Origin of the sequence: Stenotrophomonas sp. BIO128-Bstrain (assembly GCF_030128875.1) — a bacterium.
GTDB lineage: Bacteria > Pseudomonadota > Gammaproteobacteria > Xanthomonadales > Xanthomonadaceae > Stenotrophomonas > Stenotrophomonas bentonitica_A.
This window is the reverse complement of record NZ_CP124620.1, coordinates 4,353,520-4,409,841: the sequence shown is the minus strand read 5'-3', so window position 1 is coordinate 4,409,841 and position 56,322 is coordinate 4,353,520. Positions and strand designations below refer to the sequence as shown.

The 56,322-nt window shown below is 66.9% G+C and carries 54 protein-coding genes and 1 tRNA gene (2 of these 55 cut by a window edge); 17 read left to right on the top strand and 38 right to left on the bottom strand.

Features of this window, described 5'->3' with window-relative positions:
- The 7 genes from atpG to POS15_RS20020 form a co-directional block, all read right to left on the bottom strand.
- Positions 1–158, bottom strand: the start of a protein-coding gene (gene atpG, locus POS15_RS20050; protein WP_019183635.1) for a F0F1 ATP synthase subunit gamma. The gene continues 706 nt to the left of window position 1, outside the view; only the first 158 of its 864 coding nucleotides appear in the window; the start codon lies at positions 156–158; the stop codon falls past the left edge of the window.
- 108 nt (positions 159–266) lie between these two features.
- Entirely contained in the window at positions 267–1,814 is a 1,548-nt protein-coding gene (gene atpA / locus POS15_RS20045) for a F0F1 ATP synthase subunit alpha (RefSeq protein ID WP_019183634.1), read from the bottom strand.
- 44 nt (positions 1,815–1,858) lie between these two features.
- Positions 1,859–2,386: a F0F1 ATP synthase subunit delta gene (locus POS15_RS20040; RefSeq protein ID WP_019183633.1), complete on the bottom strand. Its 528-nt coding sequence runs from the start codon at positions 2,384–2,386 to the stop codon at positions 1,859–1,861.
- A gap of 3 nt (positions 2,387–2,389) precedes the next feature.
- The gene (locus POS15_RS20035; RefSeq protein WP_019183632.1) at positions 2,390–2,860 is read right to left on the bottom strand and encodes a F0F1 ATP synthase subunit B; all 471 of its coding nucleotides are present in this window, start codon (positions 2,858–2,860) and stop codon (positions 2,390–2,392) included.
- A gap of 111 nt (positions 2,861–2,971) precedes the next feature.
- Positions 2,972–3,274: a F0F1 ATP synthase subunit C gene (atpE, locus tag POS15_RS20030; protein WP_017354883.1), complete on the bottom strand. Its 303-nt coding sequence runs from the start codon at positions 3,272–3,274 to the stop codon at positions 2,972–2,974.
- Between the two features lie 66 nt (positions 3,275–3,340).
- Complete coding sequence (gene atpB, locus POS15_RS20025; protein WP_046273137.1) at positions 3,341–4,135, bottom strand: F0F1 ATP synthase subunit A; 795 nt, start codon at positions 4,133–4,135, stop codon at positions 3,341–3,343.
- A gap of 33 nt (positions 4,136–4,168) precedes the next feature.
- Positions 4,169–4,537 (bottom strand): hypothetical protein, encoded by a 369-nt coding sequence (locus POS15_RS20020; protein ID WP_026069845.1) that lies wholly within the window; start codon positions 4,535–4,537, stop codon positions 4,169–4,171.
- 542 nt (positions 4,538–5,079) lie between these two features.
- On the opposite strand from POS15_RS20020, the gene POS15_RS20015 reads away from it, so the two are divergent.
- The gene (locus tag POS15_RS20015) at positions 5,080–5,898 is read left to right on the top strand and encodes a hypothetical protein (RefSeq protein WP_019183629.1); all 819 of its coding nucleotides are present in this window, start codon (positions 5,080–5,082) and stop codon (positions 5,896–5,898) included.
- Positions 5,899–5,963: 65 nt separating this feature from the next.
- On the opposite strand, the gene POS15_RS20010 is transcribed toward POS15_RS20015, so the two are convergent.
- The 5 genes from POS15_RS20010 to POS15_RS19990 form a co-directional block, all read right to left on the bottom strand.
- Positions 5,964–7,184: an ISL3 family transposase gene (locus POS15_RS20010; protein ID WP_284128102.1), complete on the bottom strand. Its 1,221-nt coding sequence runs from the start codon at positions 7,182–7,184 to the stop codon at positions 5,964–5,966.
- Positions 7,185–7,519: 335 nt separating this feature from the next.
- Positions 7,520–9,331 (bottom strand): dihydrolipoyl dehydrogenase, encoded by a 1,812-nt coding sequence (lpdA, locus tag POS15_RS20005; protein WP_284128740.1) that lies wholly within the window; start codon positions 9,329–9,331, stop codon positions 7,520–7,522.
- Between the two features lie 17 nt (positions 9,332–9,348).
- The gene (locus POS15_RS20000; RefSeq protein WP_102789368.1) at positions 9,349–9,546 is read right to left on the bottom strand and encodes a hypothetical protein; all 198 of its coding nucleotides are present in this window, start codon (positions 9,544–9,546) and stop codon (positions 9,349–9,351) included.
- 81 nt (positions 9,547–9,627) lie between these two features.
- The gene (gene aceF / locus POS15_RS19995; RefSeq protein WP_019183625.1) at positions 9,628–11,031 is read right to left on the bottom strand and encodes a dihydrolipoyllysine-residue acetyltransferase; all 1,404 of its coding nucleotides are present in this window, start codon (positions 11,029–11,031) and stop codon (positions 9,628–9,630) included.
- 200 nt (positions 11,032–11,231) lie between these two features.
- Positions 11,232–11,753: a DNA-deoxyinosine glycosylase gene (locus POS15_RS19990; RefSeq protein WP_284128739.1), complete on the bottom strand. Its 522-nt coding sequence runs from the start codon at positions 11,751–11,753 to the stop codon at positions 11,232–11,234.
- Positions 11,754–11,945: 192 nt separating this feature from the next.
- Between POS15_RS19990 and POS15_RS19985 the strand changes: the two genes are divergently transcribed.
- The 3 genes from POS15_RS19985 to glpK all read left to right on the top strand — a co-directional run bounded on the left by POS15_RS19985 (position 11,946) and on the right by glpK (position 15,768).
- Positions 11,946–12,578 (top strand): OmpW family outer membrane protein, encoded by a 633-nt coding sequence (locus POS15_RS19985; RefSeq protein WP_019183623.1) that lies wholly within the window; start codon positions 11,946–11,948, stop codon positions 12,576–12,578.
- 149 nt (positions 12,579–12,727) lie between these two features.
- Positions 12,728–14,221 (top strand): glycerol-3-phosphate dehydrogenase, encoded by a 1,494-nt coding sequence (gene glpD, locus POS15_RS19980; protein WP_284128738.1) that lies wholly within the window; start codon positions 12,728–12,730, stop codon positions 14,219–14,221.
- Positions 14,222–14,268: 47 nt separating this feature from the next.
- Entirely contained in the window at positions 14,269–15,768 is a 1,500-nt protein-coding gene (gene glpK, locus POS15_RS19975) for a glycerol kinase GlpK (RefSeq protein ID WP_070471885.1), read from the top strand.
- Positions 15,769–15,841: 73 nt separating this feature from the next.
- On the opposite strand, the gene POS15_RS19970 is transcribed toward glpK, so the two are convergent.
- Together POS15_RS19970 and POS15_RS19965 are read right to left on the bottom strand one after the other, a co-directional pair.
- Complete coding sequence (locus tag POS15_RS19970) at positions 15,842–16,636, bottom strand: MetQ/NlpA family ABC transporter substrate-binding protein (protein WP_284128737.1); 795 nt, start codon at positions 16,634–16,636, stop codon at positions 15,842–15,844.
- A gap of 113 nt (positions 16,637–16,749) precedes the next feature.
- Entirely contained in the window at positions 16,750–17,715 is a 966-nt protein-coding gene (locus POS15_RS19965) for a YafY family protein (RefSeq protein ID WP_019183619.1), read from the bottom strand.
- 90 nt (positions 17,716–17,805) lie between these two features.
- On the opposite strand from POS15_RS19965, the gene POS15_RS19960 reads away from it, so the two are divergent.
- Both POS15_RS19960 and POS15_RS19955 read left to right on the top strand, forming a co-directional pair.
- A complete protein-coding gene (locus POS15_RS19960; RefSeq protein ID WP_102789365.1) occupies positions 17,806–18,417 on the top strand; it encodes a hypothetical protein in 612 nt (203 codons plus the stop codon).
- A gap of 121 nt (positions 18,418–18,538) precedes the next feature.
- Complete coding sequence (locus POS15_RS19955; protein ID WP_019183617.1) at positions 18,539–19,315, top strand: DUF481 domain-containing protein; 777 nt, start codon at positions 18,539–18,541, stop codon at positions 19,313–19,315.
- Positions 19,316–19,417: 102 nt separating this feature from the next.
- Here POS15_RS19955 and hemC read toward each other — a convergent pair whose 3' ends face one another.
- The 6 genes from hemC to POS15_RS19925 all read right to left on the bottom strand — a co-directional run bounded on the left by hemC (position 19,418) and on the right by POS15_RS19925 (position 25,517).
- Positions 19,418–20,329, bottom strand: a complete 912-nt coding sequence (hemC, locus tag POS15_RS19950; protein ID WP_070471883.1) for a hydroxymethylbilane synthase — start codon at positions 20,327–20,329, stop codon at positions 19,418–19,420.
- 74 nt (positions 20,330–20,403) lie between these two features.
- Positions 20,404–21,132 (bottom strand): LytTR family DNA-binding domain-containing protein, encoded by a 729-nt coding sequence (locus POS15_RS19945; protein ID WP_284128736.1) that lies wholly within the window; start codon positions 21,130–21,132, stop codon positions 20,404–20,406.
- Positions 21,133–21,142: 10 nt separating this feature from the next.
- A complete protein-coding gene (locus tag POS15_RS19940) occupies positions 21,143–22,189 on the bottom strand; it encodes a histidine kinase (protein WP_070426004.1) in 1,047 nt (348 codons plus the stop codon).
- A 4-nt stretch (positions 22,190–22,193) separates the two neighbouring features.
- Positions 22,194–22,859: a carboxylesterase gene (locus POS15_RS19935; RefSeq protein WP_026069843.1), complete on the bottom strand. Its 666-nt coding sequence runs from the start codon at positions 22,857–22,859 to the stop codon at positions 22,194–22,196.
- Between the two features lie 75 nt (positions 22,860–22,934).
- A complete protein-coding gene (gene mdoH, locus POS15_RS19930; RefSeq protein WP_019183612.1) occupies positions 22,935–24,842 on the bottom strand; it encodes a glucans biosynthesis glucosyltransferase MdoH in 1,908 nt (635 codons plus the stop codon).
- Between the two features lie 495 nt (positions 24,843–25,337).
- Entirely contained in the window at positions 25,338–25,517 is a 180-nt protein-coding gene (locus POS15_RS19925) for a hypothetical protein (RefSeq protein WP_019183611.1), read from the bottom strand.
- A 194-nt stretch (positions 25,518–25,711) separates the two neighbouring features.
- Here POS15_RS19925 and POS15_RS19920 point away from each other — a divergent pair, with 194 nt between their 5' ends.
- Complete coding sequence (locus POS15_RS19920; RefSeq protein ID WP_019183610.1) at positions 25,712–26,101, top strand: DUF2628 domain-containing protein; 390 nt, start codon at positions 25,712–25,714, stop codon at positions 26,099–26,101.
- 30 nt (positions 26,102–26,131) lie between these two features.
- On the opposite strand, the gene arsC is transcribed toward POS15_RS19920, so the two are convergent.
- The gene (gene arsC / locus POS15_RS19915) at positions 26,132–26,566 is read right to left on the bottom strand and encodes an arsenate reductase (glutaredoxin) (protein WP_070471880.1); all 435 of its coding nucleotides are present in this window, start codon (positions 26,564–26,566) and stop codon (positions 26,132–26,134) included.
- Entirely contained in the window at positions 26,563–27,315 is a 753-nt protein-coding gene (arsH, locus tag POS15_RS19910; protein ID WP_070471879.1) for an arsenical resistance protein ArsH, read from the bottom strand. The genes arsC and arsH overlap by 4 nt, the downstream gene beginning before the upstream one ends.
- Before the next feature lie 39 nt (positions 27,316–27,354).
- Between arsH and POS15_RS19905 the strand changes: the two genes are divergently transcribed.
- On the top strand, positions 27,355–27,681 hold the full coding sequence (locus POS15_RS19905; protein WP_070471878.1) for a metalloregulator ArsR/SmtB family transcription factor: 327 nt from the start codon (positions 27,355–27,357) through the stop codon (positions 27,679–27,681).
- A 25-nt stretch (positions 27,682–27,706) separates the two neighbouring features.
- On the top strand, positions 27,707–28,759 hold the full coding sequence (gene arsB, locus POS15_RS19900) for an ACR3 family arsenite efflux transporter (protein ID WP_070471987.1): 1,053 nt from the start codon (positions 27,707–27,709) through the stop codon (positions 28,757–28,759).
- Between the two features lie 80 nt (positions 28,760–28,839).
- On the opposite strand, the gene arcD is transcribed toward arsB, so the two are convergent.
- The 4 genes from arcD to POS15_RS19880 form a co-directional block, all read right to left on the bottom strand.
- Positions 28,840–30,264: an arginine-ornithine antiporter gene (gene arcD / locus POS15_RS19895; RefSeq protein ID WP_102789358.1), complete on the bottom strand. Its 1,425-nt coding sequence runs from the start codon at positions 30,262–30,264 to the stop codon at positions 28,840–28,842.
- A gap of 108 nt (positions 30,265–30,372) precedes the next feature.
- The gene (locus POS15_RS19890) at positions 30,373–32,973 is read right to left on the bottom strand and encodes a methyl-accepting chemotaxis protein (protein ID WP_284128735.1); all 2,601 of its coding nucleotides are present in this window, start codon (positions 32,971–32,973) and stop codon (positions 30,373–30,375) included.
- A 245-nt stretch (positions 32,974–33,218) separates the two neighbouring features.
- Entirely contained in the window at positions 33,219–34,685 is a 1,467-nt protein-coding gene (locus POS15_RS19885) for a SulP family inorganic anion transporter (RefSeq protein WP_284128734.1), read from the bottom strand.
- A 176-nt stretch (positions 34,686–34,861) separates the two neighbouring features.
- Positions 34,862–35,746 carry an AraC family transcriptional regulator gene (locus POS15_RS19880; protein WP_070471874.1) on the bottom strand — a complete coding sequence of 295 codons (885 nt, stop codon included), beginning with the start codon at positions 35,744–35,746 and terminating at the stop codon, positions 34,862–34,864.
- Between the two features lie 121 nt (positions 35,747–35,867).
- Between POS15_RS19880 and POS15_RS19875 the strand changes: the two genes are divergently transcribed.
- Entirely contained in the window at positions 35,868–38,069 is a 2,202-nt protein-coding gene (locus POS15_RS19875; RefSeq protein ID WP_284128733.1) for a TonB-dependent receptor, read from the top strand.
- A 32-nt stretch (positions 38,070–38,101) separates the two neighbouring features.
- On the opposite strand, the gene POS15_RS19870 is transcribed toward POS15_RS19875, so the two are convergent.
- Complete coding sequence (locus POS15_RS19870) at positions 38,102–39,151, bottom strand: DUF5694 domain-containing protein (RefSeq protein WP_284128732.1); 1,050 nt, start codon at positions 39,149–39,151, stop codon at positions 38,102–38,104.
- 193 nt (positions 39,152–39,344) lie between these two features.
- Between POS15_RS19870 and POS15_RS19865 the strand changes: the two genes are divergently transcribed.
- Entirely contained in the window at positions 39,345–39,467 is a 123-nt protein-coding gene (locus POS15_RS19865) for a hypothetical protein (RefSeq protein ID WP_259462124.1), read from the top strand.
- 110 nt (positions 39,468–39,577) lie between these two features.
- A complete protein-coding gene (locus POS15_RS19860; protein ID WP_070471871.1) occupies positions 39,578–40,099 on the top strand; it encodes a hypothetical protein in 522 nt (173 codons plus the stop codon).
- Positions 40,100–40,127: 28 nt separating this feature from the next.
- Here the strand turns inward: POS15_RS19860 and POS15_RS19855 are convergent, their stop codons facing one another.
- From POS15_RS19855 to dtd, 6 genes are all read right to left on the bottom strand, one after another.
- The gene (locus POS15_RS19855; protein WP_070471870.1) at positions 40,128–40,478 is read right to left on the bottom strand and encodes an outer membrane protein assembly factor BamE; all 351 of its coding nucleotides are present in this window, start codon (positions 40,476–40,478) and stop codon (positions 40,128–40,130) included.
- An 11-nt stretch (positions 40,479–40,489) separates the two neighbouring features.
- Positions 40,490–40,672 (bottom strand): hypothetical protein, encoded by a 183-nt coding sequence (locus POS15_RS19850; protein WP_070471869.1) that lies wholly within the window; start codon positions 40,670–40,672, stop codon positions 40,490–40,492.
- Between the two features lie 560 nt (positions 40,673–41,232).
- Positions 41,233–41,308 (bottom strand) — tRNA-Ile (locus POS15_RS19845).
- Positions 41,309–41,364: 56 nt separating this feature from the next.
- The gene (yjjJ, locus tag POS15_RS19840; protein ID WP_083298768.1) at positions 41,365–42,765 is read right to left on the bottom strand and encodes a type II toxin-antitoxin system HipA family toxin YjjJ; all 1,401 of its coding nucleotides are present in this window, start codon (positions 42,763–42,765) and stop codon (positions 41,365–41,367) included.
- Between the two features lie 287 nt (positions 42,766–43,052).
- A complete protein-coding gene (rpoD, locus tag POS15_RS19835) occupies positions 43,053–44,900 on the bottom strand; it encodes an RNA polymerase sigma factor RpoD (RefSeq protein WP_019183598.1) in 1,848 nt (615 codons plus the stop codon).
- 90 nt (positions 44,901–44,990) lie between these two features.
- The gene (gene dtd, locus POS15_RS19830) at positions 44,991–45,431 is read right to left on the bottom strand and encodes a D-aminoacyl-tRNA deacylase (RefSeq protein WP_070426029.1); all 441 of its coding nucleotides are present in this window, start codon (positions 45,429–45,431) and stop codon (positions 44,991–44,993) included.
- A gap of 85 nt (positions 45,432–45,516) precedes the next feature.
- Here dtd and POS15_RS19825 point away from each other — a divergent pair, with 85 nt between their 5' ends.
- The 4 genes from POS15_RS19825 to POS15_RS19810 all read left to right on the top strand — a co-directional run bounded on the left by POS15_RS19825 (position 45,517) and on the right by POS15_RS19810 (position 49,760).
- Positions 45,517–46,434, top strand: a complete 918-nt coding sequence (locus POS15_RS19825; protein WP_102788572.1) for a lauroyl acyltransferase — start codon at positions 45,517–45,519, stop codon at positions 46,432–46,434.
- Between the two features lie 68 nt (positions 46,435–46,502).
- Positions 46,503–47,636, top strand: a complete 1,134-nt coding sequence (ribA, locus tag POS15_RS19820) for a GTP cyclohydrolase II RibA (protein WP_070472075.1) — start codon at positions 46,503–46,505, stop codon at positions 47,634–47,636.
- Positions 47,637–47,721: 85 nt separating this feature from the next.
- Entirely contained in the window at positions 47,722–48,246 is a 525-nt protein-coding gene (locus POS15_RS19815) for a PH domain-containing protein (protein ID WP_019183594.1), read from the top strand.
- Entirely contained in the window at positions 48,243–49,760 is a 1,518-nt protein-coding gene (locus tag POS15_RS19810) for a PH domain-containing protein (protein ID WP_070472080.1), read from the top strand. Before POS15_RS19815 ends, POS15_RS19810 begins: the two co-directional genes overlap by 4 nt.
- 120 nt (positions 49,761–49,880) lie before the next feature.
- On the opposite strand, the gene POS15_RS19805 is transcribed toward POS15_RS19810, so the two are convergent.
- On the bottom strand, positions 49,881–50,939 hold the full coding sequence (locus POS15_RS19805; RefSeq protein WP_070472083.1) for a CDP-glycerol glycerophosphotransferase family protein: 1,059 nt from the start codon (positions 50,937–50,939) through the stop codon (positions 49,881–49,883).
- On the opposite strand from POS15_RS19805, the gene POS15_RS19800 reads away from it, so the two are divergent.
- Positions 50,938–51,756 (top strand): glycosyltransferase family 2 protein, encoded by an 819-nt coding sequence (locus POS15_RS19800; RefSeq protein WP_070472087.1) that lies wholly within the window; start codon positions 50,938–50,940, stop codon positions 51,754–51,756. The two genes, POS15_RS19805 and POS15_RS19800, sit on opposite strands and share 2 nt — an antisense overlap.
- Here the strand turns inward: POS15_RS19800 and POS15_RS19795 are convergent.
- The 4 genes from POS15_RS19795 to fmt form a co-directional block, all read right to left on the bottom strand.
- Complete coding sequence (locus POS15_RS19795; RefSeq protein ID WP_284128731.1) at positions 51,741–53,048, bottom strand: O-antigen ligase; 1,308 nt, start codon at positions 53,046–53,048, stop codon at positions 51,741–51,743. The genes POS15_RS19800 and POS15_RS19795 overlap by 16 nt on opposite strands.
- 111 nt (positions 53,049–53,159) lie before the next feature.
- Entirely contained in the window at positions 53,160–54,881 is a 1,722-nt protein-coding gene (locus POS15_RS19790) for a glycosyltransferase family 39 protein (RefSeq protein ID WP_284128730.1), read from the bottom strand.
- A gap of 26 nt (positions 54,882–54,907) precedes the next feature.
- Positions 54,908–56,251, bottom strand: a complete 1,344-nt coding sequence (rsmB, locus tag POS15_RS19785) for a 16S rRNA (cytosine(967)-C(5))-methyltransferase RsmB (RefSeq protein ID WP_284128729.1) — start codon at positions 56,249–56,251, stop codon at positions 54,908–54,910.
- 1 nt (position 56,252) lies between these two features.
- A protein-coding gene (gene fmt, locus POS15_RS19780) for a methionyl-tRNA formyltransferase (protein ID WP_284128728.1) crosses the window boundary here: on the bottom strand, positions 56,253–56,322 show its 3' portion. Its footprint extends 854 nt past the window's final position; 70 of the gene's 924 nt are visible here — the last part of the coding sequence; its start codon lies beyond the right edge, outside the window; its stop codon occupies positions 56,253–56,255.

Genomic DNA, 56,322 nt, shown 5'->3' with positions numbered 1-56,322 from the left:
ATCACCTGCTTCATCGCCTGCGCATACGGACGCGACGTCTTCATCCGCTCCTGCGCCTTGCGGATCTTGGAGGCCGAGACCATTTCGAGCGCACGCGTCACCTTGCGGGTGTTCTGCACGCTCTTGATCTTGGTTTTGATTTCGCGTCCGCTTGCCATCTCTTCTTCCCGTGGCGCGGGGCACAGGCCCCGCGTTTGACGTAGAGCGGAGCGTTGCTCCGCTGCTTTCAGCCCAGCGGAGCAGCGCTCCGCTCTACAGGACCGGTATTACCAGCTGCCGGTGGTCTTGAACTCGGTGATGCCCTTCTTGAAGGCAGCTTCGATGTCATTGTCCCAGCCGCCGGTCGCGTTGATCTTGCTGATCAGCTCGCCCTGGGTGTTGGCGAAGTGCGCATGCAGACCTTCTTCCAGCGCCAGCAGCTTGTTGACCGGCACGTCGTCGAGGTAACCCTCGTTGACGGCGTAGATCGACAGCGCCTGGTTGGCGATGGACATCGGGGCGTACTGCTTCTGCTTCATCAGCTCGGTGACGCGCTGACCGCGCTCGAGCTGCTTGCGGGTGGCTTCGTCCAGGTCCGAGGCGAACTGCGCGAAGGCCGCCAGTTCACGGTACTGGGCCAGCGAGATACGGATGCCGCCGGACAGCTTCTTGATGATCTTGGTCTGGGCCGCACCACCGACGCGCGACACCGAGATACCGGCGTTCACGGCCGGGCGGATGCCCGAGTTGAACAGATCGGTTTCCAGGAAGATCTGGCCGTCGGTGATCGAGATCACGTTGGTCGGCACGAAGGCCGAGACGTCACCGGCCTGGGTTTCGATGATCGGCAGCGCGGTGAGCGAGCCGGTCTTGCCCTTGACGGCACCGTCGGTGAACTTCTCCACATACTCTTCGGACACGCGGGCAGCGCGCTCGAGCAGGCGGGAGTGCAGGTAGAACACGTCACCCGGGTAGGCTTCACGGCCCGGCGGACGCTTCAGCAGCAGCGAGATCTGGCGGTAGGCGACGGCCTGCTTGGACAGATCGTCGTACACGATCAGCGCGTCTTCGCCGCGGTCCATGAAGTACTCACCCATGGTGCAGCCCGAGTAGGCGCTGATGTACTGCATCGCGGCCGATTCAGACGCGGTCGCAGCGACCACCACGGTGTGCGCCAGGGCGCCGTTCTCTTCCAGCTTGCGCACGATGTTGGCCACGGTCGAGGCCTTCTGGCCGATCGCGACGTACACGCACTTGATGCCGGTTTCTTTCTGGTTGATCACCGCATCGATGGCCAGGGCGGTCTTGCCGGTCTGGCGGTCACCGATGACCAGCTCGCGCTGGCCGCGACCGATCGGGATCATCGAGTCGACGGACTTGTAACCGGTCTGCACCGGCTGGTCGACCGACTTGCGCCAGATCACGCCCGGCGCAACGCGCTCCACCGGCGCGGTGGCCTTGGCCGCGATCGGGCCCTTGCCATCGATCGGCTCACCGAGCGCGTTCACGACGCGGCCCAGCATTTCCGGACCGACCGGCACTTCCAGGATGCGGCCGGTGGTCTTGGCGACGTCGCCTTCGCGCAGGTGCTCATAGCCACCCAGGACCACGGCGCCGACCGAGTCGCGCTCCAGGTTCAGGGCCAGGGCGAAGGTGTTGTTCGGCAGTTCGATCATTTCGCCCTGCATCACGTCGGCCAGACCGAAGATGCGCACGATGCCGTCGGACACGCTGGTCACGGTGCCTTCGTTGCGCGATTCCGCGGCCAGCTTGACCTTCTCGATGCGGTTCTTGATCAGTTCGCTGATTTCGGAGGGGTTGAGCGTGGTTGCCATCGTCAAGTCCTAGTGCCGGCAATCACGCCGGACGTTAAATGAATTCAGTTAGCGAGCGCGGTCTGCAGGCGCGACAGCTTGCCCTTGAGCGAGCCATCGATGACCACATCGCCGGCGTCGATCACGGCACCGCCGATCAGCGACGCATCGACCGCGGTCGTCACGTCCACCTCGCGGCCGAAGCGCTTGCGCAGCGCGGCCTTGATGGCGTCCAGTTCGGCGCCGGACAGTTCGGTGGCCGAGGTCACCGTGGCCTTGACCACGTGTTCGGCTTCAGCGCGCAGCTGGTCGTACATGCCGGCGATTTCCGGCAGCAGCGGCAGACGGTGCGCATCGGCCAGGATGGCCAGGAAGCGACCGAAGGTCTCGCTGGACGATTCCGGCACCAGCATCGCGACGGCATCGTCGCGGTCCAGTTCCGGGTTCGACAGCAAGGCCGCCACGCGCGGGTCGGCAGCTACGTGGGCGGAGAACGCAAGCGCGTCCGACCACGGCGCGAACGTGCCTTCGTCGCGCGCGGTCGCGAACGCGGCGCGGGCATACGGGCGTGCAAGCGTGAGGGCCTGGCTCATCGATCAGATCTCCGAGGCCAGCTCGTCGAGCAGCGCCTTGTGGGCGTTGGCGTCGATTTCGCGCTTGAGCAGCTTTTCGGCACCGCTCACGGCCAGGGCGGACACCTGCTTGCGCAGATCTTCACGGGCACGGTTGGCGGCAGCTTCGATCTCGGCGTGGGCCAGGTCTTTCTGGCGGTTGGCTTCGACGATGGCTTCATTCTTGGCGGCATCAACGATCTGGTTGGCGCGTGCGTGGGCCTGATCGATGATCTCGTTGGCCTTGGTGCGCGCATCCTTCAGTGCATCGTTGACCTTTTCCTGCGCCTGGGCCAGATCCTTCTGGCTGCGGTCGGCAGCGGCGAGGCCTTCAGCGATCTTCTGCTGACGCTCTTCGATGGCGTTCATCAACGGCGGCCAGATCTTGGTCGCGATGATCCAGATCAGACCGGCAAACGCCAGTCCCTGGGCAACGAGGGTAAAACCGATATCCATGGGGTTCGCTCAATCGGGGGTGACGGGGTGGATGGGCCGCCTTGGCGGCGCATCCGATCCTTCATCCGCGATCAGGCGCACACGGCGCCTGATCGTTTCGCTGTTGCTGGATTAACCAGCAACCTGCGGCAGGCGTGCAACGAACTCGCCGATCATCGGGTTGGCGAAGGCCAGCAGCAGGCCGACGGCGACCGAGATGATGAACGCGGCGTCGATCAGGCCGGCGGTGATGAACATGCGGACCTGCAGAACCGGAATCAGTTCCGGCTGACGGGCAGCCGATTCCAGGAACTTACCGGCCATGATGGCCAGACCGAGACCGGCACCCAGCGCGGCCAGGCCGATCATGATGCCGACGGCGAGGACGGTGGAGCTCTGGACTTGGGCGAGGTTGGTCAGGACGGCGAAGTACATGGTTTTCTCCTGGAACTTTGAATAGCTAAGGGTTTAGAAACAAACGGATGAAGGGTGAAGCGAAACTCAGTGAGCGTCTTCCGACAGGCTCAGGTACACGATGGACAACATCATGAAGATGAACGCCTGCAGCGGAATCACCAGCAGGTGGAACAGCATCCAGCCCAGGCCGAATGCACCGCCTGCGATGGCACCGGCGATACCCGCACCGCCCAGCACCCAGATCAGCAGGAAGACGATTTCGCCGCCGAACATGTTGCCGAACAGTCGCATCGCCAGCGAAATCGGCTTGCTCAGCCACTCGACGATGTTGAGGATCAGGTTGAACGGCATCATCCACTTGCCGAACGGCGCGGTCAGGAATTCCTTGGTGAAACCACCCAGGCCCTTGGAACGCAGCGCGAAGAACAGCATCAGGAAGAACACGCTGATCGACATGCCCAGGGTGGCATTGACGTCAGCGGTGGGGACCGGCTTCCAGTACGGCACGCCGAGGGCTTCCAGCGGCATGGCGATGAAGTCGGCCGGGATCATCTTGATGAGATTCATCATGAGGATCCAGAAGAACAGGGTGATCGCGATCGGGGTCACCAGCTTGCTGGTGCCGTGGTAGGTGTCCTTGGCCTGGCGGTCAACGAACTCCAGGCAGATCTCGACGAATGCCTGCCACTTGCCCGGGACGCCGGCGGTGGCCTTGCGGGTTGCCATCCAGAAGCCGAACACCATCAACAGGCCCATCAGGACCGAAGTCACAATGGTGTCGACGTGAATCGCCCAGAAACCACCTTCCTGCATATGGAACGTCAGGTTGTGCAGGTGATGTTGGATGTAGGAGGTGGGTGTCAGCGCCTCGCCTGCCATGTGTCCGGAACCTTGAGTTAAATGAAAATTGGATCAGCGCCTGGCCAGAGCCAGGACCTGGAACATCAATCCGACGGCGATACCGGCCAGCAGCGCCAATGCAGGCAGCTTGAAGACCAGGAAACCCACCATCAGGACGCCGAATACGAGCACCCACTTTGCCACGACCGCCAGAATCAGGCGGGTCATCGCCGAGCCTGCGGCCTGCACCCCACCCCCCAGCGCCATCCGCGCAGCCACCCAGCCGGCCGCCGAAACCGCCACGCCGGAGAGCAACGCCCCCAGGGCTGCCTTCGGGCCTCCCCACAGCAGCAGGGCCAGAGCCAGGACAGCCACTGCAACGAGCGGGTAAACCGCTGCGCGCAGCATCAGTCGCCGACCCGCGTCAACGGAGTTCAGCACGTGAATGTCCTGCATGGTTGTGAGTAGGAAAGGCCGAGGTCGCAAGCTAGCGCCTCGTCGAGCCGCCAAATTATAGCAATGGGACAATTTGAGAGACAACCGCTGCCTGTTCATCCCGGATGTAAGCCCGCCGTTGGCGGCTCTTGCGAACCTGTTCCACCACCGGGCCAATCCCACTGCGCAAAGGGACACGCGATGCGGCGGTGCAGCATATTGAACTTTGGTCGCACGGTCCGGTCATAACGACCAGCCTGCCGTTGAATCCTCGTCGGCGTCCCGCGCGCAGGCCAGTACAGGGTGGCCCCGAAGCCCTCTCCGGGGCCACCCTCTTTTTGCGGCCTGCGGCGCTGGCGGCCGGGTCGAACAACGCCGGCGGGTAGCGCGTGTAACGGCGTCTGGCCCGGGAACCGGCCAGCAAACCGCCCTGCGGTAAGCGAAAGTGCATGAACGGTACACACAGCCTCCACCATACCTTCACGAATGGTGGACGTCGCAGTGGGCAATGTGACGCCAAATCACTAGAACCACCGCAAGGACCCCCGATGCGCCCGATGCTCTCCCTGCTTGCCGTGCCAGTCGCACTGGCCGCGCTTTCCTACGCCGCTCCGTCCCACGCTGCCGAAGGCGATGACCGCTTCGCCCTGCGCCTGGGTGCGATGCAGATCGATTCGGACAACACGATCCGAGGCAACACCAACATCGCTGGCCAGGATGTGGGCTTCTCCGAAGATTTCGGCCTCGGTGGCAAGGAATGGGAGCCGCGCGTGGACGGCATGTTCCGCATCAGCAACCGCCAGCGCCTGCTGTTCAACTACTTCAAGTACGACAAGGATCGCCGCGAGACCCTCGACCAGGGTGTGAGCTTCGGCGATACCAACGTGCCGGCCGGCAGCTTCATCAAGGGTGAGCTGAAGTATCAGGTCGCCAGCCTGGTGTACGACTACTCGGTCGTGGACACCGACAAGTTCGACCTCGGCCTGCAGCTGGGTGCCGAGTACGCCAAGGTGAGCACCAAGGCTTACGCGGATGTCGGTGATCTGTACCAGGGCGAGTTCCTGGACGAGAAGGCCGACGGTGTCGCCCCGGTGGTTGGTGCACGCCTGAGCTTCACCCCGTCCGAGAAGTGGATGATCACCTTCCAGGGCCAGTACCTGAACACCAAGTGGGGCAACTTCGATGATTACGACGGCGACCTGAGCCGTGCCAATGCGATCGTCGATTACCGCTTCACCAAGAACTTCGGCGTGTTCGCCGGCTACGACTGGTTCAAGCTCGACGTCGATCAGACCGGCAGCGATGGCACGATCGGTCTGAAGCAGGAGTTCAAGGGTCCGGTGGCAGGCGTCAGCTTCGTCTTCTAAGCCCTTCGCACTACCTCTCTCCAAGCGCGGCCTCCGGGATATCGGGGCCGCGTTTATTTGGTTCTTCACCCAACTCCGGGGAAGGCCGCCCGGATCTTCAGGAAGAAGTACGCGTCATCTCGGTATCCGTAGGCAACGCGCTTGATGACCTTGATCTTGTTGTTGATGCCTTCCACCAGGTTCGTCCCGAGCGGCCATCGGCAGTGGGCCAGGATGCCCGGGAGATAAGGCTGCAGACGGCGGACAAAGATGCGCAGCGGCTCCAGCCCGCTTCGCAGGGCGCGATGCTTCCATGACCGCCAGGCCTTCTCCGCCCAGCTCTGGCTTCGGTAGCGCCACAGCTGCTTCAGGTCGTCTTTGAGCAGATAAGTGGTCAGCAGGGCTTTGTTGGCGGCCAGCAGCTCCTCGAGTTGGACGCGCTGCTCGGCCGGGACGTTTTGCCGGTTGCGCAGCAGGAGCCAGCGCGAGGTCTTCACCACCCGTCGCGCGGGCTTGTCGGTGCGTAGGCGATTGGCCTCGTCCACCCGCACCCGATCAATGACTTCGCGCCCGTACTTGGCCACGACATGGAAGAGGTCGTAGACCACTTCAGCATTGGGGCACTGGGCTTTGACCTCCACATCAAAGGCCGAATTCATGTCCATTGCTACGGCTTGGATGCGTTCGCAACCGACCCTGCCGAGTAGTTCAAAGAAGGGACGGATGTCAGCGCGGCTGCGTCCTCGGCCGACCCAGAGCACGCGCTTGCGCGATGGCTCGACGACCACGGTGGCGTAGCGATGCCCCTTCTGGATCGCAAACTCGTCCATCGCGATCACGCGTACGTCCGATAGGTCCACTGGGCCCAGCGTCTGCATCAGATGCCTGAAATCAAGCGCTTTGACCGTCTTCCAGTCCAGACCATGCCACTTTGCGGTGGCATGGATCGAGGTGGTGGCGCACATGCGTGCCACGCTCTGCGCAAGCCGTTGCGTTACCCGGGCATGCCGCTCCAGCCAATCCAAGTGCTCCAGTTTCGGCCCGCAGCGAGGGCAGGCCAGCCGCTGCCGCTGGACTTCCAACTCCACCGGCTCGTCGAACACGGGCAAGTCACGGATGCGCCGGAGCGTCTGGTCGTGGATGGCCACGACCCACTTGCCGCAGCCACTGCAGCGTCGTCGGCGGCGTGAATCAGGCAACAGCGAAAGCACCAGCCACGTGGCTCCGCCACGTGCCTCGCGGCGCCATCCATCCAGGCGATACCCCGCCCAGCCTCCCAGCAACGGCATACAATCCAGCTTGGCCACGGCCGGCCTCGGTTTGTTTTCTCGACAACTACAAATCTAGCTGGTCGGCCGTGCGCCTTCTCCCCTCAGATGGGAGAAGAACCGTTTTTTTTGGGTTGCGGGGTGGGGCAACAGCATGGTGATCGGGTGGCGGGCACGGATACCCTGTCGGGCGAATGTCCCCGGCGACGGCCTGTGGCCGTCACCTCCTCCTTGATTTAGCCCCACAGGGTATCCGTACCCGCCCCGACAAGTTCCGGTGGTGGCCTGCAGGAGAGCGCCAGGCGCCCGAGCGAAGCTGGATCGACAACACCAGAAACAAAAAACCCCGGCTTTCGCCGGGGTTTTTCGTTGCATTACTTCTTCTTCGGCATGTACAGATCGGTGATCGTGCCGTCGTAGATCTCCGCGGCCATTGCCACCGATTCGCTCAGCGTCGGATGGGCGTGGATGGTGTGGCCGATGTCCTCGGCCTCCGCGCCCATCTCGATCGCCAGGCCGATCTCGGCCAGCAGGTCACCGGCGTGCACGCCGACGATCGCGCCACCGATGATGCGGTGGGTCTCTTCGTCGAAGATCAGCTTGGTGAAGCCCTCGGTACGGCCGATGCCGATCGCGCGGCCGCTGGCGGCCCACGGGAACTTGGCTACGCCGACCTTCAGTCCCTTGGCCTTGGCTTCGGTTTCGGTCACGCCGACCCACGCGATTTCCGGGTTGGTGTAGGCCACCGACGGAATCACGCGCGCCACCCATTCCTTCTTCTCGCCGGCGGCCACTTCCGCGGCCAGCTTGCCCTCGTGCGTGGCCTTGTGGGCCAGCATCGGGTTGCCGACGATGTCGCCGATCGCAAAGATGTGCGGCACGTTGGTGCGCATCTGGCGGTCCGCCGGGATGAAGCCACGGTCGGTGACCTGCACGCCGGCCTTCTCAGCATCGATCTTCTTGCCGTTCGGCGAGCGGCCCACGGCGACCAGCACGCGGTCGAAGGTGGTTGCCTCCAGACCCGGCTTTTCGCCTTCCACGGCGGCTTCGAAGGACACGGTGATGCCGGCCTTGTCGGCCTTGACGTCGGTCGCCTTGGTCTTCAGGTGCACCACGATGCCCTGCTTCTTCAGGCGATCGGCCAGCGGCTTGACCAGGTCCTTGTCGGCGCCCGGCATCAGCTGGTCCATGAACTCGACCACGGTCACTTCACTGCCCAGCGCGCCGTACACGGTCGCCATTTCCAGGCCGATGATGCCGCCACCGACCACCAGCAGCTTGCCCGGCACGTCCGCCAGTTCCAGCGCATCGGTGGAGTCCATGACGCGCTTGTCGTCCCACGGGAAGTTCGGCAGCTTCACCGCCTGCGAACCGGCGGCGATGATGCACTGCTCGAAGCGCAGCAGCTGGGTCTTGCCGTCGTCGCCGACGATCTCCAGCTCGTTGGCCGAGACGAACATCGCCAGGCCCTGCACGGTGCGCACCTTGCGCTGCTTGGCCATGCCGGCCAGGCCCTTGGTCAGCTGGGTGACCACCTTTTCCTTGTAGCTGCGCAGCTTGTCCAGGGTGATGGTCGGCTTGCCGAACTCGACGCCGAAATCACCGGCATGGGCAACTTCATCGATCACTGCGGCGGCATGCAGCAGCGCCTTGGACGGGATGCAGCCCACGTTGAGGCAGACGCCACCGAGGCTGGCATAACGTTCCACCAGTACGGTGTCCACGCCCAGATCGGCCGAGCGGAAGGCAGCGGTGTAACCGCCCGGGCCGGCGCCCAGCACCACCATCTTGCACTCGATGTCGGCCGGCTTGCCCGAGGACAGCGCCGGCTGCGGCGCGGCCGGTTCGGCCGGGGCGCGGTGCGAGGGGGTCACCGGCGGCTTGCTGGCCGGTGCGTCGGCCTTGGGTGCCTCGGCCTTGGCCGGCGCGGCCGCTGCAGCCGCCTCACCCTCAGCCTCCAGCAGCAGCACCACATCGCCTTCGGAGAGGTTGTCGCCGAGCTTGACCTTGATTTCCTTGACCACGCCAGCAGCCGACGAGGGCACTTCCAGCGTTGCCTTGTCCGATTCCAGCGTGACCAGACCCTGGTCCTTCTTCACCGTGTCACCCACGGCGACCAGCAGTTCGATCACCGGCACACCGCTGTAATCGCCGATGTCGGGAACCTTGATTTCAATTGCGGCCATTCGTGTTCTCCTGGTGCTCAGCCGGCCTTGCCGCCGAGCAGTTGCTGCAGTTCTTCGAGCGACTCGTCCAGATCTTTCCAGCGACGGTCGAGCTTCTTTTCCCTGGTGTCGCTGGCCTGGATCGGCAGCGCCACCTGTTTCATCATCCGCCGGCCCGCACCACACGCCAGGCCGGTGCCGCTGTAACGCTGGCCCTCCACGGTGGAGGACCGCACGTTATCGTCCAGCACCGGCGCCCTGCGCTCGCTGCACCATCGGCAGCGCCATCAGCAGCCCGGCCAGGACCAGGCCCTGCTTCACAGCAGGACGCGCCGCATGTCGGCCAGCACCTGCGAGAGGTAGGTGGTGAAGCGGGCGGCCAGCGCGCCATCGATGACGCGGTGGTCATAGCTCAGCGACAGCGGCAGCATCAGCTTCGGCGCGAACTCCTTGCCGTTCCAGACCGGCTGGATCGACGACTTGGACACGCCCAGGATGGCCACTTCCGGCGCATTGACGATCGGGGTGAACGCAGTGCCACCAATGCCGCCCAGCGAGCTGATCGAGAAGCAGCCACCGCTCATGTCCGCCGGGCCGAGCTTGCCATCACGCGCCTTCTTGGCCAGTTCGCCGGATTCCTGCGCGATCTGCACCACGCCCTTCTTGTCGACATCGCGGATCACCGGCACGACCAGGCCGCTCGGCGTATCGGCCGCGAAGCCGATGTTGAAGTACTTCTTCAGGGTCAGGTTCTCGCCGCTGGCATCCAGCGAAGCGTTGAACTCCGGGAACTTCTTCAGTGCCGCGGCGCTGGCCTTGACCAGGAAGGCGAGCATGGTCAGCTTGATGCCGGCCTTCTCGTTTTCCTTGTTCAGGGCCACGCGCAGGGCTTCCAGCTCGGTGATGTCAGCCTGCTCGAACTGGGTGACGTGCGGAATCATCGCCCAGTTGCGGGCCAGGTTCGCGCCCGAAATCTTCTTGATGCGCGACAGCGGCTGGACCTCGACCTCACCGAACTTGCTGAAGTCGACCTTCGGCCAGGCCAGCAGGTTCAGGCCGCCACCGGCCGCCACCGTGCCGCCAGCGGCGGCGCCGCCGCCGGCCAGGGCCGACTTGACGAACTTCTGCACGTCGGACTTGGTGATGCGGCCACCCTTCTCGGTGCCGCTCAGCTGGTTCAGGTCCACGCCCAGCTCGCGGGCGAACACGCGCACGGCCGGCGAGGCATAGGGCACCTTCTGCGGCAGCACGCTGTCGGCGTTGAAGGCGACCGGCGGGCTGGTCGGCGAGCCGCCCGACGGGGCAGCAGCGGCCGGGGCCGGCTGGGTCGGCTTGGCGGCGGACTGTTCGATGTCACGGGCGGCCAGCTTGTCCGGCTCGGCCGGGGCGGCGACGGGTTCGACCTTGGTCGCGGTCTCGGCCGCTTCGGTCTTGGCGGCCGGGGCCGGGGCAGCCGCAGCGGCCGGCGCGGCGGCCTCTTCGCTGACTTCGATCAGGGCCACGAGCTTGCCCTCGGAGAGGTTGTCGCCGACCTTGACCTTGATTTCCTTGACGATACCGGCCACCGAGGACGGCACTTCCATCGTGGCCTTGTCCGATTCCAGCGTCACCAGACCCTGGTCTTTCTTGACGGTATCTCCAACGGCGACCAGTACCTCGATTACCGGGATATCGCTGTAGTCACCGATATCGGGGACAAGTGCTTCCTTGATTTCGGCCATGGGGAAAACTCCGGCAATCTGGTGTAGGGAATCGCCTATTGTGGGGGTATCGCGCGCCAGCGCCAACCGGCTTGGCGAATTTTCCGCCCCCCTGTCCCGGGACAGGCTGTTGCAGGCATCTGCTTTGGCCGCATTCGGCTTGGCACAGTGCAAAGCGGAATTTTCCAGTCGGTACCGTATTGTCCGCCGCTGTCCCCGCCTCAGCGGCGCACGGCATCGAACAGCGGCTGCCACGCCTGCACCAGCCGGGGCAGCGGCCAGGCCGCATTGGCGGGGCTGGTGGAGGGCAGCGACCAGACCGGCAACGCCTGCGCCCGTCCGACAAGCGCGGGCGCGATGAACCGCTGGAACGCGCGGTAGGCGGTGCCGCCATTGCAGGCGATCGCGCACAGCGCGGGCAGCCCCTCGATCAGTGCGCCCAGCGCATTGGGGATTTCACTGCCACGCACGATCGACGCATCCAGGCTGCCGCGCCGTTCGCACTGCCCGATCACATCCCACACGCCCACGCCGGTCGCATTCAGTGCATGCATGCGATCGGGATAAGCAAGCGTTGCGTCGATCCCGCACAGCACGCCCATCAACGGCCAGAAACGATTGCGCGGATGCGCGTAGTACTGCGCGGCCTGCAGCGACGCCACGCCGGGCATCGAGCCGAGCACCAGCACGCGGCATCCTGCATTCAGCTGCGCAGGAAAGCCGATGCAGCGTGTTGTTTCCATCACACGGTCACCAGATGCATGAATGTCGGAGGTTGCATGATCGCCCGGAAATACAGCGGTTTCGCACTGATCGCTGAATGGAAACAACTAAAATTTAACGCGCGTCGGATGCGATTCATATTGCGGGGACTACGGTTGCCTCGCCCCACAACACCGGGGCCCAGAACAAAAACATCCTGAGGAGATTCCCCCATGCGCTCCATCCGTACTCTGACCCTGGCTACCCTGACTGCTCTTGCTTTTGCGCCGGCTGCTTTCGCGCAGGACAGCACCGTTGATACCGCGTCCGGCAAGCACTTCGCCGTGGTCGGCGGCGTCTCGCTGCTGCAGCCGAAGAATGACCCGCTGGACGGCGTGCGCAAGGTGGACGGTGGCCCGGCCCCGACCCTGAGCTTCAGCTACTACATCAACGACAACTGGGCCGTGGAACTGTGGGGCGCAGCGGACAAGTTCGACCACCGCGTGCGCGGCACCGATGGCGCCCGCCTGGGCACCGTCGAGCAGCAGCCGATCGCGCTGAGCGGCCAGTACCACTTCGGCCAGGCCGACAACGTGTTCCGTCCGTTCGTGGGCGCCGGTTACTACGAGTCCAACTTCAGCAATGAAGACCTCGCCAGCGACATCGGCCACATCGGTGTGAAGACCGCCAAGGGCGCGATCGGCACCGTCGGCGTGGACATGAACATCAACAGCACCTGGTTCGCCCGCGCCGATGCCCGCTACATGCATTCGCGCCCGGAACTGACCGTCAACGGCGAAGGCACCGGCGACAAGGCCAAGCTGGATCCGTGGACCGTGGGCTTCGGCATCGGCGCGCGCTTCTAAGCACGCCTCTTCCGCACCACGCAGTACGCACAACGGGCCCCTTGCGGGCCCGTTGTCGTTGTGGGGCCCGCTACTTTCATCGGGCGTTGCCGACCACTGCCCGACACTGGCCACCACGGCGGACCACGCCGATCCGCCCCGGGGAACCGATGCGCGAGTCCTTCGACATGCTGGTGGTGGGCGGCGGCATCAATGGCGCCGGGATCGCGCGGGATGCGGCCGGGCGCGGGCTCTCGGTATGTCTGTGCGAGCAGGATGACCTGGCCGCCCACACCTCCAGCGCCAGCACCAAGCTGATCCACGGTGGCCTGCGCTACCTGCAGCAGGGTGAAGTCGCGTTGGTGCGCAAGGCGCTCAACGAACGCGAAACGCTGCGCCAGCTCGCCCCGCACCTCATTGCCCCGACTACGTTCGTGCTGCCGCATGCGCGCCATCTGCGCCCGGCCTGGATGCTGCGTGCCGGCCTGTGGCTGTACGACCACCTGGGCCGCCCCAATCCGCATTTCCCGCCCTCGCAGCGCATCGACCTGCAACGCGATCCCCGCGGCGAGACGTTGCAGCCGGGCTACCGGACCGGCTTCACGTATGCGGACGCCCGCGTCAACGATGCCCGGCTGGTGGTGCTCAACGCACTGGATGCACACGAGCGCGGTGCCGATATCCGCACCCGCACCCGCTGCGAACAGTTGATCCGCCACCGCGACCACTGGTGGGCGGTGCTGCGTACGGCCAGCGGCGACGTGCAGCGCATCCGCGCCCGCTGCGTGGTCAACGCCAGCGGCCCCTGGGCCGGCACGGTGCTGCAGCGCGCGGGGCTGGATGCACCGCTCGGGCTGCGGCTCGTGCAGGGCAGCCACCTGGTGGTGCCGCGCCTGTTCGCACATGACAGCGCCTACCTGTTCCAGCAGCCCGACCAGCGCGTGGTGTTCGCGATCCCGTTCGAGCAGGACTTCACCCTGATCGGCACCACCGATACCGATTACGACGGTGATCCGGCGTGGGTCAAACCGCGCGCGGAGGAGCAGGCCTATCTGCTTGATGCGGTGAACCGGTTCCTGCGCTTGCCGGTCGAGGCCGAGGACATCGTCTGGCGCTACAGCGGCGTGCGCCCGCTGCTGGCCGATCATCATCGCGCTGCATCGCAGGTCACCCGCGATTACCGGTTGGAGCTGGATACCGCCGGAGCCCCGCTGCTGAGCGTGCTGGGCGGCAAACTCACCACGTATCGCGCGTTGGCCGAGGAAGCGCTTGGGCGCCTGTCACCCTCGCTGCCGGCGATGGGACCGGCCTGGACGGCCGGCGGGCCACCGCTGCCCGGTGGCGACGGTGGCGACGCGGTACAGGTGGCTGAGACCCTGCAGCGCGATCATCCTCACCTGTCCCCTGCCCTGCTCCAGCGCCTGGCCACCAGCTACGGCACGCGCGCAAGCGGCCTGCTTGCCGGCGCCCAGACACGCGACGCATTGGGCCAGGACCATGGCGGCGGCCTGCACGAGCGCGAGCTGGACTACCTGATCACGCACGAATGGGTACGCACCGCCGAGGACGTGCTGTGGCGCCGCAGCCATCTCGGCCTGCGGCTGGACGCTGCACAGCGCGAGGCCCTGGCGGCCACCGTGCAGGCGCGCGTTTCGATGCCGTAGGCTGTATGTCTGTCACGCCTCACGGCATCGATTCCACGGAGCAGACCATGGACAAGCACTACGTGCTCGCCATCGACCAGGGCACGACCAGTTCGCGCGCCATGCTGTTTGATCGTGCCGGGCGCATCGCCGGCAGCGCGCAGCGCGAGTTCACCCAGATCTTCCCCCAGCCGGGCTGGGTCGAGCACGATCCGCGCGAGATCCTGACCAGCGTCTACACCACGATCACCGAACTGTTGAACCGCCACCAGGTGGACCCGCGCACGATCGCCGGGATCGGCATCACCAACCAGCGCGAGACCACCGTGGTCTGGGACAAGGCCACCGGCCAGCCGATCCATAACGCGGTGGTATGGCAGTCGCGGCAGAGCCATGCGATCTGCGAGCAGCTCAAGGCCGACGGCCACGAGCCGCTGATCCGGCGCAGGACCGGGCTGCTGATCGATGCCTATTTTTCCGCGACCAAGATCCGCTGGATCCTCGATCACGTCGAGGGCGCGCAGGCACGTGCCGAACGCGGCGAGCTGCTGTTCGGCACCATCGACAGCTGGCTGATCTGGAATCTCAGTGGCGGCCAGGCGCACGTCACCGACGTGACCAATGCCGCGCGCACGCTGCTGTTCGATATCCATGCGCTGCAGTGGGACGATGAGCTGCTGGCGTTGTTCAACATTCCGCGCGCGATGCTGCCGCAGGTCCGCAGCTCCAGCGAGGTGTATGCCACCACCCAGGCGCAGTTCTTTTTCGACCAGCACCTGCCCATCGCCGGCATCGCAGGGGATCAGCAGGCCGCGCTGTTCGGCCAGGCCTGCTTCGAGCCGGGCATGGCCAAGAACACCTACGGCACCGGCTGTTTCATGCTGATGAACACCGGCGACAAGGCGGTGGTATCCGAGAACGGGCTGCTCACCACCATCGCCTGGGGCATCGATGGCCGCGTGGAATACGCACTGGAAGGCTCGATCTTCGTCGCCGGCTCGGTGGTGCAGTGGCTGCGCGACGGGCTGCGCATGTTCGGCAAATCCAGCGATTGCCAAGCGTACGCCGAGCGCGCCGCCGACAACGGTGGCGTGTACCTGGTGCCGGCGTTCGTGGGACTGGGCGCACCGTACTGGCGCAGCGATGTGCGTGGCGCGATGTTCGGCCTGACCCGCGGCACCACCAAGGAACACTTCATCCGCGCGGCGGTGGAATCCATGGCGTACCAGACCCGCGATGTGCTGGCGGCGATGCAGGCCGATGCGGGCATCGAGCTGAAGGAACTGCGCGCCGATGGCGGTGCGATCGCCAATGACTTCATGGCGCAGTTCCAGAGCGACATCCTGGGCGTGCCGGTGCTGCGCCCGCAGGTGGCCGAGACCACCGCGCTGGGCGCCGCGTATCTGGCCGGGCTGGCCACCGGCTTCTGGAGCAGCCGGGCGGAGATCGCCGAACAGTGGGCGGTGGACCGCCGCTTCACCCCGCAGATGCCGACGGATCAGCGCGAGGCGCTGTACCGCGGCTGGCAGCAGGCGGTGGAAGCGACGATGGGCTTCCGCGTGGGGTGACGCCCGCGTCGGCGATCATTGCCGCGCGGGGCGCGGCCAGCCACGCATGGCGTGGCGCTACCGCGGGTGCCGGTCAGAACGCGGGGAGGACGGCGCCCTTGTACTTCTCGGCGATGAAGGCCTTCACTTCCGGGCCGGTCAGGGCCTTGGCCAGCTGCTGTACGCGGGCATCGTCCTTGTTGTCCGGGCGGGCAACGAGGAAGTTCACGTACGGAGAATCCTTGCTCTCGATCGCCAGCGCATCCTGGGTCGGGTTGAGCCCGGCATCCAGCGCGTAGTTGGTGTTGATCAGGGCCAGATCGACCTGGTCCAGCACGCGCGGCAGCATCGCCGAGTCCAGCTCGCGGAACTTGAGCTGCTTCGGGTTGGCGGTGATGTCGCGCTGGGTCGCCAACGCGTTGGTCGGGTCCTTGAGCGTGATCACGCCGGCCTTGTGCAGCAGGATCAGCGCGCGGCTGTTGTTGCTCGGGTCGTTGGGGATCACCACATCGGCGCCGTTGGGCAGCGCATCGAGCGATTTGAAGCGGCGCGAGTACGCACCGAAGGGCTCGATATGCACGCCGATCACCTTGACCAGGTCGGTCTTGCGGTCGCGGTTGTAGGCGTCCAGGTAGGGCTCGGTCTGGAAGTAGTTCACGTCGACCTGCTTCTGCACCAGCTGGTCATTGGGCTGCACGTAATCGTTGAACACGCGCACCTCCAGGGTCAGCCCCTCCTTCTCCAGGATCGGCTTGACCACGGCCAGGATCTCGGCGTGCGGCACCGCAGTGGCCGCGACCACCAGCTTCTGGGAATCATGGGCCGGCTTGCCACAGGCGGACAGGGTCAGCGAGGCGGCAAGCAACGGGAGCAGCAGGTACTTTTTCATGGGGGCAGCGGAATCCGTAGGGGCAGCAACGCCCCACGATACCGCACGCCCCGGCCCTTGCGGAATCCGGGGCATATGACCCCACGGCATGAGCCGATGCCGGCCGGGCCGGCTTACTCGTAGCTGGTCAGCGCCAGGGCCAGCAGGGCCTTGGCCTGTTCGCGCAGCATCACCGGCTCGACGATCTCCGCGTCCGAGCCGTAGTGCAGCACGTCCATCAGCAGCTCACGCGAGACGCTGTAGGGCAGTTTCAGCTCGTAGCGGCCATCGGGCAGGAAACGGCCCTGCTGCTTGGAATGCCAATGCTCATCGGCCACCCAGCGCGCGGCTTTGGCACTGAAGACGATCGTGGCCCAGCCCTTGGGCGGCCCGGAGAAGATGCCGTAGCTGGCGCCGAGCTGCTCGTCCAGCTCGCTCTCATCCACATCGCGCGCGGTGGTATCGATCACGCGCGCCTTGTAGATGCGGTCCACGGCGAAGCTGCGCAGGCCTTCGCGGCCGTGGTCCCACGCATCGAGGTACCAGTTGTCGCGGTAGTGGGTCATGCGCTGCGGCGACACGGTGCGCTGGGTCGCCTCGTCGGTGGAGCGGGCCCGGTACTCGAAGGCCAGCTGCTTGCGCTCGAGCACCGCCGAGGCCACCGCGCGGAAGCTGGCCTCATCGAATTTGCGCCCGCGGTGCGGAATCACCCGGACCCGGTCGACCGGCCAGCTGGAGACACCGGCCTGCGCCGCCAGCAGCCCTTCGATGCGCTGCTGCAGCGGGGCCAGCACCGAGGAGAGCACGCCGCCCCCTGTCCGCGAAAGCAGGTGCTGGGAGGCCAGCAGCGCGTGCAGCTCTTCCGAGCTCAGCCACAAGCCCGGCAGCTCGAAGCGGTCGCTTTCGTCGGCCTGGTAGCGGAAGCCCGCCTCGCCATCGCCTTCCACCGGCGCCATCAGCGCATCGCGCAGGAAGGCCAGGTCGCGGTAGACAGTCGCGCGGGAACACTCCAGTTTTTCCTGCAGGGCCGCCACCGTTACCGGGTAACGGGCGGACTTGAGCAGGCGATGCAGGGCGTTGATGCGTTCATATCGGTCCATGACCCGATTATGTCCGAGTCGCCGTCGTTGTGGCGGCTTCGGCTGCATCTTCGGCTATCGTGGGGCCCCCATCGCCTGCTGCCGCCCGTCATGCGCCTGTTGCCCGCCCTTGCCCTGTCCGCCGCCGCCCTGCTGCTCAGCGGCTGCGGGCGCACTGAAACGCCCGTGGCTGCGGTGCCTGCCGCGACCGCACCGGCCGCCGACCCGGTCGGCACGGTGCTGGCCGCCAGCCAGCGCTTCGGCCAGCTGCGCAGCTTCCATGCGGTGATGAAAATGCAGGGCCCGCGCGCGGTGGAAGCGCAGATGGACTACGTGGCCCCGGACCGCTACCGCCTCGTCACCGAGGATGGCCCGCAGACCATCATCGGCGGCACCTTCTTCCTGCAGCGTGCCGGCGAAGTGCGCCAGATCCCGGTGCCCGAAGGGATGCTGGCCCAGTGGCGCAATCCGTTGCCCGCTGATCTGGAGCCGGCGCAGCTGCAGGTGCGCGACCTCGGCGAAGAACGCGCCGGCGGCCAGCGCGCACACAAATACGAGGTGCGCCACGCCACTGCAGCGCCCGATGGCCTGCTGTACTGGGTCAATGTGCAGGGCCTGCCGGTGCAGATCGAGCGCAAGGGCCAGACCAACGGGCAGCCGTTCCGGATTACCGTGACCTACTCGCGCTTCGACGACGCCTCGCTGCGGATCGATATTCCCTGAACAGGGGCGAGGCCGAACGGGTCCTAAAGCCCCGGCCCATCGCCGAATGTGACGTGGAACGCATCAAGTATCATCCCCCCCTTGTTGTCCCTCCCCCTTGTCCGATCACGGAGAACCGTTGATGTCCCTGCGCGTTTCGTTGCTTGTTCCCCTGCTGCTCTGCGCCCCGGCGGTTTATGCACAGGACGTTGCCGAACTGGCGGCGATGACCTCCCCCTGGAGCGGCAGTGGCGGCGAACTGGGCTTTGCCTCGGCCCGCGGCAACAGCAATACCGAGAGCTTCAACGGTCGTCTGCGCCTGCGCTACACCGATGATGACTGGGTGCACAGCATGGACCTGTTCGGCCTGCGCTCGCGCTCGGAGTACACCGATACCAACGACGACGGCACCACCATCCGCCGCCGCAACACCACCGCCAACCGCTACACCGGCAGCGCCGGCAGTGCGCTGCAACTGGGCGAACACCGCCAGATCACCGCCACGGTGCGTTACGAGCGCGACGATTTCGCCACCTACGACCGCCAGAGCTCGTTCGGTCTCGGTTACGGCACCCGGATCATCGACGCCGAGCGGTTCTACATGGACGCGCAGATCGGTCCGGGTGTGCGCCGCACCCACAACACCGAAGACGACTCGACCCGTACCGGCCTGATCGGCCGCGGCCTGTTCGATCTCAAGTACACGCTGACCCCGAACACCGACCTGGTGAACACGCTGCTGGTCGAATCGGGCTCGTACAACACCTTCGCGCAGAACGATTTCGGCGTATCGGTGAGCATGAACGAGCATCTGGCACTGAAGGCCGGCTGGCAGGCGCGTCACAACAGCGACGTCGCCGATGACAAGCGCAAGACCGACACGCTGACCACGATGAACGTGGTCTACAAGTTCAAGTAATCGCTGCGGGCGCCGGTGCGCCCGCCATCGTGACGTAGTGCCGGCCGCTGGCCGGCTACCCGGGAACCTCGCGCGATCTGGAATGCCGGCCAGCGGCCGGCACTACACCGCGAGCAGCTCCCCGGCGCCGGCATCGAGCAGGCCGCGCGCGACGCGCTGGCCCAGCGTCTCCGGATCACTGGCCGGGCCCCGCGCTTCCGCGCGCACGATGCGGCCATCGGCGACCCCGCCGACCAGGCCCTGCAGGAACAGATCCTCGCCCTCCCATTGCGCAAAGCCGGCCACCGGCACATGGCAGCTGCCGTGCAGCGCGCGGTTCATGGCGCGCTCTGCTTCCACGCAGGCACGCGTGTCGGCATCGTCCAGCGCAGCGAACAGGCCCATCACCGCCGCGTCCTCGCCGTTGCACTCCACCGTGACCGCGCCCTGCGCCGGGGCCGGCAACCAGTCCGGGGCGGCCAGGCGCGCCACGATGCGGTGGCCCAGGCCCAGGCGTTCCAGCCCGGCGACCGCCAGCACGATCGCGTCGTAACCGCCGTTGTCGAGCTTGGCCAGGCGCGTGTTGACGTTGCCGCGCAGGTCCTGCAACTCCAGATCCGGGCGCAGCGCGCGCAGCTGGGCCTGGCGGCGCAGCGACGAGGTGCCCACCCGGGCGCCGATCGGCAATGCCTCCAGCGAGGCGTACAGATTTGAAATGAACCCGTCGGCCGCGTCATGACGGGTCAGCATGGCTGGCAGCGCGAAGGGCGCGTCCAGTTCCATCGGCACGTCCTTGAGCGAGTGCACGGCGCAATCCGCTTCGCCACGCAGCATCGCCAGTTCCAGTTCCTTGAGGAACAGGCCCTTGCCGCCGATCGCCGCCAGCGAGCGGTCCAGCACCTCATCGCCGCGGGTGCTCATCGGGATCAGCACCACCTCCAGCCCCGGGTGCACCTGGCGCAGGCGGTCGGCGACGTATTCGCTCTGCCACAGGGCAAGCGGGCTCTTTCGGGTGGCGATGCGCAGGGTCTTCATGGCGCCATTATCGACGCACGGAGGCATATCGACCAACGGTGAGCGCCTGCCAGGCCCGATGGGATCCCCGTGGCCTACAGGTGTTTGAGGTCCTGCTTGAGGCTGGCCACGCAGCGGCGGCTGACTTCCAGCGGCCCGTGGCCATGGCGCAGCACCGCCTGGACCTGGCTTGCGCCATTTCGTCGCAGCTCCACCAGTTCGTGCCGGGCGACCAGGCAATTGCGATGGATGCGCACGAATCGGGTGCCGAATTCTTCTTCCAGCGACTTCAGCGATTCTTCCAGCAGGTCTTCGCCGCGCGCGTGGTGCACGACGACGTATTTCTCTTCGGCCTGCAGGTAATGGATGTCCTCGACCGGGATCAGCCGCAGGCTGCCGCGCAGGCGCGCGCACAGCAGCGTGCGCGCCTGCTGGCTGGCGGCGGTCGCCGGGCCGCTGCGGCCGGCCAGGAAGGTCCGCGCCCGTTCAAGGGCGGCAGCCAGGCGCTCGGGGCGCACCGGCTTCATCAGGTAATCGATGGCCGCCGCTTCGAACGCGGACAGCGCATGCGCGTCGTACGCGGTGCAGAACACCACGGCCGGGCGGGGTTCGAAGGTCGCCAGATGGCGTGCGGCCTCCAGCCCGTCCAGGCCGGGCATGGCGATATCGAGCAGGACCAGGTCCGGTTGCAGTTCGGCGCAGGCATGCAGCGCCTGTTCGCCGTTCTCGGCCTCGGCCACCACCTCGATGCCGGCCTGGTCGGCAAGCAGGGAGCGCAGGCGCTCGCGGGCCAGCGGTTCGTCGTCGGCGATCACCACCTTCAATACAGTTTCCTCACTGGACCGGGACCGTGATTTCGCAAGCATAGTAGCCGTCGGCCCACGCCCCCGTCATCCGCGCGGCCGGGCCGAAGCGCCAAGCCAGGCGGTGGGCGATGTTGCGTTGTGCGTGGCCTGCGCCCTGCAGCAGCGGCAGCCCGCGGGTGGCCGGATCCGGCGCCGGGTTGCGCACCCGGATGCGCAGCTGGGTGCCGTCGCTGGACAGCGCCAGCACGATCGTGCCGCCGGCAGGCACCCGTGAGATGCCGTGCAGCACCGCGTTCTCGACCAGCGGTTGCAGCACCAGCCGCGGCATCGGCAACGACCATGGCAACGGCTCGTCGCGCAGCCAGATCACCTTCAGGCGTTCGCCCAGGCGCAGCGATTCGATCGACAGATACTGCTCGGCCAGTTCGCACTCGGCCTGCAGGGTGGAGTCGCCATCGCCGGCACCCAGCGCGGCACGGAACAGGTCGGACAAGTCCAGGACCGCGCGCTCGGCCACGTCCGGATCGCGGCGCAGCAGGCTGGCGATCAGGTTCATGCTGTTGAAGAGGAAATGCGGCCGGATCCGCGCCTGCAGCGCATCGGCCTGGGCCCGTGCATTGGCCAGCATCTGCGCGCTGCCACGATCACTGACGTAGAAGTAGCGCAGCGCCAGTGCGCTGATCAATGCGGTCATCGCCGCGCTGCCCAGCGTGAACCGCCAGAAGCCGACGGTCTGGGCGAAGCTGCCGCCGCCGATCACCCCGTACAACGCATGCACGATCGCCGCGCACGCGCCGGCGATCAGGCCGGTCATCATCACCACCAGCACCATGCCCGGCACCTCGGGCAGGCGCGAGAGCATGGCGCGCACGCTGCACAGGCTGACCGTCACTGCCAGCGCCAGCCACAACGCGAAGCCGCTGGCGGACAGGAAGTCCGGCAGCGTCCAGTGGCGGCTGCCATCGGGTGCCAGCGCCACCACCACGACCACCAGCTCGGCCAACCCGAGCATCGCCGCCAGTCGCGGCAGGCGGCACAGCTCGGGCAACCAGGACTGCTGGCGCGGGTCGTTCATGGCGTCAGGCGGCCAAGCGCGCCTCGAGCCAGTTGCCCAGTGCGTCGAGCTCGTCGGCACAGACCTGGTGGGCCATCGTGTAGGTGTGCCACTCCACCGGCAGGCCGAGCGCGCTCAGCGTCTGTGCGGTGTGCTCGGCGATCGCCACCGGAATCACCGGATCCTGCGTGCCATGGGCCATGAATACCGGCACGCTGATTGCGCCGGCCACGCGCGCGGCCGCAGCCTTGGCCGGGTCGGGCAGATAGGTCGACAGCGCGATCAGCCCGGCCAGCGGACGGGTGCGGCGCAGCAGCGCGCTGAGGATCACCGCCCCGCCCTGGGAGAAGCCGGCCAGCAGGATGCGCTCGGCCGGAATGCCGCGGGCGATCTCGCGCTCGATCAGCAGTTCCAGTTCCACGATCGAGGCATCCACGCCGGCGCTGTCGGCGCGCGAGCGAAAATCCATGCTGACGATGTCGTACCACGCGCGCATCGGCACGCCGTTGTTGATCGTGATCGGCTGCACCGGCGCATGCGGGAACACGAAGCGGATCGCCGGCCAGTGCGGGCGCACCAGCTCGGGCACGATCGGGGCGAAGTCATGGCCATCGGCACCCAGGCCATGCAGCCACAGCACCGACCACTGCGGGTCGGCGCCGGTTTCGTTTTCCACGGTATCCAGCATCAGGCGGCTCCAGTACGATCAAGCCGCATTATGACCGCGCCCCGCTGCAATGGGGCGCTGATCGCGGCAACGCAGGGCTCAGCCGGCCGGGTGCGCCTCGGCAGCCGCACGGCGCAGCTCGGCCGCGCGCACCAGCACCTTGGGCGGTGCCGATTCTTCCGGGATTTCCATCAGGCCCAGCCGGTGCATCCACACGCCGGCGGTGCGCGAGGAGGTGAAGCCCACCACCGGAATCGCCAGCACCATGCCGATCACCACCGGCGCCATCCACGCCGCCAGCGAGGGCGAGACCGCATAGGCCAGTGCCCCCATGAACAGACCGAACACGCTCAGCCCGCCATAGCCACGTGCCAGTGCCAGCCAGGACACTCCGCCATCGTCGCGCTGCTGCGCATCCCAGCCCGAGTCCTTGCCGGCCAGCACTTCTGCCACGCCGCGCGACTGCACGTACATCACCACCGGCGCCATCAGCGCGGCAAGGATGGTCTCCAGCAGCATCGAGATGAAGGCGCGGATCGTGCCACCGCAGCCGCGGCGTTCCACCGGCTCCAGCAGCATGGCCAGATAGCCCAGTACCTTGGGCGAGAGCAGCACCACCATGGTGATCGCGAACATGCGGATCACCTGCGTCTCGTCCTGGTGGCGCCAGTAAACGCCCGGCGAGAGATGCAGTACTTCATTGAGGTCGATGCCGCCCTGGAACAGCGGGATCGCGATGCCGATCAACATCAGCATGGCCCACATCGGCGCGGTGAAGTAGTGACCGATGCCGACCAGCATGTGCATGCGGCTGACCCAGTGCAGGCCCTTGGAGCCAACCACCTTGGCGTGCTGCAGGTTGCCCTGGCACCAGCGGCGGTCACGGACCAGCAGGTCGGTAAGGGTCGGCGGGCCTTCCTCATAGCTGCCTTTGAGGTACGGCACCATGTGGGTGGCCCAGCCGCCGCGGCGCATCAGCGCGGCTTCGACGAAATCGTGGCTGAGCACATGCCCGCCAAACGGCTCCTTGCCCGGCAGCGACGGCAGGCCGGCCTGCTCGGCGAAGGCCTGGGTGCGGATGATCGCGTTGTGGCCCCAGTAGTTGCTCTCCGCGCCATGCCACCACGCCACGCCGCGGCCGATCACCGGGCCGTAGACGCGCCCGCCGAACTGCTGCATGCGGGCAAACAGGGTGCGCCCGCCGACCACCGCCGGCAGGGTCTGGATCAGCCCGACATCCGGGTTGTGCTCCATCCCTGCGACCAGGCGCACGATGGTGTCGCCGGTCATCAGGCTGTCGGCGTCCAGGATCAGCATCTGCGGGTAAGCGCCGCCGAAGCGGCGGACCCAATCGGCGATGTTGCCGGCCTTGCGCCCGCTGTTGTCGCCGCGGCGACGGTAGAAAATGCGGTCATGGCCGCCCACGGCATCGCACAGGGCGCGGTAGGCCGCTTCTTCGGCCTGCCCGATGTCATCGCGCCGGGTGTCGCTGAGCACGTAGAAATCGAAGTTCGCCAGCTGCCCGGTCTCGGCCACTGACTCGTAGATCGCCTGCAGGCCGGCCAGCAGCCGGCGCGGATCTTCGTTGTAGGTGGGCATCAGCAGCGCGGTGCGCGTGTGCACGGTCGGCAGCGGTGCGTCCGGGTCGATGCCCAGCTTGTAGCCCCGATCGAACACGGCGGTCAGGAAGCCCGCCACGGCGCCGGCAAACGACAGTGCGATCCACGCGAACAGGCCCACGAACAGCACCAGCAGGCAGGCCTCGAGCACGCTGATGCCGTTGACGGCCAGCACCTTCCACATCATCCGGCTCGCTGCAGCGGTCATCGCCGCGGTGCCGCCCAGGATGTAGAAACGGCGCAGCCCGATCATCCGCGGCGAGGTGCGCTGGCGTGGCACCTGCAGCCGGCCTTCGCGCAGCGACTGCTCGGGCATCGGCAACGGCGACTCGGCCGGCAACGTCGCCCGGCCGGCATCCAGCGGGGCGTTGAGGGTCTGGGTACTCATGCGCGGTGTCCCTGTGCAGGGCGTGCCAGGCCGGGGGTGCCAAGTGCGGAAGGGGGCGTCCTGAGCCCGGCGTGCGCGCTGGCACGCATGCGTCCTGTCGGTGCGGGCCGGAGACCGGCACGCAGCGTATGTCTGTGACTACCGGAACCCACGAACTCTCCAAACCGACTTGAGACGAAAAATGCGGCTCAGTCTATGGCGCGAAATGTAAGGTGCGCGCGAAGGGCTGACCGGGCATTTCTCCGCATTCAGCTTTTGGATCGAGACAAGTGGAGCGCCCCGCACAGGCACCGCCGCGCAGGCCCTGTGCCATGGGCCTCTGCCCATTCATCTTGCAGGCGGCCGGTCCAGGCCCCGCATGGCGATGGACACCGTTCCAACGGCCCCGGTGCGGGGCCAGATGGGCCGATGTTGCGCGGTTTTCCATCCCGTGGGCGGGGGAGCGGGCGTGCGTTTGGACGACAGGGCGCACCGGCGTGCAGTGGCGCGTTGGGCTCAGGCGACGGTGGCGGCGATGGCCAGGTCGGTGTCGACCGGCGGGCGCGACAGCGCACGCGCGCTCACCTGCGAGAACTGCAGCTGGGCAAGCAGGTGTTGCGCCTGGGTGGCGACCGGGCACGGCGTGATCTGCGGTCCTGCCACAGGGCGCTCGGGGGACATCACATCAATGGACATGGTCTGGCATCTCGCTGACTTCTCATGACCCGCGGGGCTTCCGGCCGCGCGGATTGCGCACCCTATCGGAAAACCGGGACGAATGTGTGACGGTGCCCGCAGTCCCTTCCAAGAGTGCCCGCAAGCGTCGAAAAATTGGCGCCAATCAAGAGCTTGTCGGTATCATGTAATCGTTTTCAACAAACGATTCGGATATGGATTCCAACACTGCTTCCCCCTACAGCCCCAAGTGGCAGTTCCGCTTCAACTTCTTCGAACAGCACGGCGCCCCCAATACGCCGACCTTCAAGGCGGCGTACAAGACGCTGCCGTTCGGCCAGAAGATCAAGGTCAACTTCAACTTCTACGCCCTGTTCTTCAGCTGGATCTACCTGCTGATCGTGGGCATGTGGCGCAAGGCGCTGACCATCCTGGGCATCACCCTGGTGCTGATGGTCGTCGTGGCGTTCCTGCCGGACGTGGTCGGCCGTGCGATCGGGGTGGCCTGGTCGGTGTTGATCGCGCTGACCACCAACTATTCGTACTACCTGGAAAAAGTGAAGGGCGACACCAGCTGGAACCCCTTCGCCGGCATGCGCTGGTAAGCAGCGCGCAGGCGTGGATGAAGAGCCCGGTCATTGACCGGGCTTTTTTGTGGGGCGCCGGCCCTGGGCGTCGATCACCACCTCGCCGTCTTCCTTGCGGAACGGAGCATGCACCGGTGGCAGAATCTCCAGCACGGTCTCCGAGGGCCGCGCCAGGCGCACCCCGCGATCTGTCTGCACGAACGGCCGGTTGATCAGGATCGGATGCGCGAACATCGCATCGAGCAACTGCGCGTCGTCGAGCGCCGGATCGGCCAGGCCCAGTGCGGCGTAGGGCGTGCCCTTCTCCCGCAGCGCATCGCGCACCTGCAGCCCCGCCGCCGCGATCAGTGCGATCAAACGCGCGCGATCCGGCGGGGTCCGCAGGTACTCCACCACCTCCGGTTCGACGCCGGCATGGCGCATCAGCGCGAGCACATTGCGCGAGGTCGCGCAGGCGGGGTTGTGATAGATGACCGCCTTCATGCGCGGTCTCCCACGGCGAGCGGCGGCGGTGGCGGGACCGGCTCCACCACGCCGGCAGTACGGGCCAACTGCGCCGCGTACACGTCGTCCTTGCGTTCACTGTATCGGTCGGTCAGGTAGTCGCTGTGGTCACGCACCAGCAGGGTGAACTTCACCAGCTCCTCGACCACGTCCACCACGCGGTCGTAGTACGCCGAGGGCTTCATCCGGCCGTCCGTATCGAACTCCTGCCAAGCCTTGGGAACCGAAGACTGGTTGGGGATGGTCACCATCCGCATCCAGCGCCCGAGCACCCGCAATGCGTTGACCACATTGAAGGACTGCGAGCCGCCACACACCTGCATTACCGCCAGGGTGCGGCCCTGCGTGGGGCGTACGCTGCCTTCGGACAACGGCAGCCAGTCGATCTGATTCTTGAACACCGCACTGAGGGTGCCGTGACGTTCCGGGCTGATCCAGACCTGGCCTTCGGACCAGTGCGACCAGGCACGAAGCTGTTGGACCTTGGGGTGGTCGGCATCCACCGCGTCGACCATCGGCAGCTCGTGCGGATCGAACACGCGGACCTCGGCGCCGAAGTGCTGCAGAAGACGTTCCACCTCCCTGGCGAGCCGCCGGCTGTACGACTGCGGGCGCAGTGAGCCAAACAGAACCAGAATGCGCGGCGGATGGTCACTGGCACGCGTCGACAACCGCGCGGGATCGGGGATGTCGACCGCCGCAGCGGTCAGGTATGGCAAGCGGGACATCGGGTTGCTCCGGATGATTTGTTCGATTATTCTAGAAACATGGAACATAAAACCGCAACCCACGCCCTGGCCGCGCTCGGCCATGCCACCCGCCTCAGTGTCTTCCGTCTGTTGGTCCAGGCCGGCCGCGGCGGCCGGTTGGCCGGCGAGATCGCCACCGAACTGGGCCTGCCCGGTGCCACCCTGTCGTTCCATCTCAAGGAGCTGAGCGCAGCCGGACTGGTCAACGCCGAGCCACGCGGACGCAGCATCTGCTACCGCGCCGATTTCGAGGCGATGAATGGCCTGATCGGTTACCTGACCGAAAACTGCTGCGCCGGCGAGGCGGACTGTGGCCCAGGCGGCCAATGCGCGCCGCCGCGCTGACACCTAGATGACCGCGCCTGTTGCGATGACGACGCCCGCCTCTTCCCGGTTGTCATTCCTGGACCGCTGGCTGACGCTGTGGATCTTCGCGGCGATGGCGCTTGGCGTGACGCTGGGGACGCTGTTCGACGGCCTGCCCGCCGCGCTGGAGGCCATGACCCTGGGCGGCACCAACCTGCCCATCGCCGCGGGGCTGATCCTGATGATGTACCCGCCGCTGGCCAAGGTGAAGTACGAGGCCCTGCCCGCCGTCTTCGCCGACAAGCGCGTGCTGGCGCTGTCGCTGCTGCAGAACTGGGTGGTGGGGCCGGTGCTGATGTTCGCGCTGGCCGCGCTGTTCCTGCACGACCGGCCGGAATACATGACCGGGCTGATCCTGATCGGGCTGGCCCGCTGCATCGCCATGGTGCTGGTCTGGAACCAGCTGGCGCGCGGCGACAATCAGTACGTGGCCGGCCTGGTCGCGTTCAACTCGCTGTTCCAGATCACCTTCTTCAGCGTCTATGCGTGGCTGTTCCTGACCGTGCTGCCGCCGTTGTTCGGGCTACAGCGCAGCGTGATCGATGTCAGCACATGGACCATCGCCGGCGCGGTGCTGGTGTACCTGGGCATTCCCTTCGCAGCGGGCTACCTTGGCCGACGGGTACTGCTGCGGCTGCGCGGGGCCGCGTGGTACGAAACCCGTTTCCTGCCCGCGATCAGCCCGATCACGCTGGTCGCGCTGTTGTTCACCATCGTGGCGATGTTCAGCCTCAAGGGGGGTGACGTCCTGCGCATTCCGCTGGATGCGGTGCGTATCGCCATCCCGCTGACGATCTACTTCTTCGTGCAGTTCCTGATGAGCTTCGTCATGGGCCGCTGGATCGCACGCGACTACCCGCGCACCACGGCGATCGCCTTCACCGCGACCGGCAACAACTTCGAGCTGGCCATCGCGGTGGCGATCGCCGCCTTCGGGCTGGGCTCACCGGTCGCGTTCGCCGCCGTGATCGGGCCATTGGTGGAAGTGCCGGTCCTGATCGTGCTGGTCCACCTCGCGCTGCGGCTGGGACGTCGCGGTTTCCCAGACACCACCTGAAACAGCAGCAACAGCAGATCGATCTGCTGACCGAACGGGGGGCGCGCGGCAACCGGGAAGGCTGAGCCGATCCGGCGCGCTCAGGCCAGGTGAAGATGACCCTGGTACAGACCCCACGCCGCCCAGCAGGCAACAACGATCACGCCCGCCACGATCACCTGCTCGGCCCGGGTGAATATCCGCTGCCCATGCTGGTGCTTGGCGGCGGCGAACATGGCGATGCCAGGCGCATACAGCAGTACCGACAGCAGCACCTGGGACAGCCCGCCGGCATAGACCAGCCACAGCGCGTACAGCGTTGCCAGCCCGGCCACCAGCAGATCGCGGGCCCGCAGCCCGCGCTGCCCGGCATAGGTTTCCCCGCGCAGTGCGAGCAGGGCGCCGTAACCGGCCGAGAACAGATACGGCACCAGGCTCATCGACGCGCCCAGCAGCACCAGGCTGGTATAGGTGCCGGCACTGAACAGCGTGATGATCAGAAACAGCTGGATCAGCCCGTTGGTGAGCCACAGCGCATTGGCCGGCACCTGGCGCGCGTTCTCACGCCCGAGGAAGGCGGGCATCGTGCCATCCCCCGCCGCTGCGTACAGCACTTCGGCGCACAGCAGTACCCACGCCAGCAACGCCCCCAGCACCGAGACGATCATGCCGATGATGATCAAGGTGGCGCCCCAGGGCCCGACGATGGCTTCCAGCACGAAGGCCATCGAGGGGTTGCGTGCATGGGCCAGGGCGTCCTGGCGCAGCACCCCCATCGAGAGCAGATTGACCAGCATCAGCAGCGCAAGCACGCACAGGAACCCGATGATGGTCGCGCGCCCGACATCCGAGCGCCTGGCCGCACGCCGCGAGTAGATGCTGGCGCCCTCGATGCCGATGAACACCCACACCGTGATCAGCATCATGCCGCGCAGCTGTTCGCCCACGCTGCCAAGTTCTGCCGTGCCCCAGAAGTCGCCGGTGAAGATATCGGCCTTGAAACCGACCGCGGCGATGATCAGGAACACCACGATCGGCACGATCTTGGCCACGGTGACGACGGCATTGACCAGCGCGGCCTGGCGGATGCCGCGCAGGATCATTGCGTGCATCGACCACAGCAGCACGGACGCACACGCCACCGCCTGCCAGGTATTGCCCTCACCGAAGGCCGGCACGAAATAGCCCAGGCCACTGAAGATCAGCACGAAATAGCTGACGTTGCCCAGCAGCGAACAGACCCAGTAGCCCCAGGCTGCCGAGAAGCCGATGTAATCGCCGAACCCGGCCCGCGCGTACGCATAGATGCCGGTATCCAGCTCGGGCTTGCGGTTGGCCAGGTTCTGGAACACGAAGGCCAGCATCAACATGCCCAGCCCGCTGATCATCCAGCCGATCAATGCCACGCCCGGGCCGGCGCTGCGCGCGATGTTCTGCGGCAGCGAGAAGATGCCGGCACCGATCATCGACCCGACCACCAGGGCAGTCAGCGCGGTCAGGCCAAGCCGGTCGGAACGGGAGGTCATGTGCTCACCATGCCTGCAAAGGATAGCGCCGATTACCAATGCAGCGCGGTGAGCATCCGGTGAATCACGCGACCCGGCGCGCCATGGGATGTGGCACGCCGGGCAGGATCAGAAGGTCTGCCAGTCGTCCCCGTCTCCGGCCACGGCCGCTGCCGGCATCCGCGCGGTGCTGCGCGCGGGCGCGGCCCGGCGTGCCGATGTGCTGGCCGCACCAGCACTGGACTGCAGGCGGAAGATCGCTACCGCAGTACCCAGCTGCTGGGCCTGCTCCTCCATCGCACGCGCCGCCGCCGTGGCTTCCTCCACCAGCGCGGCATTCTGCTGTGTGGTTTCGTCCATCTGGGTGATGGTCTGGTTGACCTGCTCGATGCCGGCAGACTGCTCTTTCGAGGCGGCCGAGATCTCGGCCATGATGTCGTTGACCCGACGCACGCCGGTGACGATCTCCTCCATCGTGCGGCCAGCGGTCTGCACCAGTGCCGAGCCCGCACTGACCTGGGTCACCGAGTCGTCGATCAACGTCTTGATCTCCTTGGCGGCGCCCGCCGAGCGCTGGGCCAGCGCGCGCACTTCCGTGGCCACCACCGCGAAACCACGGCCCTGCTCGCCGGCCCGGGCTGCTTCGACGGCGGCGTTCAAGGCCAGGATGTTGGTCTGGAAGGCAATGCCGTCGATCACCGAGATGATCTCGGCGATACGCTTGGACGAGGCCTCGATGCCGGCCATGGTGGTCACCACCTGGCCGACCACCACACCGCCCTGCGAGGCCACCTCGGCAGCACCGGCGGCGAGCTGGTTGGCCTGCACCGCATGGTCCGCGTTCTGCCGGACCGTGGAGGTGAGCTCCTCCATAGAGGCGGCGGTCTCTTCCAGGCTGGCGGCCTGCTGCTCGGTGCGGCGCGACAGATCGCTGTTGCCCGCGGCGATCTCACCGGCGGCCAGGTTGATGCTGCCGGTGGCCTGCTGGATGCGGCCGACGATATCGGTCAGCTGCGCGACCGTGGTATCGGCGTCGTCACGCATCCCGGCGAACACGCCATGGAACTCACCGCGCATGCGTGCCGTGAGATCACCCGCTGCGATGGCGCGCAGCAGCGCGGAAATCTGCTGCAGATTGTCATCACTGACCTGCATCATCGTGTTGAGGTTTTCGACCATGGCGCGGAAGTCGTGGTCGAAGCGCACCACGTCACCACGCTGGCTGAAATCGCCCACCGCCGCCGCGCCGGCCAGGTCCCCGATCTGGGTATTGATGGCGCGCAGGTTGGCCTTGGTGGTATCCATCGCCGCGGTAAAGGCGGCCTGCTCGCCGGGCAGGCGGTCCATGTCCTGGCTCAGGTCACCGACCGCGTAGCGCTGCATCACCTCGACCAGACGGCGCGTGACCGCGATGTTGGCGCCAACCAGCTGATTGGTGTCTTCCACCATCTTGCCGTACTCGCCGGGGAAGGCCTGCGCGTCCATGCGGTAGCTCAACTCACCGGCGTCGTGGCGCTGGGCCATCTCGCCCTGCGCCGCCATCACGGCGCGCAGCTGGCTGCGCATGCGCTGCATCGATTCGAGCAGGCGCCCGACTTCGTCGTTGCGCGCGGGCGGCAGCGGCGTGTCCAGACGGCCTTCGGCCACCTCGGCGGACAGGCGTACCGCATCGGCCAACGGACGGATCGCCTGGCGGCGCAGCAGCACGTACACGCTGCCGCTGAGCACCAGCGCCGCGCCCAGGCCAACGGCGAGAATGATCCACAGCAGCGCACGTGCCTGCGCGGTGATCAGCGCGTGCGGCACGATCACACCGAGCGCGAAATGCTCCTGGCTGCCACCGATGCGCAGCGGCACATAGGCCTTTACGTTGCCGGCCGCATCCGGTTCGAAGGCATCGAAGGTCTTGTCCGCCTTCACCGCGGCCAACACCTGCGTGGTCACCGCATCCTCGCGACGCTTGCCGATCTCGTTCGGGTCCTCCGCGGCCAGCACGATGCCGCCGGGCGAGATCAGTTCAACGTGACCTTCACCCATCGGGCGCAACGCGGCCAGGTGCTTCTGCAGTGCGGCCAGCGCGAAATCCACCGTCACCACGCCGAGGAAGGTGCCGTCATCGATCACCGGGGTGGACAGCGTGGTCATCAGCACCTTCTGGCCACCGATCTCGTACGTATAAGGCTCGGCCACCGTCTGCCGCTTCAACTCCTTTGGCTTGAGATACCAGTCGCCGTCGCCGGGCACGTCGTAGCCCTTCAGCGCATCCTGCATCGGCGTACCGTCGTGCCAGGCCCAGTAGCTCATGAAGCGGCCGGTATCATCGTGTGCCTCGGCACCGACGAACTCGGTGTCCTTTCCATCGAAGGCTTCCGGCTCCCACAGCGTGCCGAACCCGACCCACTCCGGGTGTACCTGCACCTGCTGGTGGATCACGGCGGCGACCGTCGCCCGCGACAGCGTACCCGCGGCGCGCTGCACCAGCAGGTTCTGCGCCAGCGCCTGGCTGGTGGCGAAGGCACTGGAAAGATCACCACTCACCCGCAGCGCTTCGGCCTGGGCCTCGCTCTGCATGGTGTGGCGTGAGGCATCGACCAGCGACGCGCTGGCTTCGCGATAGCTGATGGCGGCGGTGACACCGAAGCAGAGCATGGCGATCAACGCCGTACCCAGCATCAGTCGGTTGGCGATGCTGCCAGGGCGCTTGGACGCGGTGGGGCGGGACACGGGCATGGGGGGCGGTTCCGGAAAAAGGGCATACCGGCGGACGCACGCGTGCGCCGCCACGGAAACACGCAGTCCATTGCGGGCCGGCACGCGCGCGGTGCAGTCACGGCGCGGCCAGCGGGGATCGATGCCACCGCCCTGCTCTGTGGAGATACCACCTGCCGGCACCCTGACGGCGCCGGCCCAGAGAAGGGACTCAGCTGGATAACGGCGTGATCGGCCCGATGTTTAGCGCCGATTCCTGACCGTGTTCAGTGAACGCCCGCGCCGCGCTCGCCACGCCCCAGCCGCTCCACCAGCGTCTGGCTGGCGGCATTGAGTCCGATCACCTCCACGCTAGCGCCACGCGCGCGCAGCTTGCCGGCCACCCGCTCCAGTGCACCGACCGCACTGAGGTCCCAGAAGTGCGCGTTGCTCAGATCGATGACCACGCGCTCGGGCACATGCAGCAGATCGAAGGCCGCCGCGAACTGCCCGGCCGAGGCGAAGAACACCTGCCCGCGGACCGTGTAGACACGGCTGCCCTCGGCGGCTTCGGCATCGGCGATGTCCAGCATCCGGCCGACCTTGCGGGCGAAGAACAGCGCCGACAGCAGCACCCCGGTGAGCACGCCCTTGGCCAGGTCATGCGTGGCGACCGTCACGATCACCGTGCCCAGCATCACCAGCGAGGAGCTCTTGGGATGCAGCCGGAACTCGGCGAACGAGCGCCAGTGGAAGGTGCCGATGCTGACCATGATCATCACCGCGACCAGCGCGGCCATCGGAATCTGCCGGACCCACTCCGCGCCGTAGACCACCAGCAGCAGCAACAGCACGCCCGCCACCAGGCAGGACAACCGGCCACGGCCGCCGGAGGACACATTGATCACCGACTGCCCGATCATCGCGCAGCCGCCCATGCCGCCGAACAGCCCGGCGGTGATGTTGGCCAGGCCCTGTCCAGCGCACTCACGGTTGCGCTGGCTGGGGGTGTCGGTCATGTCTTCCACGATCTGCGCGGTCATCATCGACTCCAGCAGCCCCACCACCGCCAGCGTGGCCGAGACCGGCAGCAGGATGCGCAGGGTCTCCCAGGTGAGCGGCACATCGGGGAGCAGGAAGGTCGGCAGGCTGTCCGGCAGCGCGCCCATGTCGCCGACGGTGCGGATGTCCAGGCCCAGCCAGATCGACAGCCCGGTGAGCACCACGATCGCCACCAGCGGCGAAGGCACCGCCCGGGTCAGCAGCGGCAGCAGGTAGATGATCGCCAGACCGGCCGCGCACACGGCGTACACCGTCCATGGCATCCCGATCAGCTCGGGCAACTGCGCAAGGAAGATCAGGATGGCCAACGCGTTGACGAAGCCGGTGATCACCGAGCGCGAGACGAAGCGCATCAGGGCACCCAGCTTGAGCGCGCCGGCGACGATCTGCAGCAGCCCGGCCAGGATCGTCGCGGCCAGCAGATACTGCAGGCCGTGGTCGCGGACCAGATCGACCATCACCAGCGCCATCGCGCCGGTGGCCGCGGAGATCATGCCCGGCCGGCCGCCGGCGATGGCGGTGACCACCGCGATGCAGAACGAAGCGTACAGACCGACCTTGGGGTCGACCCCGGCAATGATGGAAAACGCGATCGCTTCGGGAATCAGCGCGAGGGCGACCACGGCGCCGGACAGCAGATCACCGCGGATGTTGCCGAGCCATTGCTGGCGCAGCGGATAGGACACAGACATGGACAGACTCCACGCACCGGCGATGCGCACGGCGCGTTGTGTGATGAAGACAAAGCACTCCCTGAGCCAGCGCAAGGGCCGGCGCGTCGTCAACGCGGTATCAGGGTGGCGTCATCACAAGGGTCCTGCCGGGGCAGTGGAAGCGGCGCGCAGGATAGCGCAGTCCTCCGATGGCCTCAAACATGGCCAGCCAGTTCACCTCGCGCGTTGCCTGCCCAGCGCGACGGTGGCTGCCCGGTCACCCGCCGGAACGCCGCGGCGAACTTGCCGGGGTTGGCATAGCCCATCGCCAGGGCGACCTCGGTGACGCTGCGGCCGGCCAGCAGCATCGGCTTGGCCGCTTCCATCCGGCGCCAGGTGAGGTACGCGTAGGGCGTCATGCCGGTCGCCAGCCGGAAGCCACGACTGAAGCCACTGGCTTCCTGCCCGACTTCCTGCGCCATGCGGGCGACGCCCAGATCGTCGCCGAGATGGGCATCGATCAGTTCCTGCACGCGCTTGACGTGCGCCGGCGACAACGCGCGTCGCGTCGGGGGCGACGCAACCGGAAGTCCCGCCAACCGCTTCAGCACCAGATCGACACCGTGCTCGAAGAACGCGGCTGAGCCTGCATGCGCTTCAGCGCAGTGCCATAGCGCCCCCATCACCGAGGCGATCACCGGGTCCCCATGCAGCGCCGATGCTGCGCGATGCAGCTGCTCCAAGCGCACGTCGTGCCCCTGCAGATGCCGCGCGTCGATGGCCAGGCCCAGCAGCGCCAGCGCTGGGCTGCGGAATTCGCCTGGGCAGTCCGGCAACACAACATTGAACGCGCCTGCGCACCAGGGCTGCGCGATGCGTCCGAGCGCCGTGCGCTGATACAGGGTGCCGCCGCCCGCCGTGAGCAGCCCGATGCGCAGCGCACCACCCTCACCCATCGTGCCCTGCGCCGCCGCAAACGCATGGCGGAGCATCAGCACCGAGCCGTCGGCGCTGCCGACGCAGGCGTCCAGCGGACGGCCGGCTTCGGCCGCCACACGGGCGGCCACCGCTGTCGCTGGCGTGGCAGTGGCGCAGGTCATCAGGTGTCCAGTTCTGGATCCGCCCTGCCGGGAATGGAGCGGCAGCACCTCATTGTTACACAATAACATTTGCGATTCCTCCCCATCACCGTGGTGCGCGCCACCACCCCAGAGGCTCCTCGTGAAACACGCTGTACTTGCCGGCGCCGTGCTCGCCGCGCTTCAGTTGCTGCCCAGTGCGCCCGCCCAGGCCCAGTCCACCCCACCCGCCAAGGCCACCGAGCTGGACGGCATCGTGGTCACCGGCAGCAAACGCGATACCCCGTACCTCAAGAGTGACATGTCGGTCACCGTGCTCGACCGCGAAGCGCTCAAGGAAGCGCACGTCACCGAGTTCCGCGACCTGGACAAGCTGGCGCCTAACGTGAAGTTCAACGTGATGGGCCAGCTCAGCGACATGTTCATCTCCATCCGCGGCATCGAGTCCAACCCGTTTCTGGTCAACCGCGCCTCGGTCTACATCGACGGCATCCCGTTCCGCGAACTGAGCAACGCGGTGTTGAACCATGTCGAGTCGGTGGAGATCCTGCGCGGGCCACAGGGCACGCTGTACGGTGCCAACAGCGAATCCGGCCTGGTGCTGGTGCGCACGCGCGCACCGTCGGCGACGACCGAAGGTGAGGTGAATGTCGGGCTGACCTCCTTCAGCAACGGTCATGGCCGCAGCGTGGATGGCTTCCTCGGCGGCGCGCTTGGCAAGAGCGACCGGTTGTTCGGCTCGATGGCGTTCATGGCCTCGGACGAAGACAGCCACCTCAAGAACCTCACGCCTTTCAATGGCGTAAAAGGCAAGGTCCAGGAAACCTACCTGCAGGGCAAACTTCGCTGGGAGCCGACCGATACGCTGGCCATCAATGCGATCGCCTATCACCTGGGCACGCGTGCACCCGGGATGTTCGAGTACGAATATCTGCCGCTGGATGTCGGCCTGTATAACCGCACCTACGGCGATCTCTACAACGGCGGCCGTGGTACCGGTGACTTCACCTACATCAACGATGCGCCCAAGCGCACCACCAAGAATGAAACCGTCGCCGGCACCAGCGCGCAATGGCAATTGTCCGGCGGCACTCTGGATGCGGCCCTGTCCTACCGCCAAGAGGAGGACACCTCCGCCGGCTACGACTTTGACATGACCGCCACACCCGCGCTGGCCGGCCGCATCTACGACAAACAGCACAGCTGGAACGGCGAGCTGCGCTTCAGCTCCCCCAGCGATCAGGCCCTGACCTACATCGCCGGCATCTCCACCTACCGGCACCACAAGGACTCCATCCTGGGCACGCTGGTCGGCCCGCCGTTGCGCGGCCTAGGCAGCTATGACCTCGCTCCGCTGCAGGGCTCGGATGGCCAGGACTACAGCGTGTTCGGCACGGCCAGCTACACCCCACCCTCGCTGCCGAAACTGACCGCCAGCGTTGGCCTGCGCCATGAGCAGGCCAAGCGCTCCACCCGCCAGCGCGAAGGCACGCTCGATCTGGGCCCGGGCGGCCTGGTGTTCTATCGCGATGCCGAGCTCGCACACACCTTCACTGCCACGCTGCCACGCGTGTCACTGCGCTACGACGCCAGCGACACGCTCTCGTTCTACGCCGCATCCGCCAAGGGCTACATTCCGGGCGGCTTCAATCTGGCGGCCGCGCAGAGTGACGTCGTCAACGACAAAGTGCTGCGCTACGAATCGGAAATGATGTGGAGCCACGAGCTCGGCTTCAAGATGAACGTGCTCGGCGGGCGGGGGCATATCGGTGGCGCGGTGTTCCACATCACCTCGGACAACTGGCAGGAAATCCAGCTGGCCACCGATGCCAACGGCCGGCCGATCTCCTCCGACTACGTAGGCTCGGATGCGTGCATCCGCTCGCGCGGCGTGGAGCTGGAAGGCGCGCTGGAGGTCCTGCCCGGCCTGACGTTGACCGCCAACGCGGGCTACGTGGACGCCGAGTACCGCAAGCTGTTCGTCGGCGCCAATGAAAGCCTGGCCGGCAACGACGTCAAACTCACTCCGCAGTACACGGCGTATCTTGCCGCACGCTACCAGCACCGCTCCGGGCTGTTCGCGCGCGTGGAGTCATCGTTCAATGGCCGCATGGCGCTGGACGAACGCAATCGCGCCTACCAGCCGGCTGTGGCCATCCTCGGCGTGCAGCTCGGTTATGAAACCGGACCGTGGAGCACGCGCGTGTACGTCGACAACCTGACCAACAAGCGACGCATCAACGGGTTGATCTTCGACAACCTGGCGTTCGGCCGTGACGGCAACTACTACGGTCCCATCGACCGCCCGCGCATCGTCGGTGCGGAAGTCGGCTATCGGTTCTGAGGCAGGTGGAGGGCGCTGCGGGCGGTGCCCTCCTACTCCTTTAGCACTTCCTGCGTGTCCACGATATCCACCCCCGAGACCTGCCCCAGCCAGCCATCGAACCACGGCTTGTGCGAGGCACCGACGATGGACAGGACGCGGGAGCCGGGGTGGTCACGCACAACCTCGAGAATGTTGGCGACCATGCGCAGATTGCGGATTTCCCAGCCCTGCACCCAGATCTGGGGGTAGTGCTGCGGTGACACGGCGGCCAGTGTCGGGCGCACGTTGGACTCGGCGAGCACCTGCAGCGCCGCGGGATCGTTGACGCTGCGATACAGCGAGAGCAGATCGTTGGACGCGATGAAGGCCGCTTCGCGTTCCGTCATGGCATCGAACGTGGGGCCATACCCACTCCACGCCTGCTGGAGCGCGGCGCTGAACGCCTTGCGGTCGGCGATCTGGTGATTGTCACCGGTATGGTCGTCGACGGCGTACACGCGCTGCAGACCGAGCCGCGCGGCCAGGACCGCAGCGATCTGGTAGCTCTCGTTCTTGCGCGTTTGAATCTGCTTGAGCAGCTCGACGAGGCTGCCGTCCAGGCCGTCGCCCGCGCGTCGCTCGGCCACGGGCAGCTGCAGCCACTGCACGTAGGCAGACGCCCGTTCGCCAGCGGCAAGGAACAGGGCGGCCAGTTGGCGAGGCTGCGCGGCGGTGGGGGCAGCCGGCCAGGCCGCCAACGTCCTGTTGACCTGTACGATCGCCGCCGGCACCTCCAATCCCGTGGCCGTCTTCGCGGTGTCCGTGCTGGCGCAGTAGTCATCGCCGTAGACCGCCGCATGGCGCTTGGCCAGATCGCACTGCTCGCCGCTGATGGCTTCGATGGTGATGTAGCCGGGCTTGAAGGCCGCCAGCCTGTCCAGCAGCGGATCCAGCGCCTTGGGATCGAAGGCCTCGTGCTCGCTCAGGTGCACGCTGCCCAGCACGAGGACCTCGGTGCGTGGGCCGACCATGTCCTTGTCCAGGTTTGCCAGGTCGATCTGCGCCTGGGCGCAGAACGGGATCAGGGCCATCACGCAGGCCGACAACACGCGTTGCTTCATGCATCACCCCCGGGGAAGTCCGTGACAGCCTTTCTAGCAGGCAGATGCGGCGCCGGCCACGTGCCGGATGGCATAGGGGTCCAAAGGCGTTATGCGAGCGTCCTTTCCGGCTTATGGGCTCCAGCACCCAGTTCCCGATGCCGCCTACGGACAAAGATAGTAGGATTGAAGCAACCAACGGAAGGTCTTACGCATGGGCAGTTTCAGTATCTACCACTGGATCATCATCGGCGGCTTGATGCTCATCCCGGTCGCCATCGCAGCGGTGATCGCCATCGTCGTCCTCAGCCTGCGAAAGAAGTCACCCAACCGCTGACGAGCGCCCCCTGCCGGGTCAGAATGGCCGGCTCCCCGGGTGTTGCGGGGTGACTCAAGGGATCCGGCATGGCGACAAGAAACAACACGGTCGAGTGGATCACGGGGGTGATGCTGCTCATCTTCTTTGCCATGCTGTTCGGTATCCCCAACAGCTCACCGTGGTTCGGGCTGGTGTTCGTGTACCTGATGGCGGCCGCGCTGTTCATCGTGGGCAGCATGCTGTGGAGTGCGTTGCGCAGCCGCCGCGCAGCACTGGCATTAGGTCGCATGCCACCCACGCGCGCACTGCACACCCGCGAGGTGAAAGCGCTGGAGTGGTTCGGCCAACCCGAGCGCATCGTTTGGCGCATGCCGCGCGGCAACGTGATCGACCTGATCAAGGCGGCGCAGGCCGCAGGAACCCGGCCGGTAGTGCGCACACTTCGCGGGCCGTATCGCGTGATGGTGCGCGCCCGGCATCACGAGCGGTATGACTTCATCGGCGATGTGGAGGTACTCATGCTGCCGGGGGCGGATCGCTACCTGCGCGAGAACAACGAGGCCGACGTGTTGCTGTGCGGAAGGTTCGCGGTGGTGCTCGCGTTGAATGGTGCGTGGCGGATCGACCAAGCGCCATCGCTGTTGCGATGACGCGCGTGCGCATCGCGTTGTCGTTCAATCAGTAGCGCGGCTTGATTGGCTCACTGGAATCCAGGTACCCCGCGGCGAGAGCCTTCTCGCAGGCGATATAGCCTGCGTTGACGACGCGCCCCTGCGCGTTGAAGACCACATAGTAGGGCGAGGTGTTGCCGCGGTTGCGCAGGAGATAGTTGTAGCAGACGCCGTTGATGCCGGGCACCACCATTGCATCCAGCGGCCGTCCCGCGGCGCTCAGGACTGACTCGCGGGTCGCCCCCTGCTGCAGCGAACTGATCACGACCGGATTGCCGCGGTCATATTGAAGAACGCTGGGCATGCATGCGGACAGACCCGCGCAGACACCACACGCCAGCAGGATCGCCTTGGTCATGGGGGCGGCGCTCACTGCCGGCGCGCACGCGCTGCCGCCGCGTTGGCGTCGCGGATGCGCTGGTTGCGCGCCTGCTTGTCATAGTCATCCTTTGCCTGCATCACGCCACCGGCCGCCTGGATCCAGCTGCTGGTTGTGCAACCGGACACAAGCAATGTCGCGGCAAGGGCTGCCGGGATAGTGAGAAACTTCATGAATCAACCTCTTTGACAGCCACCACATATGGCCGATGGAAAACTGCGCTGCACTACCGCCACGCGCACAGGAAGCGATGCGCAAAACCACATCGCGAAATCGGCAAAGCCACTCATGGCGCCGTCAAACGGGGCGGAACGATAGTTGACGCGCACTTAACAAAAACAGAATGCGCGGCATTTCTGTTTTTGTATATTCCTATTGTTGCTCAAGCGCAGACGCCATGAGGGCGCCTTCTTCCATGCGATCCCAGCTGCGCTGTACGCACTAGGCAATAGACGTTTCTGGTGCCGGCCGATCACTACGACAGAGCGAGAAAATCACTTTGCGCCAGAGTTACCGCTGAGCACTGTTTGGTGGGAGTTGATCAGATGAATCCTCCGACGAGCGGCAGCGGCAGCCGCAGCGGCACTGGCAACGGCAGTGGCAGTGGCAAGACTGCTCAGGAGCGGCCGGCGCGAGGAAGACCGTCAAGACGGAAGAGACAACGTCCGCAACGCAGACGAAAAACCCGCCAAGGATGGCGAAGACAACGAGAACTACCGCACCCCGGTTGAATTGGTGGGCCCACCAGGATTCGAACCTGGAACCAAAGGATTATGAGTCCTCTGCTCTAACCGTTGAGCTATAGGCCCTTGCGGCCGCACAGTGTAGTGGAGGCCTGTAGGCGCTTTCCACTGCAACCCTCACATCAGCCAAAACGCTGCCCCATCGCCTGCACCCGACGCGCATTCTCCGCCGCCAGCTCACGCAGCCCGCCCGAGCGCAGCAGCGCCGAACCCGCCACGCGCTGCCAGTAGTCCACCGCCAGCGGCGCTGCCCAGTGCAGGTGCGCGAGCTGGCCGCTGCGCTCCGGCGCGATGGAGGCGAGCGGCGTAGCCGCACGCAGCACGCCTGTGCGCGAGGGTGCCAATGACATCGGCAACATGTCATACGCGGGCGCCAACGGCAGCGGGCCGCGATCGACCAGGTGGAAACCCAGATTGCCCTGATGCATGTCGCTGTTGCCGATCAGCCGGCCGAACGCGTGCAGCCTTCCCATCGCGGCCTGCGTGTCGCGATCGACCCAGCCCTGCGTCAGCAGCGCGTCGGCGGCGGTCCCCCAGTCCACGGTCACGTCACCAGCGAAGGCCGAGGACAGCGCCAGCAGCGAGACGAAGCCACGCCGGCCGAGCACGTCGACAGTGCGGTCGAAGCGCTGCACTTCCAGGAACGTGTGCGTGTCGGTCTGGAGGATCTCGGACGCTGCTGCCGGCACGCCGGCGTCGCGCAGGCACTGCAGGGCGAGGTGCTCGCAGACCAGCAGGTCTGCCCAGCGTTCTGCGGCCTCGCCTGCGGTGGGCTGCGCGAACTTCACCAGCGCCGCATAGCGCCCTCCCTCATGCTCCACCGTGGCAGTGAACTTCGGTTGCTCGCCACCCGGCGACGATCCGACGTCTTCGCCTTCCAGTGCCGCCGCCGCGCGCTCGGGATAACGACGTGCGCGCTGCCCGGCCAGGACATGATCGCCAGGCGCATCGAGCGCGCGCAACGCCATCTGCACGGCATCGCCGCCCAGCAGGAGATCACCGATCTCGGTGCCGCCTGCACGCACCAGCGCCTGTAGCGTGTCACCCAATTGCCATCGATTGAGGTCGTCGGGGACGCCCAGGTCACGCCCGCGACGATGCGCGAACGTACGCCCGAGAAAACCCTGTGGCCGCAGGTCGTCCAGGTACCACGGCAGCCCCGGGAAGTGGCCATCGACGGTCTCGTCTGGCGAACGGGTCAGATTGGGGCGTGCGGCGGTGGTCGCCACGTGGAAGGTCTCGCCCGTGAGTGCCACGACCGTGCCCAGTTCTTCAAGGGTGGCGTCCGGCCCCAGCCGGAACAGCGGCCACTCGCTGCCCGCGGCGGTCTGCTGACGGATGGCATAGGCCGTGGCGCGGGTGCGGCCAAGTCGCACCAGGCGGTCCCCGGCCTCGGCGACAAGACGACTCAACGTTGTCCGGGTAACCCCCAGGCGATCGACGAGATCGGCAGCTGAGACGACCTCGCCAGCAGGCAGGTTGTCGAACAGCGTCTGGAGCTGGACGGTACGGGGACGGGCCATGGCCTGAGTTTCGGGACGAGTTAAGTTACGAATCTATACGCCAATCTTCGGCGAACCGCAACCCCATTAAACTCATAAGCCATTGATTAAAATACCATCACCGCGGAGAACACCGAAAAAACATCCGTAATTAAGTTACGAAACACGCAACGAAATCACGCGATCAGCCCAGCGATCCCCCACCCCTTCGAACATCCGCTCCATCCGCTGCGCCGCCACCCGCCCCAAAAAAACAAACCCCGCTTGCGCGGGGTCTGTCGGGTTTCAACGCGATGCGCCGGTATCGATCAATCGATATCCAGGAAACTGCGCAGCTGCTCGGACCGGCTCGGATGACGCAGCTTGCGCAGCGCCTTCGCTTCGATCTGGCGGATACGCTCGCGGGTGACGTCGAACTGCTTGCCCACTTCCTCGAGGGTGTGGTCAGTGTTCATGTCGATGCCGAAGCGCATGCGCAGCACCTTGGCTTCCCTCGGGGTGAGGCCGGCCAGCACGTCACGCACGGTTTCAGACAAGTTGATGTTGGTGGTGTTCTCGATCGGGGACTCCACGTTGGTGTCCTCGATGAAGTCGCCCAGATGGGAATCCTCGTCGTCGCCGATCGGGGTTTCCATCGAGATCGGCTCCTTGGCGATCTTCATCACCTTGCGGATCTTGTCTTCCGGCATGTCCATTTCCTTGGCCAGCTCCTCCGGCGTAGCCTCGCGGCCATACTGCTGGAGCATCTGACGGGAAATGCGGTTCAACTTGTTGATCGTCTCGATCATGTGCACCGGGATACGGATGGTGCGCGCCTGATCGGCGATCGAACGGGTGATGGCCTGGCGGATCCACCAGGTCGCATACGTGGAGAACTTGTAACCACGGCGGTATTCGAACTTGTCCACGGCCTTCATCAGGCCGATGTTGCCTTCCTGGATGAGGTCGAGGAACTGCAAGCCGCGGTTGGTGTACTTCTTGGCGATCGAGATGACCAGGCGCAGGTTGGCTTCGACCATTTCCTTCTTGGCCTTGCGCGCACGCGCTTCACCGTAGGCCATGGCGCGGCTGATTTCCTTCAGCTCGTCCAGTTCCAGCCAGGTGGTCTTCTCGATGTCGATCGTCGCCTGCTGTTCGGCGATGATCTGGTCCTTCACGTCACGCAGGGCCGAGGACCACTTCTGCTTGCGCTTCAGTGCGTCTTCCACCCACTCCAGGTTGGTCTGGTTGCCTTCCCACGAGCGGATGAAGTCCTTGCGCGGCATGCGCGCGGTCACGGTCGCCAGGTTCAGCACGCGGCGTTCGTGGGACTTGATCGAGGCCATGACGTCGCGCAGCTGCTTGACCAGCACATCGGTCAGCGGCAACGGCAGCTTCAGGGTCACGAACACGGCGGCCATGTCGTCGCGCAGCTTGGCCAGCGGCTTGCGGTCGCCCTTGGCAGCGGCCTTCTTGAACGCGGTGTACGCATCGCTCAGGGCCTGCATGCGGCGTGCGACTTCTTCCGGATCCGGACCGGTCGGGCCGGCCTCTTCCTCGACGTCGTCGCCGTCGTCGTCTTCATCGGCGTCTTCGTCAGCCTCATCGCTGGTGTCTTCGGCCACGGCCGGGGCCGGGACTTCTTCGACCAGATCGTTGAAGCCGACGATCACTTCGGCCAGGCGCTTCTTGCCTTCCTTGTGCGCGTCGTAGTCGGCCAGCAGCGATTCCACCGATACCGGGAAGGTACCGAGTGCGGCCTGGACCTGGCCCAGGCCTTCTTCGATGCGCTTGGCGATGGCGATTTCGCCTTCGCGGGTCAGCAGCTCGACGGTACCCATTTCGCGCATGTACATGCGCACCGGGTCGGTGGTGCGGCCACCTTCGGTGTCGAGCGCGCTCAGCGCGGCGGCGGCTTCTTCGGCCGCGGTGTCATCGACTTCGCGGTTGCCGGTGTTGCCATCGTTGAGCAACAGGGTTTCTGCATCGGGAGCAACTTCATGGACATCAATGCCCATGCCGTTGATCATGCCGATGATATCTTCGATCTGCTCCGGGTCGACGATGTCGTCGGGCAGATGGTCATTGACTTCGGCGTAGGTCAGGTAGCCCTGTTCCAGGCCCTTGCTGATCAGAAGCTTGATGTCGTTTTGCTGGGCAGGACGTTCGTTGGCCATGTAGTGCTCGCGCCACCGGCTGGGAGAGGGAATAGAACCTAGCATTATACCAGCCCGGCGCCCCGCGTTCCCGGGCGGTGGTCCCGGGGGCTAGGGTCTGAGCAGGAAGGTCACGGGACCATCGTTGACCAGGCTGACAACCATATGGGCACCAAACTGGCCGGTTTCCACCCCCGGGGCATGTTTTTGTCTGCAGATATCGACCAGTCGATTGAATCCGCGTTCAGCCTCCGCCGGCGGCGCGGCGGTACTGAAGCCCGGCCGCATCCCGCTGGATGTATCGGCCGCCAGGGTGAATTGGCTGACCAGCAGCAATCCGCCGCCGGTGTCGCGCAGCGACCGGTTCATTTTTCCGGTCTCATCGCCAAAGACACGGTAACCAAGCAGGCGATCGGCCATCCGGGTGATCTGGGCCTCGGTGTCGCCCGGCTCCATGCCCACCAGGGCCAGCAGGCCGGGCCCGATCTGGCCCACGACGGCCTGCTCGACATGGACGCTGGCTTGGCTCACGCGCTGGATCAGGACAAGCATCGGCAGGGCTCCGCAACTGAAGGCGGCCTACCTTAACGCGCCCGCGCGCCGACAGGCTGGCCGCCAGCGGCTAGACTTCGCAGCGATGAAACCGCACACCACTGCCCGCCTGGCGTACCGCGCCGCTGCCCTGTTCACCCGCCTGCCCTGGTCCTGGCTGCGTGCCGTCGCGACGCTGCTGGCCTGGCTGTGGATCCGTCTCAACGCCCGTGAGAGCCGCGTCACCCGCCGCAACCTTGAGCTGGCCTACCCCGAACTCAGCGATACCGAACGCGCGGCGCTGCACAGGAACGTGCTGCGCTCCACCGCGCTGCAAGCGATCGAAACCCTTCGCCTGTGGACCCAGCCGCGCGAGCGCAACCTGGCCCGGCTCACCGAGCGCCACGGTGAGGCGCTGTACGACGCCGCCCTGGCTGCCGGCAACGGCGTGATCGTGGCCGCCCCGCACTACGGCAACTGGGAGCTGCTCAACCAGTGGCTGGCCTCGCGCGGCCCGATCGCGATCGTCTACAAGGCCCCGGATGAAGCGGTGGGCGATGCCTTCCTGCAGCTGGTCCGTGGCGGCGACAACGTCCAGCAGGTCCGGGCCGAGGGCCCGGCCGTGCGCCAGCTGTTCAAGGTGCTCAAGGACGGCGGCGCCACCGGCATCCTGCCCGACCAGCAGCCCAAGGCCGGCGACGGGGTGTTCGCGCCGTTCTTCGGGGTGGAGGCGCTGACGATGACCCTGGTCAACCGGCTGGCCGAGCGCACCGGCGCGACCGTGCTGTACGGCTGGTGCGAGCGGATCGGCCCGGACATGGACTTCGCGCTGCACATCGAGGCCGCTCCGCCGGCCGTGGCCGATCCCGACCCGCGTACCGCCGCCAGCGCCCTCAATGCCGGGATCGAACGCATCGCCCGGCGCGATCCGGCGCAGTATCAGTGGACCTACAAGCGCTATACGCTGCGTCCACCGCAGAGCGGCGAGGACGATCCCTACGCCACCGAGGACCATCCGCACTGACTGCGACGCAGCGTCGCGCCCTTGGCGCGATTGAATCGGCGCTTTCCGTCCCCACTGTGGAAACCACGATGTCCCCCACGGCCCCTGCCATGTCTTCTGCTTCTTCCCTGTTCGGCGACCCGGCCGCGATCCGCTGCGAGCGCGCGGTGGCCGAACTGCGCGCCGGTCGCCCGGTGGTGATCGACGATGGCCACGGCCTGCGCCTGGCCTTCATCGCGCTGGACAGCAGCACCCGCACCAGCTTCACCGCCTTCGCCGCCGCCGCGGAAGATCGCCACTACCTGTTCCTCACCTCCACCCGCGCACGCGTGCTCGGCGTCAGTGCCGAACGTGGCGCGCGCGTGCCGCTGGCCGGCATCGACTTCGATGCACTGCCCTCGCTCAGCTACCTGCGCGATCCCGGCGCAATGCCGCCCGGCTGGACCGGCGGTGAAGCGCTGGACGATGGCGCGGTGGAGATTGCCCGCCTAGGCCTGCTGCTGCCGGCGATGGTCGGGGTGCTGTTGAACTCCGATGACCGCCGCTTCGACGGCTGCGCCCAGGTCTCGCTGTGCGACCTGAGCCAGGGCGCCGAGCAGGCCGCGCACGCCTATGAGCTGGTGGCCCGCTCGCCGGTCCCGCTGCGCGAGGTCGGCATGACCGAATTCGCGGTGTTCCGCGGTGGCGTGGCCCAGCGCGACCAGGTCGCGATCATCGTCGGCACGCCGGACCTGTCCGCCGTGGTGCCGGTGCGCGTGCACTCCTCCTGCCTGACCGGCGATCTGTTCGGCTCGCTCAAGTGCGACTGTGGCGACCAGCTGCGGCGTGGCCTGCGCAAGCTCAAGGAGCTTGGTGGCGGCGTACTGCTGTACCTGGACCAGGAAGGCCGTGGCACCGGCATCGCCGCGAAGATGCGCGCCTACGGTTACCAGCACGATGGGCTGGATACGATCGACGCCGATGCGCAGCTTGGTTTTGGTGCCGACGAGCGCCGGTACGGCAGTGCCGTGGCGATGCTGCAGGGCCTGGGCGTGACCCGCGTGCAATTGCTCAGCAACAACCCCACCAAGGCCCAGCGCCTGCGCAATGCCGGCATCGACGTGGTCGATTGCGTGCCGGTCACCGGCGACATCACCGCCGAGAACGAACAGTACCTGCGCACCAAGGCCGAACGCGCCGGCCACCTGCTCGATGTGGATGCGCTGATCCAGGCCGCGCAATAGCCCACGGCAACCTGCTACCGTCTGCGCCACGGGCGGTTGCACCTGCACGCATGCGCCCGGCCCGTTTCCAGCCGAGCGCCCTGCCTTGTCCGATCTCCTCGACACTCCCGTGCCGCCGCCCCTGCCGCCGTCGCCCGCCGCGCCGGACTGGCAACCGCTGCCGCTGCGTTCGGCCTCGCTGGCCGCCTTCGGTGGCGCGATCGCCGGCGCGCTGCTGATCGGCGGTGCGTTCGGTGCGCTGTGGGTGGTGTTCGATCTGCCGGGGCGCTGGTGGGGCGCGGCCGGCGTGGTGCTGCTGGGCGCACTGATCGGTGCCGCGCTCGCCTTCCGCCGCCAGCGCCGCACCTATTGGCGGCTTGATGCCCAAGGGCTCGGGCTGCGCCGTGACCTGCTCTGGCAGAACGAAACCCGCGTACCGACCTCGCGCGTGCAGCACCTGGATCTGCGGCGTGGCCCGATCGAACGCAGCGCCGGGTTGAGCACGCTGGTCGTGCATACCGCCGGCAGCCGCTTCAGCGCGGTCACACTCAGTGGCCTGGACAGCGCCGATGCCGAGCGCCTGCGCGATACCCTGGCGCACCAGCTGGACCAGGACGACGACGCCCTGTGAGTATTCCGCCGCCGCTTGATGCCGCGCCGGAGCAGCGGCTGCATCCCTGGTCGTGGCTGTTCGTACTGCTGATGCAGCTGCGCCAGGGCCTGGTGCCGTTGATCGCGCTGGTGGTGTTCGGCCAGCGCGGCGACCGCGATGAGTTCTGGTTGTCGATCGGCCCGGTGATCGCCGTGGTGGTGCTGGTGGCGTACTCGGTGCTGCAGTACCTCACTTACCGCTACCGGATCGGGGCGACGGCAATCACGGTGCGCAGCGGCGTGTTCGCGCGCAATCGCCGCGAGATTCCCTTCGCCCGCATCCACAACGTGGTGGTGCACCAGAACCCGTTGCACCGCCTGTTCGGGGTGGCCGAGCTGAAGCTGGAATCGGCCGGCGGCAACCGACCCGAGGCAGAAATGCGGGTGCTCAAGCTGGACCAGGCGCTCGCACTGGAGCGGCTGGTCCGCCAGCGTGGCCAGGCAGCGCCGGCCGCGGCCGGGGGCGAGGCGGCGCTTGCCGAGCCTGCCGAGGACGTGCTGCTGGCGCTGGGCCCCGGCGAGGTCATCAGCATCGGGCTGTTGTCCAACCGCGGCTGGGTCGTGGTGGTGGCGGTGCTGGGTGCGATGCTGCAATTGTTCCCGCGTGGCAGCGTGTCCGATGTGATCGAAGCAGGCGGGCGCCAGGCCTTCGGCTATGCCAGCCACCTGCACCCTGGCATGTGGCTCTGGGCGATTGCCGCAGTGCTGGCCGTGGCCGGTTTCTGGGTGCTGCTGCGGGTGCTCTCGGTGGTGCTCGCGCTGCTGCGCTATTACGGTTTCCGGCTCAGTGAGCACGAGCGTCGGCTGACCGTGGCCAGCGGACTGTTGACGCGGATGCGCACCAGCGTGGCGCGGCGCCGGATCCAGGCCTGGACGCTGCGCGAGACGGCCCTGCAGCGCTGGTTCCAGCGCCGCCAACTGCGCATCGATATCGCGGCCGGCAACCCCGGCGAAGGCGAGCGGCGTGACCTGCGCGAACTCGCGCCGCTGGCGACGCCGGCCGTGTGCGATGGGCTGGTCCAGCATCTGCTGCCACACCTGCAGTGGCCGCCGGCGCGCTGGCAGCCGGTTCAGAGGCGCGGCTGGTGGCGGCTGTGCCTGGGCGCGCTGTGCGTGGTTCCGCTGCTGAGCGCGGGCGCGATCTGGTACGGCGGTCCGTGGGGCGCGCTGTTGCTGCTGTGGTTGCCGTGGTCGGCATTCCGCGCGCACCGGCAGATGGACCGCATCGGCTATCACCTGGATGACGACTACGTGGCCGTGCGTGGCGGCTGGTGGCAGCGCTGGTGGCGCTTTGCAGAGCTGGACAAGCTGCAGGCGCTGCGTCTGACCCGCTCGCCGCTGGACCGCCGGCTGGGCACGGCCAGCGTGTGGCTGGATACCGCCGGCGCGGGCATGGGCACGCCGCTGGTGCTGCAGTACCTGCCGGAGGCCGAAGCACGCGCGGTGTACGAGCAGCTGGGCCGGGCGTTGGCCAAGCGCCGCCTGCGCTGGTAGACGAGCCTCCACGCACGGCGTGGACCGACCGGATGAACACCGTCCACGCAGGGGGTGCATCCCGGTGCTGTCGGCTGCTCGCCGGCTCGCCCTAACCCGACCGGCATCGCCAAGGATGCTTCAGCGCTTGGCCGGTCCCCAATACCCGAGATCCCTGCGGATCTGCAGGCCGCGCGTCCACGCACCGAACGGTTTGCGCTTGAGCGTGCCGAGTTCGCCGGACAGGAAATCCTCGGTCGCGGCGATCACCCGCTCGGAGGAATAGCCATCGCGGAACGGGTGGATGGTATCGGCGTAGCGCCGGATCTCGGCCATCAACGCCGGCGCCGGATCCAACGCCTGGGCCAGCATCGCGGGCAGCTGCGTGGCGTCGTCGAAATCGATCATGTGTGGCTGCGGCACCCGGTTGCGGAAGGTGACCACGGGTTTGTGCTGCACGATGAACTCGGACACGATCGAGGAGGTGTCCGAGACCAGCACATCGGCGGCGCGCTGCGCGGCCATCACCTGTTCGGGCTCGATGAAGCGCGCATGCGGGCCAGCCAGCGCGCGGTAGCGATCGAACAGCTCCGGCGCGCACTTGGGGTGCAGGGTCAGCAGCCAGTAGTGATCGCCGCGGGCGATGTCGGCCGCGATCTGGTCGTACAGGTGTGGCGCCGCGCTCAAGCGCTCGGTGAAGGTCGAACCGAACAGGATCACCGGGCGGCCCTGGGCCGGCACGCGCAATCCCGCGCTCAGGCCGCCGTCATCGCGGAACAGCGGGTCCAGCTTGGGCCAGCCGGTCTCGGCCACGGCGAAGTGGCCCTCGCGCGCGGCCAGCTCGCGGAACGGGGCGGTCGTGGCCGGGCCCTGGGTGCAGTACAGATCGAACAGTCCCCGCACCCGGAAGTGGCCACGGGCGCTGTCGCGCTTCTGCACGTTGAAACCGTGGAACACCTGCACCTTGGCCCCGGCGATGAACGGCGGCACCCAGTTGGCGGCACTGAACACCGCACGTGGGCGCAGCGCCAGCGCCTCTTTCAGGCCGACGTTGGGCACGCCGGGCAGCGATGCGCCGGCGGCGCCATCGGCGAACCAGGCCGACACCGATTGACCGGATGCGTGCAACGCCTGCGCCAGAGGGGCGAGAATGGGCAGCGCATAACGCTCCGTCGCAAACAGCAGGTACTCGGCCATCATGTCCTCCTCGACCGCTCCCACTGAACGGCCTCGCATTTCGGCCTGCATTATCGCGTTCAATGAAGCCGACCGCATCGGCGACTGTCTGGCCTCATTGGCCTTCTGCGACGAGATCGTCGTGGTGGACTCGCAATCGACCGACGCCACGGTGGCGATCGCGACGGCGGCCGGGGCGCGGGCGCTGCAGCGCCGGTTCGATGGGTTCCGCAGCCAGAAGGCGTTCTGCGTCGAGCAGGCCACCCACGACTGGGTGCTGTGCCTGGATGCCGACGAGCGCATCAGCGACGCCCTGCGCGAGGCGATCCTGACCGCGCAGGCTGCCGGCTTCGCCGGCCACCACGGCTACCGTTTCGCGCGGTTGTCCGCGTATTTCGGCAAGTTCCTGAAGCATGGCAATGCCTACCCGGACCGGGTCCTGCGCCTGTTCGACCGCCGCCATGGCGGCTGGCGCGGCAAGCGCGAGATCCATGAGGCGGCCAGCGTGGATGGCGCGGTGGGCACCCTGCGTGGTGATCTGATCCATTACCCCTACCGCTCGCTGGAACAGCAGCTGCTCAAGACCCAGCGCTACGCGCGGATGATGGCCGAGCACGAGTTCGCGCGGGGCAAGCGCGCCACCCTGCCCAAGCTGATCCTGGCGCCGGCGTGGCGGTTCTGGCGCGGGCTGCTGCTGCGCGGCGGCTTCCGCGATGGCTGGCACGGGCTGGTCTACGCCTATGTGCGCGCCAACTACGTGCGCCAGAAGACCATCATGCTGTGGATGCTGCAGAACGGGCAGCCGGTCACCGACCCGCCGCGGAATCAGCCCGACGCCTGAGCCTGGGCCTGGGCCCGCGCCAACGCCAGGCGCCGGGTATTGCCCTGGACGATCGACAACCCGGCCAGCAGGCCGACGATGGTGACGTAGAAGCTGGCCGTGATCTGGTGCGCGAACATCGACTGGGTGATCCCGCACAGCACATAGGTCACCACCACCATGATCCCGGCGGCGGCCGGGCCACGGAAGGTCTGCTCGCCGCTGCGCCGGTGCAGACCGGTGAACACCCACAGCGGCACGCCATAGATCGCCAGCAGCAACAGCAGGCCCGGGGCGCCCTGGGTCGCGGCCCATTCGGCCAGATCGTTGTGCGCATGGCCCAGGTGGCAGCGCTGCTCACTCGGATCATCCCGGCACACCGGCAGGCGCTGCATGGCGCTGTCGAAATGGCCGATGCCCACCCCCGTCAGGGGATGGTCGAGGAAGGTTTCATAGGCCACCTGCAGCCGCTCCACGCGCGCTCCGGCGGACGAGTCGCTGTCGCCGCGCTCCATCCGCACCACGTCGTGCTTGAGCTCGGTCAGGCGGACCTGCTCGCGCAGGCTCGGGATGGTCAGGGTCAAGGTGCCGGCGATCGCCACCAGTGCCAGCAGCACGCCCAGGCGCGCACGCCCGGTGCGCCAGCGCAGGCTCATCGCCATCACCACCAGCAGCGCCAGCAGCGCCAGCCAGACCCCGCGGCTGCCGCTGAGCACGATGGTCACGCAGCCGGCGACCATGCCCACGATCACCCAGGTCCAGCGCTGGTGTGGCCGGCAGAAGACCAGCAGCACCATCAGCACCAGCACGATGTCGGCCAGCACGATCGCATTGGTGCTCAGGTCGGCACGCGGCGCGCCCCCGGCCACCTGCAGGATCGACAGCACCATCGTGCCGAGCAGGCCGGCCAGGGCGCCTGCCCACAGCCAGCGGATATCCGGCCGCAAGGCACACACCCACAAGGCGATCCACGGGATCACGACGAACCGCGACCGGTTGTCGATATCGCGCAGCCCCTGCTCGAACAGATGGATCGAGAGCAGCGCGAAGGCGATTGCGGCCACCACCAGCCAGGCCAGCACTTTCACCGGCCGCCCGGCCAGGCCACGTGCGCGCCACAGATAGTCCGGCGCCAGCAGCGTGCTCAGCAGCAGAAGGATGCCGTAGGGCAGCAGATTCTGCGGCAGGGTCAGCACCAGGGCGGGCATGCAGAACAGGCCCACGGTGGCGATCCAGTGCGCCACGCCGGCACGCCCCTGCAGCGGCGGCAGGGAAACAGGCGTGGCCGGCTCGGATCCACGGGAAAACGTCATTGCCAACCTCGATCGCCACACGCAGGCACGCAGGCCCGTGACTGCACTGGACGCGACCGGCGCCCACGGTCCTGCGGTTCCGGCCCGAGCAGGCCGCCAGCAGTGCAGACCTCACTCATCGCCATCGATCCGGTGCAGCGCGCGTTCGCGCTCCTGCTCTTCGGCGCTGGCCACGCAGGGGCCATGGATGTCACCGGGCCTTACCAACCACCAACGCCGGCGGTTGGCGACCCCGGCCAGCTCGGCGCTGGTGCGGTCCACACAGGCCAGCAGTGCGTCCTCCTGCACCAGCAACCAACGCTGCTGCGGACGTGCCGCCTGCCAGGCGACGCCATCGCCCAGCTGCCGGTCCCAGCGTCGGTTGAAACCGAAGGTAGCGGCGTCCCGGTCGGCCATCAGCAGATTCTGCTCTTTCCAGGCGACCAGGCCCAGTTCGGCGTCTGGACCGATGCGCTGGCCGACCTGCTGCATCAGGCCGCGGGCGGAACTGGAGTCGTTGAACAGCGGGTAGCCGATCAGCCCGAATGCGACCCAGGCCATGGTCAGCGTCGCCACCACGGCCAGGTGGAAGCGGCGCACGCCGGCGATGCACAGGGTGAGCACGGCCCAGCAGCCGAGTGCGACCGCGACCCAGCCCAGGCCGGAGGTCACCGCGGTATCGATGCCACGGTCGAGGATCAGTTTGCGTTCGAAGCCCGGCTGCCCGACCAGCATGGACATGCCGATGCCGAGCAGGCCGGCCGCCAGCAGGGCCACGAAGCCGCCCAGCAGCCACTGGAACGCACGCTTGCGCAGCAGCCCCGGCAGCAGCGGTGCCAGCGCCAGGCAGAACATCGGCAGCGCCGGCAGGATGTAGACGTCGCGCTTGCCGTTGGGGATCGAGAAGAACAGCACGATCAACAGCCACCACACCAGCGGCAGCAGGTAGCGCGCATCGCGCCGCTGCAGGCGCCGGCGCCAGGCCGGGATCGCCCACGGAATCGCCAGGAAGCCGGGGATCCACATCGAGGGCATCGTGCCCAGGAAGTACCACCACGGCTGGTGGTGATCCCAGGACTGGGCATAGCGTTTGGCGGTCTGCCGGAACAGGATGTCGTCCAGGTAGGCCCGGTACTCGGCCGAGCCACTGCCCAGCGCGGTCACCACCATCGGCACCAGCCACAGCGCGATCGCCAGCACGAACGCCAGCGGGCCGAGCCAGAAACGCCAGTCGCGGCAGTGCAGCTTGACCCGCGGCCAGCCGAGTACGGAGGCCACCGCCGCCGGAAGGATCATCAGCAGTGCAATCACGCCCACGCCCTTGGTGATCACCCCGAGCCCGGCGGCGAACCAGCCCAGCCACCACCAGCGCCACGCAGGGCCACTGAGCAGATGGCGCAGCAGGCCGTAGTTGGCCAAGGTGATGAAGAACACCACCAGCGGGTCGATCTGGGCCTTCTTGGACTGGAAGGTGAAGTGCAGCGCGAACAGCAGCGCCCAGGCGGCATACAGACCGACCCGCCGCGTCCACAGCCGGCGGCCAAGGTCGTAGACACAGGCCAGAGTACCCAGCGCGGCCAGCAGCGAGGGCAGCAGGAACGCCACGCGCCAATCACCGATCAGCGAATACAGCGCAGCCTGCGACCACATCAGCATCGGTGGCTTGTCCGAATACAGCTCGGTGCCCCGGTGCGGGAACAGCCAGTCGCCGCTGTCCACCATCTGCTTGGCGACCAGCGCGAAGCGGGGTTCGTCGGATGGCCAGGGATCACGCATGCCCAGGCCGGCCCCCAGAACGAGCAGGGCCATCAGGGCAAGCAGCCAGAACTCTCGGGATGCGCGGTGGTTAAGCATGGGGCGGGATTCTAGCCGGGTTCGGTTCAACCCTTCTTTAGCAGACGCGCATAGAAGAAGCCGTCAGCACCGTCCTCACCCGGCAGGCGCTGGCGCCCGGCCCAGGAATCGTGGCCATACGCCTCACCCAGCGGCAGGAAGCCCGCGCCACGCGTGCGCTGCAGGAACGCTTCGACCTGGAACTGATTTTCATCGCGCAGGATCGAGCATGTCGCATACAGCAGGGTTCCGCCGGGAGCGAGCATCGTCCAGCACGCATCCAGCAGGCGTGCCTGCAGCGCGATCAGGGCGTCGATGTCGGTCGGCCGGCGGTGCACCAGCACGTCCGGCTGCCGGCGGATGATGCCGGTGGCCGAACACGGGGCGTCGAGCAGGATGGTGTCGAACAACTGCCCATCCCACCAGCTGGCCGGATCGGTCGCGTCACCGGCCAGCACCTTCGCGTTCTGGCCCACGCCGGTGCGTGCGAACGTTTCGCTGATGCGCTTGAGCCGGCGCGCATCGATGTCCAACGCCAGCAGGTGCAGGGTCGGATCGCGCTCGAGCAGGTGCGCGGACTTGCCGCCCGGTGCGGCGCAGGCATCAAGTACGCGCGCGCCCGGGCGCGGCACCAGCGCATCGGCCACCTGCTGGGCAGACAGATCCTGCACCGACAGCGCGCCCTCTGCGAAGCCGGGCAGCGCAGTGACCGCGACCGGCACCGGCAGGCGGATCGCATCGGCACCGATGCTGGAGGCTTCGGCAGCGATGCCGGCGGCTTCCATCTGCTGCAGCATCGCCTCGCGGCTGCCGTGCTGGCGGTTGACCCGCAGCCACAGCGGCGCGGCCTGCAGGCTGGCGCTGAACACCGCCTCGGCCTCGTCCGGCCAATCCTGTTCGATCTTTTCGGCCATCCACAGCGGGAAGGCATCGCGCGGCGGCAGCGGCGGAATGCCTTCGCGCTGGGCACGGCGCAGCAGCGCATTGACCATGCCGGCCTGACGGTCACGGCCCATCGCGCGGGCGGCGTCCACCGTGGCCGAGAGCGCGGCGTGGGCGGGCAGCTCCAGCGCGTCGAGCTGGGCGAAGCCGACCAGCAGCAGCGCACGCAGCTCGTCCTCGCGCACGCTCAGCGGGCGCGGCATCCACTGCGCCAGCGCGGCATCGTAGGCGGCACGGCGGCGCAGCACGGCAAAGCACAGCGCCTCGAGCAGCGCGCGGTCGCGGCTGTCGTCCAGGGTTGGCAGGGCGGTGGCCAGTTCGGCCTTCAGCGAGCGGCCACGGCCGATCACCTGGGCCAGGACGCGCGCGGCCAGCACGCGCGTGGGGACGCCGGGGGCGGTGTGGGCGGTGTAGGGGCCTGCAGGCTTGCCGGAACGCGCGTTGGTCATCTCAGGCACCCACGCCGAGGTCGCGGCGGGCGTTGAGGTAATCGGCGGCGGTGATCGCCTTGCCGCCCTCA

Bases quoted from the DNA above. Each gene is read 5' to 3' on its own strand.
- atpA (WP_019183634.1), bottom strand. From the start codon at position 1,814: ATGGCAACCACGCTCAACCCCTCCGAAATCAGCGAACTGATCAAGAAC.
- POS15_RS20040 (WP_019183633.1), bottom strand. From the start codon at position 2,386: ATGAGCCAGGCCCTCACGCTTGCACGCCCGTATGCCCGCGCCGCGTTC.
- POS15_RS20035 (WP_019183632.1), bottom strand. From the start codon at position 2,860: ATGGATATCGGTTTTACCCTCGTTGCCCAGGGACTGGCGTTTGCCGGT.
- atpE (WP_017354883.1), bottom strand. From the start codon at position 3,274: ATGTACTTCGCCGTCCTGACCAACCTCGCCCAAGTCCAGAGCTCCACC.
- atpB (WP_046273137.1), bottom strand. From the start codon at position 4,135: ATGGCAGGCGAGGCGCTGACACCCACCTCCTACATCCAACATCACCTG.
- POS15_RS20015 (WP_019183629.1), top strand. From the start codon at position 5,080: ATGCGCCCGATGCTCTCCCTGCTTGCCGTGCCAGTCGCACTGGCCGCG.
- lpdA (WP_284128740.1), bottom strand. From the start codon at position 9,331: ATGGCCGCAATTGAAATCAAGGTTCCCGACATCGGCGATTACAGCGGT.
- aceF (WP_019183625.1), bottom strand. From the start codon at position 11,031: ATGGCCGAAATCAAGGAAGCACTTGTCCCCGATATCGGTGACTACAGC.
- POS15_RS19990 (WP_284128739.1), bottom strand. From the start codon at position 11,753: ATGGAAACAACACGCTGCATCGGCTTTCCTGCGCAGCTGAATGCAGGA.
- POS15_RS19985 (WP_019183623.1), top strand. From the start codon at position 11,946: ATGCGCTCCATCCGTACTCTGACCCTGGCTACCCTGACTGCTCTTGCT.
- glpD (WP_284128738.1), top strand. From the start codon at position 12,728: ATGCGCGAGTCCTTCGACATGCTGGTGGTGGGCGGCGGCATCAATGGC.
- glpK (WP_070471885.1), top strand. From the start codon at position 14,269: ATGGACAAGCACTACGTGCTCGCCATCGACCAGGGCACGACCAGTTCG.
- POS15_RS19970 (WP_284128737.1), bottom strand. From the start codon at position 16,636: ATGAAAAAGTACCTGCTGCTCCCGTTGCTTGCCGCCTCGCTGACCCTG.
- POS15_RS19965 (WP_019183619.1), bottom strand. From the start codon at position 17,715: ATGGACCGATATGAACGCATCAACGCCCTGCATCGCCTGCTCAAGTCC.
- POS15_RS19960 (WP_102789365.1), top strand. From the start codon at position 17,806: ATGCGCCTGTTGCCCGCCCTTGCCCTGTCCGCCGCCGCCCTGCTGCTC.
- POS15_RS19955 (WP_019183617.1), top strand. From the start codon at position 18,539: ATGTCCCTGCGCGTTTCGTTGCTTGTTCCCCTGCTGCTCTGCGCCCCG.
- hemC (WP_070471883.1), bottom strand. From the start codon at position 20,329: ATGAAGACCCTGCGCATCGCCACCCGAAAGAGCCCGCTTGCCCTGTGG.
- POS15_RS19940 (WP_070426004.1), bottom strand. From the start codon at position 22,189: ATGAACGACCCGCGCCAGCAGTCCTGGTTGCCCGAGCTGTGCCGCCTG.
- mdoH (WP_019183612.1), bottom strand. From the start codon at position 24,842: ATGAGTACCCAGACCCTCAACGCCCCGCTGGATGCCGGCCGGGCGACG.
- POS15_RS19925 (WP_019183611.1), bottom strand. From the start codon at position 25,517: ATGTCCATTGATGTGATGTCCCCCGAGCGCCCTGTGGCAGGACCGCAG.
- POS15_RS19920 (WP_019183610.1), top strand. From the start codon at position 25,712: ATGGATTCCAACACTGCTTCCCCCTACAGCCCCAAGTGGCAGTTCCGC.
- arsC (WP_070471880.1), bottom strand. From the start codon at position 26,566: ATGAAGGCGGTCATCTATCACAACCCCGCCTGCGCGACCTCGCGCAAT.
- arsH (WP_070471879.1), bottom strand. From the start codon at position 27,315: ATGTCCCGCTTGCCATACCTGACCGCTGCGGCGGTCGACATCCCCGAT.
- POS15_RS19905 (WP_070471878.1), top strand. From the start codon at position 27,355: ATGGAACATAAAACCGCAACCCACGCCCTGGCCGCGCTCGGCCATGCC.
- arsB (WP_070471987.1), top strand. From the start codon at position 27,707: ATGACGACGCCCGCCTCTTCCCGGTTGTCATTCCTGGACCGCTGGCTG.
- arcD (WP_102789358.1), bottom strand. From the start codon at position 30,264: ATGACCTCCCGTTCCGACCGGCTTGGCCTGACCGCGCTGACTGCCCTG.
- POS15_RS19890 (WP_284128735.1), bottom strand. From the start codon at position 32,973: ATGCCCGTGTCCCGCCCCACCGCGTCCAAGCGCCCTGGCAGCATCGCC.
- POS15_RS19885 (WP_284128734.1), bottom strand. From the start codon at position 34,685: ATGTCTGTGTCCTATCCGCTGCGCCAGCAATGGCTCGGCAACATCCGC.
- POS15_RS19880 (WP_070471874.1), bottom strand. From the start codon at position 35,746: ATGACCTGCGCCACTGCCACGCCAGCGACAGCGGTGGCCGCCCGTGTG.
- POS15_RS19870 (WP_284128732.1), bottom strand. From the start codon at position 39,151: ATGAAGCAACGCGTGTTGTCGGCCTGCGTGATGGCCCTGATCCCGTTC.
- POS15_RS19865 (WP_259462124.1), top strand. From the start codon at position 39,345: ATGGGCAGTTTCAGTATCTACCACTGGATCATCATCGGCGGCTTGATG.
- POS15_RS19860 (WP_070471871.1), top strand. From the start codon at position 39,578: ATGCTGCTCATCTTCTTTGCCATGCTGTTCGGTATCCCCAACAGCTCA.
- POS15_RS19855 (WP_070471870.1), bottom strand. From the start codon at position 40,478: ATGACCAAGGCGATCCTGCTGGCGTGTGGTGTCTGCGCGGGTCTGTCC.
- POS15_RS19850 (WP_070471869.1), bottom strand. From the start codon at position 40,672: ATGAAGTTTCTCACTATCCCGGCAGCCCTTGCCGCGACATTGCTTGTG.
- yjjJ (WP_083298768.1), bottom strand. From the start codon at position 42,765: ATGGCCCGTCCCCGTACCGTCCAGCTCCAGACGCTGTTCGACAACCTG.
- rpoD (WP_019183598.1), bottom strand. From the start codon at position 44,900: ATGGCCAACGAACGTCCTGCCCAGCAAAACGACATCAAGCTTCTGATC.
- dtd (WP_070426029.1), bottom strand. From the start codon at position 45,431: ATGCTTGTCCTGATCCAGCGCGTGAGCCAAGCCAGCGTCCATGTCGAG.
- POS15_RS19825 (WP_102788572.1), top strand. From the start codon at position 45,517: ATGAAACCGCACACCACTGCCCGCCTGGCGTACCGCGCCGCTGCCCTG.
- ribA (WP_070472075.1), top strand. From the start codon at position 46,503: ATGTCCCCCACGGCCCCTGCCATGTCTTCTGCTTCTTCCCTGTTCGGC.
- POS15_RS19800 (WP_070472087.1), top strand. From the start codon at position 50,938: ATGTCCTCCTCGACCGCTCCCACTGAACGGCCTCGCATTTCGGCCTGC.
- POS15_RS19805 (WP_070472083.1), bottom strand. From the start codon at position 50,939: ATGATGGCCGAGTACCTGCTGTTTGCGACGGAGCGTTATGCGCTGCCC.
- POS15_RS19795 (WP_284128731.1), bottom strand. From the start codon at position 53,048: ATGACGTTTTCCCGTGGATCCGAGCCGGCCACGCCTGTTTCCCTGCCG.
- POS15_RS19790 (WP_284128730.1), bottom strand. From the start codon at position 54,881: ATGCTTAACCACCGCGCATCCCGAGAGTTCTGGCTGCTTGCCCTGATG.
- rsmB (WP_284128729.1), bottom strand. From the start codon at position 56,251: ATGACCAACGCGCGTTCCGGCAAGCCTGCAGGCCCCTACACCGCCCAC.